We start from the raw sequence: 57671 nt of genomic DNA on the forward strand, positions 1-57671 counted from the left end.
AAAGCAATTATAAAACAATAAAAAAACAATAAAAAAACAATAAAAAAACAATAAAAATACAATTATGAAAGTACTTACTTATTATCAGTCAAGTTAGAATTAAGGTATGAATGGGATGAAAAGTTAGGTTAATTGGTGGCTATTAAAAAAAACATGACTACTTTGTTAGTTCATGCAGACACAAAGACCATTTAGGGTAGTAGTTATCTTTCTAGTGCTGGCCATTATTGGAGTGGCGTTTATCCCTAGGCTCAACGTTAACTTTACTCCCACGCAAAGCGCCCCGATACTTAAAATCAGCTATAGATTACCAGATGCTTCTCCAGATATAGTGGAGCGTTTAGCCACTTCTCCTTTAGAGAATGCATTATCACAAATTGAAGGGGTAAACAAGTTGAAAAGTACCTCAGCGTATAACAGAGGCGATATTACCATGGTGTTTGACAAGGACACTGATATGGATTTCAGGAAGTTTGAAGTCAATGCAATCATTAGAAATATCTATAAGAAACTTCCGGAAAACCTTACCTATCCCATTGTGCAGCAATCGGGAGGGGAGCAAAATGATGATGAGCAGATTTCGCCTATTTTAATGTATTCCATTAACGGGCCTTTTGCAGCCTTTAAGCTGCAAGAAGATGTAGACGAATACATCAGAAAACCGTTAAGCCAAATTCGCGATATTCACAGTGTTCAAATCAGAGGGGGAAATCCTCTACAGATAACTATAGAATTCGATGCTCCATCTCTACTGAGATATGGATTGAATAAATCAAGTATCAATCAAGCGCTCAGTAGCTCGACAAGCGCGGTTTATGCCGGACTGGCTAAAACGCCTTCAGGCCAGCAGTATTTCTTAAAGACAAGTTCGCAAATACCAGATATTAGCAGTTTAGAGCAAACTGAGGTGGCAAGGATTGATGGTAAGCCTATTTATCTGAACGATGTTGCTAAAGTTTTTGTGGAAGAACAAGCACCTAGCTATTACCAACGAATTAATGGTAAGAATGCCGTATACATGTCAATAATGGCTCGGCCTATGGTGAATAAGGTGGTTTTGGCCGATGAGATTAAGGCGGAAATAGAAGCGCTAAAATCGGGATTACCTGCCGGAATAGATGTTCGCTTAGAGCGGGATGACACAGAGTTTCTCCGTAAGGAAATGGATAAGATTTATATTCGAACAGGACTTTCCATCGGTATACTGGTCCTTTTTATTTTTCTTATCAATAGAAATGTTCGCTACCTATTTACGCTGTTCCTAGGCATTATTGTCAATCTCTGTATTACTGCTATTATCCTTTATGCGCTGAATGTAGAGTTGCACATGTATAGCATAGCCGGTCTGACTATTTCCTTCGGACTGATTGTAGACAATGCCATAGTGATGCTCGATCACCTACATAAGAAGAAGAACTCCAGAATTTTCTTGGCTTTGTTGGCAGCATCACTCACTACTATTATGGCCCTTTTAATGGTGCTTCTGTTGCCAGAAGAAGATAGAAGGGATCTGACAGATTTCTCCATTGTAGTGTCTATTAACTTGGCAACATCGCTGTTGATTGCCCTGTTCTTCACCCCATCTCTTTACCAGCTTCTATTTAAAGAAGAATTGAAGAGGACTTCTAAAATGGTCAGCATAAAAGGTTTGCGCAGAAGGGTACGCTGGTTTAGTGCATATAGTCGCTCTATTAAGTTCGTAGTAAAGTATCGAAAGGCGTTTATCTTCATAGTCATTTTAGGTTTTGGTTTACCTGTGTTTAAACTACCACCACAATGGGAAGGGCAAGAATGGTACAACAATTCAATTGGTAGTGATAAATATCAGGACGACATTAAACCGATAGTGGACAAGGCACTCGGAGGTGCACTAAGAAAGTTTGTTACCGAGGTGTATGAAGGCTACTATTATGGTACTCCTCAACGTACTCGCTTGTTTGTTCGAGCTAGCTTGCCTTTTGGTACTACCCTAGACGATACAAATTATGTGATATCCAAAATTGAGAATTACTTGGTAGACGTAAAGGGGATAGATAAGTACGTAACACAAGTAAATGAAAGAACTGCCAGAATTGAGATAACTTTTGCGCCAGAGTATGAAAACTCTGCGGTGCCGTATCAATTAAAAGGCAGGTTACAGGCACGTTCATTAGACCTTACAGGAGTAAGGTGGTCCATTACTGGTATAGGTCAAAGTTTTAATGCTGGTGGAGAGAGTAACCAGAGGCCGAGCTATTCGGTGGTAATGAGGGGGTACAATTATGACGAACTGGAAACACAGGCGGAGATTTTTGCCCAAATGCTGGTAGATGGTAATAGGAGGGTTCAAGAGGTGAAAACAAACGAGAAGTTTGGCTACTCCTCAGAGAAAACCAGTGAATATGTTTTAAGTTTTGATGTAGGTCGCTTAGCAAGAGCTGGTATTAGCCGAAGTAGCATAATGAATACGCTTGGGGATTTAACCAAGCCGAGAGGACGATCATTTGAGGCCAATTACCAAGATAAAAGGCTGCCAGTTGTCATTAAGGCTAATAGTGCTGATCAGTTTTCTAAGTGGGATCTAATGGAAGAAGCTTTACCTATAGATACCGCACGGTTTGTGAAAATTAAGGATTTTGCCACTCTTACCTTTGAAGAAACAGCCAACGAATTACTTAAAGAGGATAGGCAATACCTCAGGCGTTTAGCTTTCGATTATTTAGGCTCTGGAAAATTTGGTCGTCAATATTTAGAAGAGAGTATTGAGAAAATGGAGCAGTTGTTGCCAGTTGGTTATTCTGTAGAGACCTCTGGTAATTACTTCAGCTTTAGGCAGCAGCAACGCCAATATAGTCTCCTATTATTTCTTATGGTGGGTATTTTCTTTATCTGTGCCATTTTGTTCGAAAACCTGAAACAACCTTTTTATATCATTATAACCATTCCAATTTCCTTCATTGGTTTGTTCCTTATTTTCTCCTTGTTCGATTTTAGGTTCGACCCAGGAGGATTTGCCGCTTTTGTTATGCTAGGAGGGTTGGTAGTAAACGCTTCCATCTTCATTGTTAACGACTTGAATAATACAAGGCTCAAAAAATACAATCGTTCGGTGCTAAGGTCTGTTATGGGGAAGGCACAGCCAATTATTCTAACCATTCTTTCAACCTGCTTTGGCCTGATTCCTTTCTTGCTAGAAGGTGATTCAGAATATTTCTGGTTCGCTCTGGCTATTGGTACTATCGGTGGTTTGGTGTTCTCAACCGTGGCGGTATTCCTTTGCTTGCCAGTGTTCTTGAGTAGGAGGAAATAGTAATTATAATTTTAGGTGATTAACGAGTATTTTAGTTATACTTGGATAAACACTTCAAAATGAATTATAGGAAATTGCAGTTGCTGTTAGGGCTAATTTTAATAGTCTCTTGTGGTCACAAAAAAGAAACTCTAGAGAATAAGCCTAATCCAGATCAGTTCCAATCTATCGTTATCAACAGAAATCCACCCGAACTTAAGTTCGCTGACCTAATAGAAAAGGTAGAAGTTGTTAAGCTAGAAGAGACCGAAGAATCACTTCTCGGTGTAATTTTTAATCTGACAATACATAATGACCTCATAGTAATCCCGAACACTAAGAGCAACTCCCTCTATTTCTTTAACAGAAAGGGAGAGTTTATAAGACAGCTTAATAGGAACGGAGATGGCCCAGAAGAATATAGTTCGCTTTGGAGCTATTGGTTAAAAGGCGATACAGTAAAAATCTATGACAATGATAGGTCTCGGGTTGTCAGTTATGATTTTGAAGGTAACTATCTATCAGAGTTAAAGCTGCCTAAAAATGCAATGCATGTTTATGAAAATGAAGGCGGTTACTGGACCGATTATAGCCACAGGTTTACAGGAGACTCTACTAACTATGAATTGGTGCGGTACAATCAAAACATGCAAGAACCAATAGAGTTTTTACCATTTAATCGGCCCTTTGGCTTTCCAATTGTAACCACTACTAACTCTATGATTCCTTATAAAGATGTCCTTGTCTATAAACAGATATTGAATGATAGCACCTACCTGATTAAGGACGCTGGTATTAAGCCGTTTATTCACTTTGATTTTGGTGCAGATTTTTTGTGGAGAGATGAAAAAGTGTTGAACAATCCTAGCATAGCAATGAATGAAATACGCGATGCCAATAAGGTATGGATGATTTGGCCGAAGATTGGTGAGCAGCTTATTTACCTTACTTATAATACTTCTTTTGAAGATTCTTTTCAGATGGTGATCGATAGAGCTACTGGCAAGCAGTTTAGTTTAGATACTAGGAAAAATGCTGAAGAGAAATTGGGTTTAATGTTCGATCAATGGCTCGGTAACAATACTATGCTTATACCAATTAATTCACTAGACCTTTCCGAACTCTTAGAAGATCTTGATGAATCTCAATATTCTTTTAGAGAAGGAAGCTCACTAGATGTTATAGAGTCTTCTGAAAACCCTGCGCTTATGTGGGTTAAGTTCAAAAAGTCTTTAAAATAATCGGCCCTTATGATTAGACATACACAACACGTCTTATCGAAATTATTGATTGCCACGGTAAGTTTAGGTTTCTCCTCGTGTCATCCAGAGAACGGTAAGTCTGAAGCTGGTGATGACGTATTCCAATCTATCGCCATAGATATAAATACACCATCGGTAGATATTTCTGACTTAATTGATGAGGTAGAGGTGGTTAAACTAGAAGAAACTGAACAATCATTGATAGGAGCTGCCATGGAGGTATACTGGAATGGCAGTTACTTTAAATTTACTTCAGAAAAACTGAAAACGCTGTATGTCTTCAATGGAGTTGGTGATTTGGTAACCAAGTTTAATAGGTTTGGAAACGGTCCAGAAGAGTACGGCTCAATTAACAGCTATTGGCTGAGATCGGATACTCTCGTCTTTTTCGATAATTCAAGGAAAAGACTCTTCAAATACCTTTTAGATGGGCAGTATTTAAGCTCTATGGAGACGGTCTATGATGTTAACCACGTCCAAGAATTGAACGGAAAATATTGGCTAGACCTGAGTTTTAGAGCGCAGGCTGACAGTTCAGCTGGGCAAATTGCTATGCTTGACAAAAGTTTCGGAAACCCTCGATACTTTCTAGAGACACTGGGAGATATTGGTTTTCCTACAGGTACGCCAGTTAATAGTTTTACACCTTATAAGAATAGCTTACTATATCGTCAGCTATTGAGTGATTCTGTATACCAAATTAATGACGAGAGGGTTCGCCCATATTTGCATTTCGACTTGAAAGGTGAGTTTTTATGGACATTAGATGAGGCAAAGGATGAGCAAACCTCTCCTGTAAACCAGATTTTAACCTCGGGAAAGGTTTGGCTCTTCGTTCCTAAGATTGGCGAGGAGTGGATTCATATTGATTACCGTATTGGTTTCGATCAAGCTTATGATGACTTACTGTATCATAGGCCTACAGGTCAAATTATGTCTATCGATATAAGAAAGGGTGATCAAAGCCCATATGATTTAGCTTTTAACTCGTGGCATAACGGTAGAATGTTGCTTACAGTAAATTCCTCAGATATTGGAGAGTTTCTGGCAGAATTGGACGAAAATCAGATCTCATTTATAGAAGGCAGTACTCTAGAAGATATTGAGTCTTCTGAAAACCCTGCGCTTATGTGGGTTAAGTTCAAAAGTGAATTCTAGAGAAATTACCTTAAACCATTAGGCGTTAAATACGATGATTAGTTGACACCAGAAGTCGCTTCTGCATTGACTTCTTCTTCAACTTCTCGCTTTACGTTTTCGGTATCGGACAAATAAGAGATAATTCGCTTCCTAATTTCCGGGATAGAAAGGTTGCTATCAATACGTCCATTTCTAATGATAGATATTTGACCTGTCTCTTCAGAAACGGAAAGTATTAGCGTATCAGTGGCTTCTGACATGCCCATTGCTGCTCTGTGCCTCATGCCATAATGTGCAGGTAGCTCGCGTTCGCTAACTGGGAGAATGCATCGTGCCGCCAAAATTTTACCTTGGTATATGATAATGGCGCCATCGTGTAAAGGGCTGTATTTGTTGAATATTGCTATGAGTAAACGCTTAGAGAGTGTAGCATCTAGTCTATCACCACTGTCGGCATAAAATTTCAGTTCTGAGTTTCTAGAAAAGACCATTAAGGCCCCAGTGTTGGTAGAAGAGAGGTTTTTGGATGCCTCAATAATGGGAGTCAGGTTGAAGTGTTCTTTAGCTTCTTTTCGCTTCCAAATCATTAGGCTCTGCAAAACACCATCTTTTCGGAAGGTGGTTTTGCCTAGTACAATTAAGAATTTTCTAATCTCTTGCGAGAAGATGATGATAGCAGCTAACACACCGACTCCCATAAACTGGCCGAGAATACCAGTGAGCAACTCCATTTCTGCCGCCCGCACAATTAAGAAAGCCAGGTACAAAACCAAGAAGCCAATTAATACCCTTACAGCAACACTTCCCTTTAGAAGCTTGTACACCTGATAGAGCAGAACACTTACCAGCGTAATGTCTAGCATGTCAATCCATCTGATTTCTAAGAACCCTATGTTTATAGCGTAAATCAAGTGTTTAAGGCTTTAAAGAGTTTAATAGTTTCGTGGGCTTCTTTAACATCGTGAACGCGTAAAAGGCTTGCACCGTTTTGCAATGCAATCATATTTAGTGCTGTAGTACCGTTCAAAGCATCCTGCGGTTCTATATTCAGGGTTTTATAAATCATAGATTTTCTTGACAGCCCCGCGAGTAAAGGATAGCCAAGTCTTTTAAGATAACTTAATTTTTGGAGCAATTTATAGTTCTGAGATATGCTTTTGGCAAAACCAAACCCAGGGTCAATAATGATGTCTGAAACTCCTCTCTGCTTCAGTTCATTGCACTTGATGGCAAGCTCCTTTCCAATATCTATCAGTAAATCGTCATATTGATTCAATGATTTCATGGTTTGAGGGGTTCCCCTCATATGCATAAGTATGTAAGGAACGTTGAGTTGGGCCACTGTTTCAAACATGTTGCTATCTAAGTTGCCACCAGAGACATCGTTGATAATATTTGCTCCAGATTCAATAGCATGTTTTGCCACCGAAGAACGAAAGGTATCAACAGAAATGAGTACCTCTGGAAACTTGGATCTCACTAAATTGATGGCATCTGTAACTCTCTTTGTTTCCTCTTCTTCAGAAATGTCATCAGCGCCAGGTCGGGTAGAGTAACCTCCTATATCTAGGATAAAAGCACCTGCTTTAACCATTTGATGTGCCTTTTTGAGAATGGCAGTTTCTTGATTTACGCGGCTTTCGGCATAAAATGAATCAGGGGTGATATTGAGTATTCCCATCACCTGAGGTTCATCTAGACTCACCAGATTTCCACTGATATTCAATGTGGATTTAACCTCAAATAGCTTATCTTTCGCGCTCAAGAATTCTTTAGACATTTAAAAACGATCACCTTGGAGGAGCAAACGGTAGGCGAATATAAAGAAGTTATTAAGGCCTGTAAAGACATATTTTTGAAGAAGACTCAAGATTATGGAACAGCCTGGAGAATACTCAGACTTTCGTCCATCACAGATCAGATTTTTATCAAGGCCCAACGCATCAGGTCTATCCAAATGAAGGGTAAGCAAATGGTAGATGATGATATTACGGGAGAGTTCATTGGTATTATTAATTACTGTGTTATTGCACTCATTCAGATGGACTTAACGGAAAGTGATCCGTTAGAGCTAGATGTTGATACCTTAGAACCGCTTTACGATAAGCATGTGAATGAAACGATGGCTTTGCTCATGAATAAAAACCATGATTATGGTGAAGCTTGGAGAGATATGAGAGTGAGTTCGATGACGGACATTGTACTCATGAAATTGCTTCGAGTGAAGCAAATTGAAGATAACCAGGGTAAGACTATCATTTCAGAGGGTATAGATGCCAATTATATGGATATGATTAACTATGCCGTTTTTTGTATGATTTTAATGGGAGCCGCAAAAGCATGAAAGCATTAAATACAGTTGCCAGATTTATAGTAGGAGGTCTGTTTATTTTTTCCGGATTAATTAAAGTAAACGACCCTGTCGGAACTCAAATTAAGTTAGAAGAGTACTTTACTGTCTTTGCCGTAGACATAGCACCCTTTTTCGAGTCATTAAAGCCTTTGGCCCTGTTCTTTTCCATTTTGCTATCTACATTAGAAGTTGTTTTAGGTATAGCCATACTCCTTAAGTATAGAGAGAAGTTGGTCACCACACTATTGTTGGCCATGATTATCTTCTTTACCTTCCTCACTTTTTATAGTGCCTACTTCAATAAAGTAACTGATTGTGGCTGTTTTGGAGATGCTATCAAACTAACCCCTTGGCAGTCTTTCTTTAAAGACATCATTTTGTTGGTGTTTATAGTCATCTTATTTATTGGTAGAAAGGCCAATGACATAAAAAGACCATCCAACTTTAAGCATATCAGTGTGGCTGTAAGTACCGTTTTTTGCTTGGTAGTAGCTTTTTGGTCAATCAACCATTTGCCTTCTATAGACTTTAGAGCGTATAAGGAGGGAACTGTAATTCCCGTGGCTATGATGCCTCCAGCAGACAATCCTTCTGAAGTGCCAAAAATTACTAACTATGCGTTCTGGGGCGATGAAGATGATTATACCATGGAGTCGCTTTCAGGTAAGAAGTTGCTTGTCATAGTTCACGATGTTGAAAACACCGAGCTAAGAGCCTACCCAATGTTGAATAGCCTCGTTCGTTCAATTGAAAATCAGGTAGGGGTGGTAGCCATTACAGCATCTTCAGGCCCTGAGTTTGAATCGCTCAGACACGATGTTCAATTGGCAGTTCCTTATTATTATTCAGATAAAACGCTCTTGAAAACCATGGTGAGGTCTAACCCAGGTTTAGTACTTCTTCAAGATGGGCAGGTGATGAAGAAGTGGCACTATAATGATATTCCTGATGCCACTGAACTACTCAATGAGTTTTATTAATGGGTGAGAAAGAAAACATCTTTCTTCTTGGTCTTCCAGGTTCTGGTAAGTCTACACTGGGTAAGCAGCTGGGTGAAGAGCTCTCGCTCGACTTTATTGATTTGGACCATTTGATTGTGGGGAAAATTGGTATGAGTATACCAGAGTACTTCTCATTTCAAGGAGAAGGCAATTTTAGGCTAAGAGAGAAGGAAGCGTTACACGAAGTTTGTGCTACCAGAGATGGATTTGTTTTAGCTACAGGAGGAGGAACGCCTTGTTTTCATTTCAATATGGACACCATGAATGCTCATGGCCGAACGATCTATTTAGATGTTAATCCTGGCGATTTGGCATTGAGGATTTTAGATGAAGGAGTGGAAAATCGACCGATTTTCAAAAGTTATGATCAACTCGATCTGATCCAAGAAATTAGAGCCCTGAAGGAGCTAAGAGAAGAGTTTTATAACCAAGCCCAAATAAAAATTCGAGACAATCAGATCTCTACAGAAATGATTATCTCGAATTATTTAAGTCGTTAATCCTTTTTCTTCTAGAAATTCAACCCTAAGGTTAAACTAGCATTAGTGATTTTATTGTCTGTAAAGGAAGTAGGTCCGGTGCCGTCAGCAAAGGTGTAGCTTGTGAATGAATCTTTATAAGCTGTCTGAGATAAGCTTAAGTCGAAGAAATATTTACCCACGTTAACACCTAACCCTCCTGATACAACAGAGCGAGATCTGTCTACACCATCAAAGCTCGACCTATATGGATCGCCTATACTGGCATAGCCAACCCTGAACCTAAATATGCTGTATCTATACTCCCCACCTAGTCTAACGCTGGTCGCAGATCTATATATGTTGTCAATTGTTTCATTGTCATTTTCTACACTAAAATCTATAGAAGAAACATGGGCACGAGAGTAATTTAAGTGTTCAACATCAGCAGTAATGAAGCCGTTTTTTCCAATAAAGAATGCAGCTCCAACATTGAATTTCATTGGGGTTCTAATGTTATAGTCTGAGAAATAAACGTCTGTTGAGCTTCTTAGACTATTGAGGACAGTGTCCTCTAGAATTAGTCTATTGTCGTTGGCATCTCTGAAGTTAGACACATCATAATTGTTGTATTCAGATCTATAAATGACATCGCCTTCTTCGCTCATGCTATACCAGGTAGGAGTAGTAATTGAAGCGCCAATACGCATAAAGTTGGTTGGTCTAACAATCACTCCTAAGTTCATGTTAACACCAGTTCCGGTAACGTCCAATCGCTCGTCTATCTGAAAGCTAGAAATTGCTGGATCGTCAAAAGCTTCAGTGTATACTCGGTTATAAGAGTAGTCACTAGAAGTAAAGCCTAAGCCTGCGCCTAAATAGATTTTATCGTCAAAATTCCCTCCAAATGAGATGTTGAACTGATCAGTACTTCCTTGCTTGGATATTCTTTCTTGTTGAGTAGGAAATCCTTCCACAAAAGAAACATAAATGTCTTCAGCTCCAGGCACGGGGTTAATCAAATAATGATCATAACCAACTTGTTCTATTCCTCCTAATTCGTCTGGAAAAAAACCATCAGCTCTATTCAGCATGGCATCAATAATTGAGCTATTCCCATTATATGCCGAATAATTAAGACTTTGGTTGAAAGTGTTTACTCTATTGTAAGAAAAGGCTAGTGTTCCGCCTCTCCAACTACCAGGTTCTAAGTCTCCTTTATTGAAGTTCAGGGCTAACCCGAAGTTTCCAATGTTGAAGCGAGTATCTTCATTTCTAATGTTTCGGCCTAGGAATTCAGTATCATAACTCTTGAAATTCAGGTTTGGGGAAATCACAAACTGAGACCTGTTATACAGTCCCAACCCTGCCGGGTTTAGAATGGCAGAACTTAAATCGCCCCCAAGTACAGAGCCTGCTCCGCCTAAAGACTGAAACCTTGCGGTTCCGTAAGTTCCGGTTTGAGAAAACCTAAGTGCGTCTTGATAGTACCCGAATGAGCCAGGTGCAATTTGTGCTTTTCCCAGTTGGTTAAGGCACACCACTGCCAGACCAACTATTATTAGCTGATATATTTTTCTCATACTTAAAATGCTTTGAATCGTTTTTAATTACCTCCTCTACCAGATCTGCTACTTCCTGAGCTCGATGAACGCGAAGAGCCGCTGCTAGATGATCTACTACTCGAACTGCTGCTTCTGCTTACAGAACCTGAAGACCTGCTTGAACTTGAGCTGCTACTTCTGCTATATGAGCCTGAAGACCTACTTGAGCTCGAGCTTCTACCATAACTGTAACTTCTACTACTAGAAGATCTGCTGCTTCTACTAAATGTAGGAGAACTAGATCTGCTAGATGTTCCTCTACTGAATGATACACCGCTACTTCTTCTAGAACTCGATGTTCTGGTGTAAGAAGGTATGCTGGTTCTAGATCTAGAGCTTGTATTGTAAGTGAGTCCGCTGCTTCTACCAGAGTTAGAAGACCTTCTCAAACTTCCAATGCTATACCCTGATGAACTTCGGCTTTTACCATCAGTACTAATCCTGTAGCTATCGGTTCTTACCCTGTTACTACTTCTACTTAGGGCCTGATCTACACTAGTAGTTGATCTAGAAGATCTGGTACTAGAGGTAGTCACTGGTCTTACGGAAGTATTAGATACTCTTCCTCTTGAAATGGTAGACCTACTTCGTGAAGTGTTGTTTAGTGCAGCTTGGCTAGATCTGGTGTTTCCCGTGCCATTAGCAGCATCTGATCTAACACTTGTTACAGAGGTAGAAGGTACTCTTGCACCTCTTGTATAGTCTCTGTTTCCTCGGCTATTATAATATTCATTATTGGCAATTATGATTGTGTTTCCACGTCTCCAATTCCAATTTCTATATCTCCATGAACTAAAGCCGTATGAACTGACAAACCAAGGGTCATTGAAAAACGGATCGTAAAAGAATGGGTCATAAAATGAGTACCTGAATCTTCCAGCGTACGGGTTACCAAATCTCCAGAGAGGGTCTAACCATATACCTGAAGAGTAAGGGCTTCCCCAGAAGAATGAAGAATTATAAATTGAGCCAAAGCCTAATCCAAAACCAACATTAAAGTTCCAGTTTCTTGCTCTTGTGTGAGGTGTGTTAAAAGAACTGGCTTGAGTTAAGTAGTTCTCCATTGCCGAATTGAAACCTCTATAGTATTGGTCATACCAAGCATTTCTAAACTGAAAGTCGTCCCTAACTATTTGATTAAATGTAATAGGATCCATGTCGTCCCAGTCTAGGGGTAAGTCGTAATTTTTCAGGAGCTCGTTTTCGTAATCCCACACAAAGTCATCGTAATTGAGTTCAGAAGCTCTAGAAACTTTCGGGTCTATGGCTTCAAAGTACACTACTTCCTGAGGAGCTCCATTATTATACTTGTCTATTAGGTTTGCCTCAACTTTCTGATCAGAGCTTCTTTCTAGTGTCACCACGTTTTCACCAAGCTCTTGTGTTCCTTCAGGGTCTATTACAACCTTTTTAGGTTGGGCTCTATCTGCCGATGTAAAGTAAACATCGTCATACTCGCCTTGTTGCATGGGTAATGAGGCACAGCCGGCAAATACCGATAGTGCTAGTAAGGTTGATGCAATCTTAAAATAGCTGGAGTTCTTCATGGCTTTCCTTTCTTCTTTAAACTTAACGTCTAATTCTCTTATTTGGTCGGTTAAATACCCGAAAATTTTATCTTTGCACGGTATTTTCCGCTCAGTAAAAGAGCAAGTATCATACCAACAATCAAGAGATGAGCAAAGGATTACCAAAACGAAGTGAAGATTACTCATTGTGGTATAATGAGTTAGTGAAAAAGGCCGATTTGGCCGAGAATTCAGCAGTAAGAGGTTGTATGGTGATCAAACCCTACGGTTTCAGCATTTGGGAAAAAATGCAGGCTGAAATTGACAGAATGTTTAAAGAAACTGGTCATACTAACGCTTACTTCCCTTTGTTCATTCCAAAATCCTATTTAAGCAAGGAAGCAGATCACGTTGAAGGATTTGCTAAAGAGTGCGCTGTAGTTACTCATTATAGGTTAAAGAATGATGAGAACGGCAACGGTGTAGTGGTAGATCCTGATGCTAAGCTAGAAGAAGAACTGATTGTGCGTCCTACCTCAGAAACTGTAATCTGGAGTACCTATAAAAATTGGGTTCAGTCTTACAGAGACCTGCCTATACTAGTAAACCAGTGGGCTAATGTGGTTCGTTGGGAAATGAGAACGCGCTTGTTCCTCAGAACAGCGGAGTTCTTGTGGCAGGAAGGTCATACGGCACACGCTACCAAGCAAGAGGCCATAGATGAGTCAATTCAAATGATGAACGTCTACGCTACATTCGCTGAAGAATTTATGGGCGTGCCTGTTGTAAAAGGAATCAAATCAGAGTCTGAAAGATTTGCTGGTGCATTGGAGACTTACTGTATAGAAGCTCTAATGCAAGATGGTAAGGCATTACAAGCAGGAACTTCCCACTTTTTAGGTCAGAACTTCGCAAAAGCATTCGATGTAAAGTTTGCTACCAAAGAAGGTGGTCTAGAACACGTTTGGGGAACTTCTTGGGGTGTAAGCACTCGCTTGATGGGAGCGTTGATTATGGCTCACTCAGACGACCATGGTTTGGTACTTCCTCCAAAATTGGCGCCTATTCAAGTAGTGATTGTCCCTATATATAAAGGAGAAGAACAACTGGCCCAAATCAGAGCCAAGGTCGATGAAATTACTGCTCAATTGAGGGCTAAAGGGATTTCTGTGAAGTTTGATGACAGAGATACTCATAAGCCGGGCTTTAAGTTCGCTGAATGGGAGCTGAAAGGGGTGCCAGTTAGATTTGCCATGGGTCCAAGAGATTTGGAGAATAACACGCTGGAAATAGCAAGAAGAGATACTGGAGAAAAACAGTCCTTCGATCTTTCCGGAGATGTAGCGGCCAAAGTTGAAGAACTCCTGAATGATATTCAGAATAGCATTTATCAGAAGGCGGTAGACTTCCGAACCGAGCATACTACTGAAGTGGACTCTTACGAGGACTTTAAGAAAGTGCTCGATGGTAAAGGAGGCTTCGTTTCAGCTCACTGGGATGGAACAGCCGAAACTGAAGACAAGATCAAAGAAGAAACTAAAGCAACCATCAGGTGTATTCCTTTAGATAGAAAAGAAGAGGCTGGAGTTTGTATTTACTCTGGTAAACCTTCTCAAGGAAGAGTACTTTTTGCCAAGGCTTACTAAGCCATTTCATTTAAGTATGTATATTGGTGTGAATAAGTTTTGCACCTATGGGAGACTGGATTTCCATCGTTTTATTGATTCTCATTGGCCTAGTTCTAATTTACTTAGAACTGTTGTTTGTGCCTGGAACTACTATTCTTGGACTGATAGGATTAGGGCTTTGTGTTGTGGGTATTTACCTTACCTATGATGCTCATGGGTCGTCTACAGGCAACTGGGTGCTAGTTGGAACAGCTTTAGTTTCGCTGATTGGCTTAGTTTTTAGCTTTAGGGCTAAATCATGGAATAGGTTCTCATTGAAAAGTACCAATCAGGGGAAGTTTAATGAAGGATATTATTCAGACCTGACGGTCGAAATGAGAGGTTTGGCCATTTCAGATTTAAAGCCTATTGGCAAAGCAGAATTCAACAACAAAACTTACGAAGTGCGATCTAGAGGGGAATATATCTCTTCTGGTTCTAGTGTAAAGATTGCTCATGTAGACGGCAATAAAATTATTGTAGAAACAACAACCACCAATTAATGGAAAACTATACTGCTTTGATTGCCGTGATAGGCGGCATCGTCCTACTTTTTGTGTTCTTATACTTTGTGCCTGTTAACCTATGGATCACAGCGCAATTCTCGAATGTAAGAGTTGGCCTCTTGGAACTCGTATTTATGCGAATTAGAAAAGTGCCACCGAGAATAGTGGTAGATGCTATGATTACGGCCACCAAGGCTGGTTTGGAGCTGACTACTACCGATTTGGAAACCCACTATTTAGCAGGAGGGAATGTTCCTTCCGTAATTAAGGCTTTGATTTCGGCCGACAAGGCAAATATTAACCTCACTTTTAAACAGGCAACGGCTATCGATTTGGCTGGTAGAGATGTATTTGAGGCAGTGCAGATATCAGTTAACCCTAAAGTAATTACGACTCCTAAGGTTGCAGCAGTTGCAGCAGATGGTATTCAGCTAATGGCTATTGCAAGGGTGACTGTGCGTGCAAACATTCAACAATTGGTTGGCGGTGCTGGAGAAGATACCATTCTGGCGAGAGTAGGAGAGGGGATTGTAACCTCAATTGGTTCTGCAGGTACGCATAAGCAAGTACTAGAAAACCCTGATAAGATTTCTAAACTGGTTTTACAAAGAGGCTTAGATGCTGGTACTGCTTTTGAGATTCTGTCTATTGATATAGCAGATGTAGATGTAGGAACCAATATTGGCGCAACATTACAAACAGATCAGGCGCAAGCTGATTTGAAAGTAGCAGAAGCTAAGGCCGAAGAAAGAAGAGCTATGGCTGTTGCGAGTGAGCAAGAAATGAAAGCAAAGTCTCAAGAAGCTAGAGCAAAGGTAATTGAAGCAGAAGCTGAAATACCAATGGCAATTGCAGAGGCGTTCAGATCTGGAAACCTTGGTGTAATGGATTATTATAAGTTTGAGAACATTAAGGCCGATACAGATATGAGAGAATCTATCGCTAACCCTGCTCAGAAGTCTTCGAGTTCTGGCAAGCGCAGAAGTGACGGAGGAAGCTCCAAAAGCTAATCTCAATAGGAAATAAGATTAAGAGCCCTGACAGATTCTGTTGGGGCTTTTTCGTTTTATTAAATAGTTAGTTGATCTACTATAAATATAGTACTATGTTTATAGTAGTAATCCATTGATGATGAAACGAACATATACTCTCTTTTCTCTCTTATTTATTCTTCTTTTTAGCTGCGGCAATGAAAGTGAAGATCAGCAAGATGTGTTTAGGGTTATCCCTGTTAACCCAAATGCGGATGACGAGTTAAGTATAGACGATATTGCTGATGAAATAGAAGCTGTGAAACTGGAGGAAACCGATGAGAGCCTTATTGCCATGACAACCAAGGTTGAAAGGACTGAGGATTACATCTTTATTTTTGATTTCAGTCAACAGAAGATATTCCAGTTTGATGATTCTGGCAAATTTCTTCAGTTAATTGGTAAAATAGGTGGTGGTCCTGAAGAGGTGGAAAGACCAGTTGGGTTTTCGCTGGATAGAATGAATGAACACATTTATATTATCGGAATGCGAAAAATTGTGGTTTATGATTATAACGGTGATTTTGTTCGATATATCAGAGATTACTCTTTTCCCAACTATACCTATTTTATGAATGATACCCTTGAGGTTTTCCGAACAGAAACAAAGAACCTTGAAGGTGGTGGGTTTCTTAAATTTCCAACTCGATATAGAATTGATCCATCTACCGGAGGTCGAATAGATAGTTTGGAACTCACTAAAGTAAGCTTGAAGAATCAGATGATGTTCATTATGACTGATGCTAATTATTACTCAGAGTCGACAGATAAAACCTATTTTTATCTTCCTGTTCTTTTTCCGGAGCCTTTTGTTAGAGATACCATATATGAGGCAAGGTCTTCAGTGTTTGAACCCTCTCTTAAGTTGGACTTCGGTGAGAGTGCTGTTTCTGAAACGGGGAATAAAGCTGTAAATATCAGAAGTTTCTTCAGATCGGATAGGTATTTAATAGTGAGGTACTCCTTTGAGGGGAAGGCCAAATTACTGATTTACGATTTAGAAGAGTATATGAGCTATAATCTGGATGCTGGACTTGATGGGGGAGAGCATTCTGATGGTGAACCTGTTCTTTTAACTCCTTTACCAGCTGAGTCTAATACCTACTACTTCTCTGCAAAGAAACTGGAAGAGGGAATGACAGAAGAGCCGAATCCAACGCTATATTTCGTGAAGCTCAAGAACTGATTTATTTCAACTGAAAGGTTCTTTTTTCTCCTTCTTTCGAGGCGAGAAACATATCTCCCGATTGTTTTACGGTTTTGTAAATAGTTGGGATTACATCATGTCCTGCTTCATTGATTACTCCATAGAAACCGTTTCGTTCCACCAAAAAATAGTTGTTCTCCAAAGCTTTAATACTGTCGAAAGAAGGATTTTTAATGATCTTTCCTCGGCTGTCTGCTAACCCTACCTGATCATTAGATTCAATTACAAAATAGCTGCCGAGTCTTTTTACCGAGTCGTAATTTAAAGCGATTACTTGTGTGCCAGAAGTGTTTATAAGTCCCCACTTAGAATCACTTTTCACAATAGATAAACCATTATCAAAAGGGCTGACTTGATCGAAGTTGGGTTGAATGATTAGCTCTTCATTTTTATTTACGAATCCCCATTTTCCTATGAGTTTTACCGAAAAAAGGCCTTCTGAGAATTGACCCACAGCTTCATATCGGTTTGCTATTGTTATCCTTCCATCAGAATTTAAGAAGCCCCATTGCCCTCCCTTTAATACGGGCATATAATCGGCTTTCATTGGTTCAATGTGCTCAATGTCGTTTTCTAGTTTGAGAACATACTTGTCTGAAGGCCGAAATAGAAAGCTCTGATTGTTTCTTCGGATGAAAAGCAATTGTGTGCTCAGGGCGGTAATAGAATCATAGCTGTGCTCCAATAGTTGCTCTCCGTACATAGAGAAGATAGATTTACTGCTGTCTTCGTGGCTCTTAATAATAGCTTCGGCTAACGGTTCAAATGGCGACTGGTCTCGGTAAAGAACTTTACCAAAAAGATCGGCAACTCCGTATTCCGTCCCTTGTCGAAAATACAAGTAGTTATTGTCAATGGAGAGGCTGTCGTAGTACGGAGTCATTATCCATAGGCCATTTGAGTTAACAACGCCATATCCATTGTTGTACAGGGCTATTGCTCGCTCATTTTTAAAAGCAGAAAGTTGATCGTATAAAAACGGACTTATCTCTTTTCCATCTTTTCCGATTAGGCCTATTTTGTCATTTCGTTTGGCTTGAAAAAAGGAGGCTGATTTCTTCTCGATATACTGATAATTAAACAGATTGAGCTTTTTCCCATCTAAATTGTGAATAGACCAAGAGTGGCCATCTGCTTGGCTGTTTTTTGTAAAGATCAAGTTAGTTTGAAGTTGAATTTCTTCAAATGAGTCTCTAAAAAGTGGTTTCCCTTGGCTATTGTAGGCTTTGTATCTACCAGAACGCGTAGTGGTGACAAACACTTTCTCATTTGATTCAACCAGCCTCTCTTCTGGTAGAAAACTGTAGTACTCGCCTTTATAGTTTATAGACCCTGTTTTTCGTCCGGCTGAAGTAGCAAAAGCTTCCTGGTCTAAAAAGTTAATATCATCAAAGTAGTAGGTAGCACTATAATTGCTTGTCTTAAAGAAGTCCCATTGTGTGTATGGAATGGCTTCTACTTGGTCTTCACCAAAGACTAGATTTTTGTAAAGAGGCGGTATAACCAGTTCTATTGTATTCCTCAATAAACCTTGATGGTTGTACTGTCCTATCTTGTAGTAGGTATTGCCATGGGGTTCAATGTATTCAAAAAGAAACTCAGTGAGCTGATTGCCATCAGTATCAAATACTGCTAATAAGCCGTCTTTGCTTACTATAAGATGGGTCTTGCTAAGTTCAGATATAGCATCATAGGCTATTGGAATAATTGATTTACCTTTTTCAGAAATAAAGCCTCGTAAGTACTTTGCACCTTTTTTTTCGGATACGATAAGTCCAGCAGAATGACTCTGCATTGAGCTAAAAACAAAGTTTATGATTGTTTTGCCATTGCTATCTATTAATCCGTAGTTGGTGAGAATTGAGCTGTTGTCTCTTTTTGAGGCAATAAAGTTGTCTTCTGAGCTAGGAACCAGGGTGTTGAAGTAATGCTCTGTTATTCGGTTGCCTTCTGTGTTTACTAATGCCCATCTTTCGTTTTGCAAAGCTCCAATTACTCCGTTTACTACAGAGAAGCTTTTATCTGACCAGCCTAGGCCTTCAAACTTGGGAGGTATGGCAATGGTATTTGTTGTAATATTTTTTAGACCAACTCTACCGCCTTCTGAAAAAGGTTCAAACTGATCTGCAAGAAGAGCTCCTTGCGTACTCAGAAGAAATAGAATAAGGAATAGTCTGAAGTGATACATTCGTGGCTTCATCGGAGGATTAGCCCGAAAGCTGTGAAATTTAGCTGACTATTGAAATGCTATTGATGTAAAACTCACTTATTGCTTTACCGGATCTTTCTCAAGATTAAACAGATCGTTCAATACGTCAATTAGAGTTTCGGCTTCCCCTCGTTGACATGCAGCTTTAAGCTGAAGCACAGGAAGCTTCATTATTTTATTAGTAATGCTCTTAGAGAATTTATTGGCAAACATTTCAACCTCTGGTGAAACATTTTTAAGGTGTTTCTTCAATTCTTCTTGACGAATTTCTTCCAAAGCATTTTTAAGCTTTTGAATAGTCGGAGAAACTTCCATTTCCCTAGACCAATCAGTAAACTCTGCCATAGATTCAGAAACTATCGCCTCCACTTGTGGGATAGCGTCTACTCTTTTCTGAACTGCTTGAGAAGTTTTATCTTGGATTTCGTCAATATTGTAAAGGTTGACCCCAGCTACAGACTCAATGGCAGGCGAAATAGATCTTGGAATGGAAAGGTCTATGAAATACTTCAATCCGCTACCTTCAGCGCTTGCTATGTCAGTAACATCTATAAAGTCTTTGACAGGAAGACTAGAAATTACAATGTCGAACTCAGATAGTTTTTCTTTAATGCCGACAAAAGGAAGAGTAGAAAGACCGCAAGATTCGGCTACCTCCATAAGCTTAGCTTCACTTCTATTGGTGAGCGTAACGCTAAACGGAGCATCTGTTAAATGCTTAGCAAGGTCTTCACCAATTTCGCCAATTCCCATCACAAGTACTTTTGTATCTACAAAAGCTTGAGCTAATGTTTTTACCAACTCAGCCGTTGCATAGGAAACGCTAGCTGCACCATCTCTAAAAGCTGTTTCTTGAACAACGCGCTTATTAGCGAAGAAAATTGTATGCAGTAGTCTGTGTAGAAAAGGGCCGGCCATATTGGCATCGGCAGAAGCTTGGTAAGCTCTTTTGATTTGGTTAATGATTTGTAAATCACCAACAACTTGAGCTTCTAAGCCCATTGAAACGCGGAAGAGGTATTCTGAGGCTTTTTCGGCACTAAGAATCTCATCAAAGTATTGAAGGTATTGAGTAGGGTTCTGTAGTCCTTTTTTCAGGCCTAGATAAACAAGTATTTCAGTGCTTAAGCTTTTTTCAGCTGAGTAATAAATTTCTGTTCTATTGCAGGTTGAAAGTACCATCAAATCATTGACCTCAGTTGTATGTGGGAATTCTAATAAGAATTCGGCTGCCAATGAATCACTTACAGAAAGAACCTCCCGAATTTCAACGGGTGCCTTTTTGTATGATAAGCTGAGTACTTTAAAACCTTCCTTCATTCTTTACGCGTCTTCACTATTCTAATACGCTGGGCAAAAATAACCCCTACTTTACCTGAAAAAAAGTGATGTATATCAGTGTTTGCTATTTAGAATCATTCTAGTTAAGTGTTGTTCGATTATTAATATGTATTTTCTAAGAAAATATTATACTAAATTATTTGCAATAGCATTAGCACACATGAATCAAATTAAGAAACTACTCTTTAAAGTGTTTAGTTTCAGTAAGACTGAGGCAAACGGTTCAGTTGTTCTGATCTTGCTCATTGTACTTTGTTTAGCTATGCCAGCTATATATAAGTCTATTTTTGGCTTAAGGTATGTCGGTTTTAAGGAAGATAAAGCATTGCTAGACAGTCTTATTTCTCAAATGAATGTAAAGCCTCGTAAGCCTGAGATGCTCAAACCGATACCTAAGATTTTCAATCCTAATACTGCTTCTGCTAGCGAGTTAGTTTCTCTTGGTGTCCCTCTTTTTCTTGCCAGAAGGGTAGAGAATTTCAGAAAAGCTGGTGGTACCTTTAGGGTAAAAGGCGACTTGGCTAAGATTTATGATTTTCCAGATTCACTTTATCAATCGCTACAGTCATATATAGATCTGCCCGAAAATCTAATTGAAGATGATGAAGTAGAGGAGCAGGGTAGCCCCGTTCCTGTTAAAAGGAATGCTTCTGCCAGGGTTGTTCAAAAGAAACAACGCTATAATGAAGTGCCTTTGATTATAGATATTAATACGGCTGATACTACGGAGTTTAAAAGACTATATGGTATAGGGTCTGGTTACTCTCGACAAATAGTTTCCTTTAGAGAGGCTCTAGGTGGGTTTCACTCAGTAGATCAGCTCAAGGATATGTATGGAATGAAAGACAGTTTGTTTTTACAGATTAAAAGCTTCCTGCATGTTTCCGATACAGTTACGCTTGAGTCTATTTCTATTAACATTGCTACGTTCAAACAACTTAATGCCCATCCATATATTAGCTATGAACTAACTAAGGAAATCTTGTCCGCAAAAAGCAAATACGGTAAATTCAAAAAGGCTGATGACTTAAAAAGGTTGAAGCTTATTGATTCAGTAACAATCCAGAAACTAGTACCGTATTTGAAATTCTAATGAAGAAATTACTTAATGCAGCGCAAACCAGGGAAGCAGATCAATATACTATTCACAACGAACCAATCACATCTCTTGAGTTGATGGAGAGGGCTTCTTTGGCTTTTGTAAGTGAGTTTGAAGAGAGGGTGAGCACAGAGTCTTTGGTGGCGGTGGTTTGTGGTACGGGAAATAATGGAGGAGATGGTCTGGCTATTGCAAGGCTTTTAAAGTCGAAGCATTACAGTGTAAAGGTTATTCTTGTTAAAGTTTCTTCAGAGCTTTCGGACGACTGCTTGGCTAACTTGAAGCAGTTTGGTAGCGATGTTAATGAGGTGAAGCCATCGGAATTCGTGTTGCCAAATTCTGACGTGGTAGTCGATGCACTCTTTGGTTCTGGTCTTAATCGCCCAATACTTGGAGACCTAGAGCATGTTGTCTCTACTATCAATAATGCAGAATCAAAAACTTTTTCTGTAGATGTGCCATCGGGACTCTTTTCGGACGAAGTGAATTTGACAGGAGCTATAGTTCAAGCAGATTTCACCATTACTTTTCAAAGGCCCAAGCTTAGTTTTTTTATTCCTGAATCTGGAAGTTTCGTTGGCGAATGGAAAGCTGTGAACATTGGTTTAGATGAAGATTTTATCGAGGCCCAAAATGGTAGTTACTTCCTTTTAGATCATTCTATTAGAAAGGCGCTTCCGCCTAGAGTAAAATTTCAGCACAAAGGACATTTCGGTCGTGTTCAAGTATTTGCGGGAAGTTATGGGAAAATGGGAGCGGCATTTCTTTGCTCCAAAACAGCTATGAAGAGTGGTGCCGGTTTGCTCACGGCTCATGTTCCTAAATGTGGAGTTCAGGTCTTACAAACCAGTTTACCAGAAGTGATGGTGAATGTAGATTCTGAGGAGCGATTGATTTCAGAAGGTTCTCTGCAGAAGAATACAGATGTGGTTTGTTTTGGGCCGGGGGTAGGTGTGGAACAAAAGACTGTTCAAGCTTTTCGCCAGCTGCTAGAGGCAGGGGTGAGCAGACTTGTTGTAGATGCTGATGGGCTCAATATGTTAAGTGAAAACTCAGAACTGCTAGATCTTTTGCCTGAGTTTACTGTGCTCACTCCTCATGTAGGAGAATTTCATCGTCTATTTGGTAAATGTTCTGATGGCCTTGAGAGAATTAAAGTGGCACAAAGTGTAGCCAAGAAGAAAAAGCTAGTTATTATTTTAAAGGGAGCACATTCAGCCATTATAGTCCCTTCTGGTGAGGTTTATTTTAATAATACAGGGAACCCTGGAATGGCTACAGCAGGCAGTGGAGATGTATTGGCGGGTATAGTTACAGGTTTGATGGCTCAAGGCTTAGGCTCAGAAGAGGCTGCGTGTTTAGGTGTTTTTCTACATGGTTTAGCTGGCGATTTGGCTAGAAAAAATGTTGGAGAAGTATCTTTGATGGCATCAGATTTGCTGCATTTCTTGCCAAAAGCAATAAGTAACGCTTAGATATCGAGATTTATTGAAAAAAAACTTAATTTTATTAAACCTAAAGCACATTAATCGGGTCTAACTAGAAAATGAAGGTCTTCAGCCTTAACATATCGCGCCTAAGAATTGCAGCACTTTTAGTGTTTATGTTTGCGGCATTTTCAGTTTCCGCTCAAACTCAGGCTTTAGCGAACAGAACTTCTACCGACCCTAACGAGAAATTGAAAGTTGAGATTTTCCCAAATCCAACTTCAGACTTCCTAAATATCGATTTAAGTAATCTCAATCTTAAAAAGCCTCAGCTAGAGATTAGAAGTATCATTGGTACTAAGATGGCTGTAAATGTAGAAGATAACGGCCCGAAGAAATACAAGGTCGATGTACAGTCTTTTCCGAGGGGCTATTACTTGGTACTGGTTCGAGATGATCGATCCAAATTTCAACAAACGGTAAGATTTAGTAAAAAATAAAAAGGGCTGAAAATCAGCCCTAAATTTTTGTCTTAGAATTCCGCATTGCCTGGAGTTCTTGGGAATGGAATAACATCCCTAATGTTTCCAAGTCCGGTTACAAAGATCATTAGCCTTTCAAAGCCAAGGCCAAAACCGCTGTGAGGAACGGTTCCGTAGCGTCTGGTGTCTAAATACCAGTCCATTTCTTCATGAGGAATGCCCATTTCTGTCATTCTACTCATAAGAATGTCAAGCCTTTCCTCTCTTTGAGATCCACCAACTATCTCACCAATTCCAGGAAATAGAATGTCCATTGCAGAGACAGTCTTTCCATCATCATCCATGCGCATGTAAAACGCCTTAATGTCTTTAGGGTAATTGGTCAGTATAACTGGTTTTTTAAAGTGCTTTTCAACCAAGTATCTCTCGTGCTCAGATTGTAAGTCGGTACCCCAGCCTTCAACAGGGTACTGAAACTTCTTTTTCTTATTTGGCTTAGAGTTTCTCAGAATGTCTATGGCATCAGTATAAGTAACTCTCTCGAAGTCATTTTCTGCAACAAACCTTAGTTTTTCAGTGAGCGTCATTTCGCTTTTCTCGTTTGCAGGCTTGTTCTTCTCTTCGTCAATAAGTCTACTCTCTAGAAATGCCAAATCGTCAGCGCAATTGTCTAGAGCATATTGCACTAGGTACTTCAAAAACTCTTCTGCCAAGTCCATGTTGTCTTCTAAATCATAGAATGCCATTTCAGGTTCTATCATCCAGAATTCTGCAAGGTGCCTGGTGGTGTTGGAGTTTTCAGCTCTGAAAGTAGGGCCAAAAGTATATATTTCTCCCACTGCTAAAGCGCCAAGCTCACCTTCTAATTGGCCTGAAACAGTAAGGTTAGTCTCTTTCTCGAAGAAATCTTCTGAATAATCCACCGAACCATCTTCTTTCAGTGGTGGGTTTTTGGCATCTAGGGTAGTTACTCGGAACATTTCACCAGCACCTTCTGCATCACTCCCTGTAATTATAGGAGTGTGCATGTAGTTAAAGCCCTTCTCATTAAAGAATTTGTGTACAGCAAAAGACATTGCGTGTCTCATTCTTAAAACAGCACTGAAAGTATTTGTTCTAGGTCTTAAGTGCGCTATTTCTCTTAAAAACTCAAATGAGTGTTTTTTAGGTTGAAGCGGGTACTTCTCTGGGTCTGCCACACCTAAGATTTCAATGGTTTCTGCATGTACTTCAACCGATTGCCCAGAGCCCTGTGACTCAACCAGCTTGCCGTTGACAGCAATACTGGCCCCTGTGGTAACCTTCTTTAATATGTCTTCTGAAATACTATTCGGGTCTGCTACTATTTGGATGTTATTAATGGTGGAGCCATCGTTGAGTGCAATGAAGTTTACGTGCTTATTGCCTCTTTTTGTTCTAACCCAGCCTTTTACGTGAACATCAATATTGGTTTGTTCACTTTTTAATAGTTCGGAAATCTTGGTTCTCCTAGTCTTCATAACCTCCTAAATAGTGTTTTAAAAGAAACGCAAAGCAATCATTTTTTGAGTGGATAAACAACCATTAAATGTCGTAAAAACGGTTGTGGTGGGTTGTTCATAGTTAGGCCGTGTGATATCGGAATGGCTAGGAGTAGGCGTTTTTGGCGTGATTTGAAAAATTTGCATGATTTTTGTTAAAAAGTGTTTCTCCTCCCTCGATTCTCTGATACTTTCCTTTAAATTTGAATTAAGGTCAGAATTAATTATCGAATGCAGAAACTCAGTCTTAATCAAAGTTTAAGTCAGAAGCTGTCTCCACAGCAAATTCAGTTCATAAAGCTGTTGCAAGTGCCAACAGCAGAGCTAGATGCAAGGGTGGAAGAAGAGCTTGAACTTAACCCTGCTTTGGAAGAGGGTAGAGAGGAACAAGAGGCGTCTCAGGAGAGTGATGAGTTTGAAGATTCTTATGAAGATAATTCAGACGAGCTCAATGTGGAAGACTATTTGGCAGAAGACGATTATGCCGGATACAAGATGCAGGGTGATGGTAATTATAACGATGATGAAGATCGTGAGATGCCTATTGCTATGCAGGCTTCGTTAAATGAGCAGCTAGAAGCTCAGCTTGGATTCTTGGGTTTGGATGATCGCCAAGAGAAAATTGGTAAGCAGCTTTTGGGTAGTATTGAGTCTGATGGATACATTAGACGGGAGCTAGATGCAATTGTTAACGACCTTGCGTTTTCTCAGAATATCGAAACTGATATAGATGAGCTCGAGGAGCTGTTAAGTGAAATACAAAAGTTCGACCCTCCAGGAATAGGGGCGAGAAATCTAAAAGAGTGTCTGCTTATTCAGCTTGAAAGAAAAAGAGAGGAAAATGAGCATGATGAAGAGATTCTAGAAGCGCTTAATTTGGCCTATAACATTGTAGACTTATGTTTCGATGAGTTTACAAAAAAGCACTACGATAAAATAGAAAAGAAGCTTAACCTTGAAGATGAAGAGGTTTTTAAGGAGGCTATATCGGCAATAACTCGCCTTAACCCAAAGCCAGGAGGTATTTCTGGTGGCTTGGTAAAGACACAATATTTGATACCCGATTTCATTCTTTCCAACAAAAATGGAGAGATGGATCTTACTTTGAACTCCCGAAATGCTCCTGAGTTGAGAGTGAGCTCTTCGTACAGTGAAATGTTTTCTGCTTACGACAAGAGTGATAAAAAAGACAAGAAGTTAAAGGAGACGGTTAGCTTTGTTAAGCAAAAGCTTGATGCAGCCAAATGGTTTATCGATGCTATTAAACAGCGTCAGAATACTCTTTTGAGAACCATGGAGGCTATTGTAAAATATCAGTATGAGTTTTTTGAAGAAGGTGATGAAGCGAAGTTGAGACCAATGATTTTGAAAGACATTGCTAACGAAATTCAAATGGATATTTCAACTGTTTCTCGTGTAGCCAACTCAAAGTCTGTTCAAACTGATTTCGGAATTTTTCCTCTAAAGTATTTCTTTAGTGAGGGTATTTCTACAGCAAGTGGCGAAGATGTGAGTAGCCGTGAGGTGAAAACTAGACTGCAAGAACTGATAGATAATGAGAATAAGAAGAAGCCTTTGTCTGATGATAAGCTAGAAAAAGCATTGAAAGCTCAGGGCTATAATATTGCCAGAAGAACTGTTGCCAAATACCGTGAGCAATTAAATATTCCGGTTGCCAGACTTAGAAAAGAACTCTGATTTGAATTTAGCTGCAAGGCTTATTACCTACATCTTTCAGCCGCTGTTAATGCCTACAGCGGTATTTTGGGTGGTGCTTTTTTTCATAGAAGGTAGTTCAAACCTTACAGATAAGGGTAAGTCTACTGTTGTGGGGCTAGTCTTTGTAACCACGTTTGTCATTCCTGCACTCACCGTTATCATGTTTAAGGTTACTAAAGTCATTAAGGACCTTCATATGAAAGATAGGAGGGAAAGGCTAATGCCTTTTATGTTTATCTCTATATTCTACCTGATTGTATCCTTTATGATAGAAGGGCAACAGTGGATGACTCCGCTGCTAAAAGTTACGTTCGTAGCAATCACTACTGTAGTGGTTGTAACCAATGGAATCACTTTCAGATGGAAGATTAGTGCCCACACTGCAGGTGTGTTTGGTAGTTTAGGTTTTATTTTAGCTCTGCAGAGGGCATTCCCTTCTACTAATTACCTGCTTTGGCCTTTGTTAGTGGCAATTGCTCTGTGTGGAGCTGTGTCATGGGCCAGATTATATTTGCATGCACATACACCCAAAGAAGTATTGGGCGGAGCTTTGTTAGGCTTTGTAGTGTGCTATGGTTCAATCCTTTTATTTGCTTAAACCTATGTACGAATTTCTGAAATACAATTTAGAAGCCGGAGTTGCTACTATTACATTGAATAGACCTGATGTCTATAACGCGTTAAATAATGAGATAACTTTCGAGCTGCAGGCAGCACTGAAGGAATGTAAGAAGAATGAGGAAGTGCGTGTTGTGGTACTTACTGGAGAGGGGAAGGCTTTTTGCAGTGGACAAGATCTAAAAGCAGCCTCTAAGGAACCAAACAGATCTTTCTCGGAATCGATTCATACGAGGTATAATCCAATCATTCAGGCAATTAGAAATCTACCAAAACCGGTTGTTTGTAGGCTGAATGGAGTAGCGGCTGGCGCTGGGTGTTCGTTCGCCTTGGCCTGCGACTTGGTAGTTGCGGCCGAAAGTGCTAAGCTGATAGAAGTGTTTGTGAATATAGGGTTGGTTCTTGATTCAGGGTCATCGTATTTTCTGCCGAGATTGGTTGGGTCGTCAAAGGCTTTTGAATTAGCTACTATGGGTAGTAGGGTTTCAGGTAAAGAAGCCGAGGCGTTGGGTTTAGTAAATAAGTGCGTTGCAGATGATCAATTAGATGATGCAGTTAAAGCCTACACTGATTATTACGCTAAGGCACCTACCAAAGCTATTGGCATGATGAAGAAAATGCTCAACAAATCTCAGGGAGCATCCTTAACAGAGATGTTAGAATATGAAGCGCACATGCAAGATATTGCTGGTGCGTCACACGATTATAAAGAAGGAGTGAATGCCTTCTTAGAGAAGCGTAAGCCTGAGTTCTTAGGGAAGTAATTCTAAGAGGTAATCTCTTAGAATCCTGTTAATGCAATTCCGAAAGTTAGGTTGTTGGTGTCTTCACCGCCTGCGGGAGGAGTTTCGAATTTATCAGAGAGCTCATAATAGCCGAATAAGCTAAACCCACCAAAGCCAACTCTTGCCTGAACACCATAGCGGAAACGGTTTAGGCCATAGTTGGCTCTATTTTTCACCATGTGATTGTCTCCAAGAGAATCTTCATACTTGAATTTGGTGAAAGAAGAATATAGAACTCCAACTTTACCACCTATAGCAGCTCTAAAGCCTCTTGAATACTGGTTTTTTCTACTGTAGAATCTGAATTCCAAAGGAATGTCTAAATAATTAGCTCCTAATTTAGACTTGCCGTATTCAAATACATCTGGTTGAGATAATTGTTCAGCTGTAACTTCAAGTGCTCCATTGTTTATTTCGCTGCTTAATGTGTAGTTATCCTCGAAAGAGAATTTCTCAAGTCCTAAGCCAATTCCAGGAGTGAAGGTGAATTTGCTATTACCCAATGGTAAATCGTAGAAATAAGTAATGTTGACAGTTTTCGACTGAAAATTGTTCAGTGCTATATTGTCAGGGGCACTGCTCCAAGTGTTTACGCCTAAATCAATGATCAGAGCTCCAGGAAGATCTGGTCTTTGAGCTTTAGCAATATTTCCCAACAACACGAGTGCAACTACGGCAAATGCAAATTTCTTCATATCAATTATCTCAATTTGAGAGCTGACAAAGTTAGTATTTTTTAAAAGTTATAATAGCTCTCTTTCACAAAGAAAAAGAATTACCTACCTTTGCAGCCTAATTTAACGGACTTTAACTAAGAACGTTGAAAAAAGGCCTCGTAGCATAACTGAATAGTGCACCTGATTACGGCTCAGGAGGTTGCAGGTTTGAATCCTGCCGAGGTCACTTTAAGTGTAAAGCCCACCAGAGACGGTGGGCTTTTTTATTTACTTAGCTCAAATCCTGTATCTGTGTTAATTCGAATAAAAAAGTGAATCACATTCATAAGTGTAGGTTTAAGGGGCGATTAGGGCACATCCTTTAATTTTTTCCTGTTTTTTCATAAACACTGCCTACGCAGCTAATGAACTATGGTTGAGGAGGAGGTTCAATTTTGGCTAATCCAACTTTTTCTTTCAATAAATGAGCTGAATAGGGCTTTCTATGGCTCCGTTTCGGAACTAATCAATAGGAATAACCATTTAATAGTATCACCTTTGTAGGAGAAAGTAATTGGAGCTGCTTTTCTAAACTCAATCCCGCTGATTTGATAAAAATCTCAATCCTGCCGAGTGTGGTAGGTTGTCAGTTGTATAAACAACAATCAAGTACTGCACTTTAGCGTTAGCAAACCATTGAGAGAACTGAAAAGTAGACAGTTCTGGTTACTTGGTAGCTTTTAGGCTATCGTTTATTGTTCACTTTAAATTCATTTATGGCAAGATCGCAAACTACATTTAACAAGAAAGAAAGAGAAAAAAAGAAGCTTCAGAAGAGAAAAGAGAAGTTGGCTAAAAGAGAAGAAAAAAAGGCCAGCACTACAGATGGTAGCTTAGATAGTATGATGGCATACGTAGACGAGTTCGGTAATATTTCTGATACTCCGCCAGATCCGAATGCTAAATCTAAGCCAATCAAAGCAAAAGATATTGAAATTGGTGTTCCTAAGCGTGAAGAGGAAGACTTAACAGCCGAAAGAAGAGGGCGTGTTAAATTCTTCAATAACTCTAAAGGTTATGGGTTCATTGCTCAAGACGGAAGTCACGAACAGTTCTTTGTTCATGCAGATAACTTGATGCAGCCAATTCAAGAAGGAAACAAAGTGAGCTTCGAAATTGCCCAGGGTCCGAAAGGCTTGATGGCGGTAAAAGTGAAGGTGGTTGGCTAAGCCTTTACTGGGGTAAAGGTTATATTTCTAGTTAGATTTAGTAACCGCTTACATAAATTGAAACCTTGTTAGCTATCCTTTACGTTATAATCGTTTAAGGTCAAAACAACAACAACATGATAGCTTACAAGGGGCAACACACCATTCACAAAATGGGTGGTCAGATCTATTGGGAATCTGACAGCGGAGCAATAGAGGGGATCGATAACGGATTCGCCCTCTTCAGCTCAAAAAATCTACTTGGTGAAAACCAAAAAACCCGTTTTTCCATTCGTTTCGGTCTCAACGGAACACAAGAATATCAAATTAAGGACAGAGTACTTCAAGTTAATCAGCAGCAATTTTTGGTAATGAATGCTGGTACTGAATACAATGTAAAAGCTCAGAACGGTGAAGATACCACCATGTTAGCTTTTTGTTTTAATGAAGACTTTGTTAGCGACTTTGTTAGTTCACATAGTAGCTCTGATGAAGATTTAATAGACAGAAATGGTATTTACGATCTGATTGAAACATCACCCGAATTCCCTTTACATACCTTGTTGGTAGATGAAGAGGTAAAGCCTGTGATAAGAGACATTATACATGCTAAACTTTACCTTTCGGCTGATGAGGTAGACAATTACTCAATCTTCAACAGAATTCTCGAAATGGTTTTTGCAGATTGTAGCGCTCAACTACATAACCTAGAGAACCAACAAATTGTAAAGCAATCGACCAAGGTGGAGCTCTATAAAAGATTGTCTATAGCTAGAGACTATATTCAGGCACATTATTGTGAAGAAATCAATTTGAATGAGCTTTCGAAAGTGGCTTGTCTTTCTCCTTATCATTTCCACAGAGCATTTAAGAGAACCTTTGGAATTACTCCGAAGAAATATGTGACAGCATTGCGCATTGAAAGAGCTAAGTGGCTTTTAAAGAATAGAGATTCTAATGTGCAAAGTGTATGTAATGAAATTGGTTTTAAAGACGTAAGCTCGTTTACGAGACTATTTTCTAGTTATACTAAAGCTACCCCATCAGCATACAGAAATCAGCTTTCTTCAGTCTATGCCATTTCGGCCTAATAGATTTTCATCCAAAGGTATTTCTCCTGACAGTTGAAATAAAATCTCCTGTCGGGATTGGAATGTTTCTTCCACTCACTTGTTTCTTCAGAACATTCTGATTCAATTAGTGTTCTCACAAGGTGAATCTAACACCCCTTAGTACTTCGTATGTACACAGCAGGTTGACGATCACTTTCATTGAATCAACCTAAAAAAGAAACATCATGTCTAAAACGTATTACAACCCAGAAGATTTAAAGAAGTTTGGCGATATCACTGAGTTCCAGAAAGAAATGGGAGACAAGTTCTTCGATTGGTATGGAGAAGTATTTAAGCCAGGAGCCCTCACTGCTAGAGAAAAATCGCTAATCGCCTTGGCGGTAGCTCATGCTATTCAGTGCCCTTACTGTATTGATGCTTATACTGACGATAGCATGAAAAAGGGAGCAGATGAAGAGCAAATGATGGAGGCTGTACATGTCTCTGCTGCTATTAGAGGTGGAGCCTCTTTAGTGCATGGTGTTCAAATGATGAACAAAGTCAAAGAAAAATTAATGTAGTCTATGTCTTTAGCTACTCTTAAAAGAGCAAAACACTGGCTTTCTACGCCAGAGGAACAAATAAAAATCCTCAGTAAAAACGAAGAGATTAACATTCCTTCCTTTGAATCTAAGATTCAAGACATGGGAATGAAGAACCTTAAGCCGGTAGGGATTGATATTTTTCAGGTCAATGTAGGTAAAATGTGTAACCAAGTGTGTAAGCACTGCCATGTGGATGCTGGCCCTGATAGAAAGGAAATCATGACTCGAGATACCATGCAGCAAATTTTGGATGCTATGGATGGTATGCCGGTAAAAACAGTAGACTTAACAGGCGGAGCTCCGGAAATGAATCCTGACTTTCGGTGGTTTGTTGAGGAGCTTTCTAAAAAAGGGGCGGAAATAATTGTTCGGTGTAACCTTACTATTATTCTGGCTAACCCGAAGTATCATGATCTGCCTGAGTTTTTCAAAAAGCATAACGTGAATGTGGTTTCTTCATTACCGTCATTTACCGCTAGAAGAACCGATGCTCAAAGAGGAGGTGGTGTTTTTAATAAGTCTATTGAGGCTTTAAAAATGCTCAATGCAGTGGGCTATGGAAAGGAAGGAACGGGTCTTCAGTTAGACTTGGTTTACAACCCTTCAGGGGCTTATTTACCAGACGACCAGTCAATTCTAGAATCAGAATTTAAAGGCAGGCTTAAAGATGGCTTCGATATAGATTTCAATAACCTTTATTCAATCACCAACTTACCAGTAAGTAGATTTTTGGATTACCTCTTGAATTCTGGTAATTACGAGGACTATATGAGTGAGTTAGCCAACGCCTTCAATCCAATTGCTGCTGAAGGTGTAATGTGTAGAAATATGGTTTCTATAGGCTGGGATGGTTACCTCTATGATTGCGATTTCAATCAAATGTTAGATTTAAAGCTTAATCATGGAGCTCCTAATCACATTAAGGATTTTGATTGGCAGAAGGTGTTAAATCGAGAAATTATTATCAATCAACATTGCTTTGGTTGCACGGCAGGTGCTGGTTCTAGCTGTGGCGGAGCAACCACTTAGATTATGGAAAGTTATTTAGAAACTACAAAGAACGTATATAAACAGGCTGCTGAAACTCCAGATGTGGGTCTGTGCTGCACTACAACTCCAGTTTGGGCTTTCCCTGAATTAGAGATTCCACAAATTATGTTAGACATGAACTACGGTTGTGGAAGTACCGTGCACCCAAGAGACTTGGTAAACTCGCCTAAAATTCTCTATGTAGGAGTTGGTGGAGGGATGGAGTTGTTGCAATTCTCTTACTTCAGCCGACAGCCTTCAGGGGTAATTGGTGTAGATGTAGTTGATGAGATGCTGGAAGCATCTAAAAGAAACTTTGAACAGGCTGCTGCTACTAATAAGTGGTTCGACCCGAGTTTTGTAGACTTGAGAAAAGGTGATGCGCTCAATTTGCCTATTGAAGATGAGTCGGTAGATGTGGCTGCCCAAAACTGTCTTTTCAATATTTTTCATGAAGAAGACTTAAAAAAGGCCCTAAGAGAAATGTACAGAGTGCTAAAGCCTAGAGGCCGCTTGGTGCTTTCCGATCCTATAGCAGAACAGGAAATGCCAGACTCGTTGAAGTTCGATGAAAAGCTTAGAGCTCTTTGCCTGAGTGGTTCTCTTCCATTAAGCCAATACATTAAAATGATTACCGATGTTGGTTTTGGTACGGTTGAAATTAGAGCAAAGAGACCATATAGAATATTAAAGCCGGGTCAGTATGATACGCCAACATCAATCTACATTGAATCTGTAGAGGTTTGTGCTATCAAAGACCCAATGCCAGAAGATGGGCCTTGTGTATTTACTGGGAGAACTGCCATTTATACAGGGGATGCCGAATATTTTGACGACCACAAAGGTCATGTCTTGCTGCCTAATCAGCCACTTGCCGTTTGCGATAAGACAGCTGGTAACTTAGAAGCACTACAGAGCGAAGATATTTGGGTTTCTCCAAGCACCTATTTCTACGATGGTGGTGGTTGTTGTTAACCAAAACCTTTAAGGTATTCAAAAGCTGACTCAACCGAGTTGGCTTTTTTGTTTTTAGCGTAGTGCCTTTTTTAAGGTCATTTTTATTTATTTTCAACCAACCTTAATCTAAGCAAATGGAAGAAATTGATAGAGATGATGACTCTAAAGAAGGTAAACTGAGGAGATGGGTAGCTAACCTGCAATTAGAAAGCTGGCAGCTTGAGCTACTGATCACTGGTTTTTCCATATTCCTATTAGCTAGTGGAATAGATGAATATGAGAACATCAGGGCTCGCATTAACTTCAATAAGCTAGTCGCCACACAAGATAATACGGTCATTTTCGCAGCAGCAGGCAAAGCTATCTTAGGGACTATTCCTTATGTAATTCAGTTCTTTTTAATCAGTTTGCTCTTGCACCTTTTGCTTAGAGGGTTTTGGATAGGAATTGTAGGCTTAAGCTCCGTTTCTAACACCATCGATTACGATAAATTAAACCTGAAAGGCCCTTTCAAGAAGTATATTCCTAAAAGAGTTAGGACCTTAGACGATTTGATATTTTACCTAGATCAGGTCTCAAGTGTAATATTCGCTTACACCTATCTTATCGTATTTTCTATCATATCTGTGGTTCTGGTAGGGTGTTTCTTGTTCATATTTATTGGTACAATAAACTTCATCACAGGCACTTTCGGAATGTCCAGTGTGGCATCGTTGGGTATAGTGCTGATAATGATACTATTTGTGCTTCTCTTTATAGGGGCGATTGTCTTCTTCCTAGATTCGATTTTGTTCTCAGCCTTCAAGAAGTCCAAGTGGTTTTCAGTTATCTTTTTCCCTATCTATCGGGTATTCAGTGTGCTTTCACTCTCATTCATTTATCGTAGTATTTACTACCACCTGATAACTAATTTTAAGAGGAAGCATATTGTATCGGTTACCTTGGTTTTAGTGGCCGTAGCTGTTGCGACTACTAGATTAAACTCTTGGGATAGGCATACCTTTTTCCCTGGAGATGGGGTTCATAACGCTAGAGTCATAGAAACCTCTTTTTATGATGATGAAAGGAAGAGCCGATTTGTTTACTCTGCCAGTATTCCGTCTAAGGTGGTTAAGGAGAGCTTTCTGCCACTGTTTGTTCGCTATTCTCCTAGCATGAATATGTCGTTGGCATTTTTCTGCCCAGATGCCCAAGGAATTAATGATAAGACTACCCTCAGGGAAAGCATAGAAGCCGGAGTACAATCACAGTTCGATTCTACAAAAACGGTTGTTGAGTTACTTCAGAAGGATAATGTGAGTGCCGAAAACTTGATTTCAATTATCGATTGTATAGAGTCGACTTTTGAGGTCAAGGTAGATGGAGAGCTGATTGATCTAGATTTTTCTTTTGCTTACCATCCGAATGAAAATGAGAAAGGCTTTTTACAGATGATTGATCTGGAAGCTTTTGCGAGAGGAAAGCACGTGATTACAGTTAATCACTTTGAGTATCAAGGAGCTCCATTTCTTGGCGAAGTAACCAGAGAAAGGTTCAAGATGACCCAACTGGCAGAAATAGTTTTCTGGAAAGAGTGATTTCCGGAATGTATTTCTCAATTCCTTGAGTCGGCTCGCCAGAATGATGCTTATCCCTGTCTTTTCAGAATCTGTCTGATTTTTACAGTAACAAAGCTGAAGATGGTGAAATATCCGATTGCCATTAATGTAAGTGTCGCTTCTATAGTCATGTCTTTCTTTTTCTCAAAGATCATGCACTTTTTGTTAGCTGTAATCGGGAAATCTCTGGTTGTTAGAGAATAGGTAATTCTCTTAGATGGGCTTATCTCCAGCGAATTCGATTTACCTTTTTTGCTTTAACAAAATGCTCGGGAATGTATTTTACAATACTATCTCTCAGACTTTCTAGCACAGCTTCTTTGGTAAAACCCTTATGTACAGCCAAGCTGATTTCTCGGGTTGGCTCTGGTTTTTCGAAACGCTTAATTCTGTAATCGTCTTTCTGATCCAAAACAGAAAGTTCGGGTACTAGGGTATAACCCATATGGTTCTTTACCAAATTTCTCAGCGTTTCTATTGAACCGCTTTCGTAGCTAATGTTCTCAATTTTGGAGCTATTAGGCCTATTGCAAAGAGAAAGGACTTGGTCTCTAAGGCAGTGTCCCTGATTTAACAACCAAAGACCAGTTTCTGGAAGGTCTTCAGGGCTTATCTTTTTTCTAGCAAAGAGGGGGTGTTGCTCCGCTATGTACAATAAAAAGGGTTCGTTGTAGAGTGGTATCTCTCTAATGTTGCTCTCGTCTAGTGGAGTAGCTAAAATGCCAATGTCTAGCAAGTCGTGCTTAATATCATGTATAATCTGCTCAGACTCAACTTCTCTCACCTTAAGCGTAATATTCGGATTGTTGTCAGAGAAGTGCTTGAGGAACCGAGGCATTAAGTAGGGCGCTACAGTTGGGATTACACCAATTCTAAAAACTCCACTTAAGTTGTCTTTTTCAGTGTTAACGTAATCTTTCAAACCGTTTACTTCCCTCAATATTTGACGAGACATATTAATGATTTGCCTACCAGTTTTTGTTGGTTCAATGGGGTGTTTAGACCGATCGAAAATCAATGTCCCCATCTCATTTTCAAGCTTCTTTATCTGGAGCGTAAGGGTGGGTTGAGTAACAAAACAACTATCTGCTGCCGTTACAAAATGTCGGTGGGTGTCTAATGCTACAATGTATTCTAACTGCTGTAATGTCATATTGCTAAAATCTATATACTAAGGGAACATATAGACCCTAAAGATAGTTGCTTTATTATACTATTAGAAAATTAGAATTAACCGAAAACAAAAATCAAAATGGAAAATAAATCGGAAAGCGCAGTGGTATCAAGATTGAACCAACTGCTTATAGATTATCAAGTTCATTATCAGAACTTAAGATTGTTTCACTGGAATGTGAAAGGTCCTTTCTTCTTTGTACTACACGATAAGTTTGAGGAGTTGTACAGAGAAGCTGCCGAAAAAGTAGACGAGATTGCAGAAAGAGTTTTGGCATTAGATGGCACTCCAAAAGGTTCTTTAAAGAATATACTATCTAATGCACATGTCGAATCTCATGCTGAGCAAATGGATGCAAATGCTATGGTTGAGGCAATCATTGAGGCTCACAAAATTTTAATCGGAGATTTAAATGAGGTGTTGAAAGCAGCGGATGAAGATGGTGACGAGGGTACAATAGATATCTTCACCAGCTACATTCAAGAGCTAGAAAAACACAACTGGATGTTTAAATCTTACTTAAAGTAGGTCAATGAATTTCCATACAAGAAAATGGGTGAAGCCTGAGGATTTAAATCCCAACGGAACTCTATTTGGAGGAAGTCTTCTCGCCTGGATAGACGAGGAGGCTGCCTTATACACAGTGGTACAGTTAGAGAATAAGCATATAGTCACCAAGTTTATTTCTGAGATCAATTTCATTAGTGCTCCTCGACAGGGAGATATCATTGAGATAGGTATTGAAGCGGTAGAGTTTGGGAGGACATCTCTAACATTACGCTGCGAGGTGAGAAATAAAATTACTCGAGAGAATATACTTTCCATCGATAAAATAACGATGGTGAATTTGGGAGAGGATGGAAAACCTGCCCCTCATGGTAAAACCAAAATAGAATTTGTAAGAGACAGGCTGCAGTAGGAGCCTGTTTTTTATCTATGACTATCGTAGTCTTGCAACATGCTGAGGTAGCTCATGTATCGCTCTTCAAATATTTCACCTTCTTCTAGTGCTTCAATTACCTTACAGCCTGGTTCATTAACGTGAAGGCAATTGTTAAAACGGCATTCTCCAATGTACTGCCTCATCTCTGGGAAGTAGTGACTAATCTCTGAGGCTTCCATATCAACTAAGCCGAGTTCTTTGATTCCTGGCGTATCTATAATTTTGGTCTCTGCATCTACTTCAAACATCTCAGCAAAAGTAGTGGTGTGCGTTCCTTTATTTGCGAAGGTTGATACCTCTCCAGTCTTTTGAGCTAGTCCTGGAATTAGTTTGTTTAAAAGAGTTGATTTTCCAACTCCTGAGTGCCCAGCAATTAGCGTGGTTTTCCCCTTTAAATGTTTTTTAATGGTTTCAAGGCCTTCTTCAGTTTGAGCAGAGATAAGGTCTGTTTCATAACCTATGTGGTCATACATGGCACATAAATCAAAAGTCTTATCTAGCTCTTTTTCATTCAGTAAATCCTTCTTGTTGAAAATCACTAGCGCTGGTATTCTGAAAGATTCGGCACTAACCAAAAACCTATCTATGAAACCTTGAGAGGTACGTGGAAAAGAGACTGTGGCTAGCAACAGTGCTTGGTCTACATTAGCCGCGAGAATATGGGAGAAACCATTCTTTCTGGTAGACTTTCGGATTATATAGTTTTCTCTGTTTTGAATCTCTGTAATTAGGCCAGAGTTTTCATGTTGTTCATCAGGAATAACCTCTACAAAGTCTCCAACAGCAATAGGGTTGTTGACTTTAATGCCCTCTTGTTTAAATTTTCCTCTAAGCCTACTCTGATAGGTGATGCCATCTTCACCTTTCACATCATACCAACTACCTGTAGACTTGTATACCTGTCCCTTCATTTTAATTCTTCCTTTAGGTATGATATTATTCGTTCAGTTGCTCCCTGATTTTCTGTTACATACTGAAGGCAAATATCGGAAGCTCCTTTCCTAAATCCTTCAATTAACAAGTTATTCAGTACATCTTGCGTCTGCTGAGCATCTTCTACAGAAAAGGCCCCACCGAGAGTGATCAGTTCTTCTGATTCAGGGAATTTTTCTAAGCCTTTATTGCCGAAAACTACTGGTAAACCAAATGCTACAGCCTCTAAAATGTTATGAAGGCCATCGCCAAAGGCTCCTCCAATATATGCAAAGTCGGCATATTGATAGGTGGAAGAGAGCATGCCGATAGTATTCAAAATCAATACACTGTCTGTGTTTGTAAGATTACCATCGCTGTACAGTTTAAAAGGTACAGATAAATGGCTTGTGATTTTTTCTACATGGGCTCTGTCTATAAGGTGCGGTGCAATTATGATATTGATTTCACCACTTTTTGCATTAATGAAACCGGCTAGAACGGCCATGTCTTCTGGCCAGGCACTTCCAACTATCAGGGTGATCTTATCACCGCAGAATTTCTCAAGGTCTGCGTAGCTTTCTGGGCTTGCAACAGTTTGGCTCACTCTGTCGAACCGGGTATCTCCAGATATGCTACAATCTTCAACCCCAATACTCTTTAATAAATATTCTGACTTGGTGTTTTGAACAAAAGTATGGTCAAAGTACCGAAGCATTTGCCGGTGGAAGCTGCCGTATTTTTTAAAGAAAATATGATTTGGAGTGAATATGGCAGATATGCTGAATAAAGGGATTGATCGCTGGTCTGCCTCTTTTAAAAAGTGGAACCAATACTCGTATTTAATAAAGCAGGCTAGGTTTGGTTTTAGCTCATCGAAAAAACGTTTTGCATTCGCTTTAGTGTCAATAGGTAAGTAGCAAGTAAGGTCTGCAATAAAATGCTCTTTTCTGTGTTCGTAGCCAGAGGGAGAGAAAAAACTCACAACTATAGAATATGATGGAAACTCCTCCTTAAAGCGCTCCATTACTGGAAGCCCCTGTTCAAATTCACCTAAAGATGCGGCATGAAACCATGCTACTGGACCTTTTTCATTGGATCTATATTTTCGTATTTCGCTAAAGACATTCTTTCTACCCTTGATGAATTTTTTGGCCTTTGCATTGAATGGGGAAGAGGCTTTGGCCAGCAAAGCATAAAGTCGAATTCCAAGGTTGTAGAGAAATATCATTGGGGGCAAAAATAACAAACCACCGCATAGGTTACTCATTTCTTCTCAAATCACTAGCTGTTTTGCATTCAAGCTTTAATGATTATAACCCAGCCGTTATGAAATGATTTATCTATACTCAGTTTAGGAACTTTGCGAGCAATTCTCGATTATTACATACCATTTTTGGTGAATCCTCTCAATTAAACATGACTACTGTTGGTAACTTTACTCGAGTTACTTAGGCTGTTGAGCTGCATAACCCACTGGGGTTCATGTGTTTATTTTATAGCATTCTATTACTCACTATAAACCTTAAAACTCACTTTATTATTTAACTATTCAATTATGCAAAAACGTCTTTTACCATTACTATCACTCTTATTAGTGATTTGGGGCTGTGGCGAGGCAGGTTTTCAATCCGACATTTCAAAGAATGTTGAAATTGACCCCATCAATGTTCAATTGTCTGTGCCTGCAATTTTCGTAGGTCAGGATATTGATGAAACTCCACCAATTGATGCCTCAACAGGTGTTATCGATATCTCTGATAATGAATTTTCAGAATACCTAGATGATGCTACAAAATTCACCATTAACAAGATTTCATACAGTATTGTGAACTTCCCTAGCGGTAGCAGAGCTGACTTGGACATGGATATTGATGTAGCTATTGCTGGAGGTCAAAACCAAGATTTGCTTGAAATACTTATTGCTGATGCTCAGAATAATGTTGAGGATGTGATTTTGTACGAGGCAGGAACTCCAGGTAATGTTAGTGCAATTGCCATTCAGGACTTAGAGCAAGCTCTATTTAATAGCCAGACTTTCGAATTGGATATCGAAATTATAGGTCGCGATGTAAACCTCTCTCAGTCAGATGTTGACTTCCAGATAGTTTTCAAATTCGATGTAACCACAAGACTTCAACTAGACTAATCTTCAACCAAGATGATAATGAAAAGAATTAACAGATTTTTTATAGCGGTCTTCATGTTGTTCAGTGCTTCATTTGGACTTAAAGCACAGGTAGACCTTGACGCCTTTCTAGAAGCAGGTGTTGCCGATGCAAATAAATTATTAGAAGGATATTTACAGCCAGCTTTTGAGGGGTTTGGCTATGGTTTGGCTAGTGGCTGGTACAATACAGCTAAGCCTCACAACTTACTTGGGTTCGACCTTTCGGTAACTGTGTCTGCTGCAAGTGTACCTACAGGTGCTGAGTTTTTTACTTTCAGAAACTCAGATTATACTAACGTTAGATATGACGGTGGCGCATCAGTAGATATCCCTACTATGTTTGGGCCAAATTTAGGTGCAGATGATCTGCCTCAACTTACTTTCTTAGATCCGGATACAGGAGAGGAAGTAGTGAGAATTTCTGCTCCAACTGGTTTGGGAATTGAAGAAGATTTTATGCCTTTTAATGCAGTTCCGGTACCAATGGCACAAATTGGTATTGGCCTTCCTAAAGGTTTTGAATTGAAGGTTCGTTACGTACCTGAGCAAACTTTTGAAGACGATGGTAATGTAAAGCTTTTTGGCTTGGGTTTAATGCACGACATCAAGCAATGGTTGCCAGGTGAGAAGCTTCTTCCAATTGATTTATCAGTGTTTTTAGGGTTCACCAACCTTACTTCACAAGTGTATATTGATAAGGATTTGGATCAATATGGTGAGTTTGAGGCCAACTCTTATGTTTTCCAAGCAGTGGCTTCTAAGAAGTTCTTATTTGTAACTGCTTTTGCAGGATTAGGATACTCTAATTATGATATTGGTTTCAATATGTTGGGCGACTATACTACCGAAACTAGAACATTTACAGATCCGATCAGCCTGAAATACAAGAAGAATGGAGTGAGAGCTAATGTAGGTTTAAGATTGAAGTTGTTGTTCTTAACACTTACAGGTGAATACGCTTTCCAAGAGTACAACACAATGTCTGTTGGTGTTGGTTTCTCATTTAGATAAGGTAGAAAGACAATTTTAAAAAAAGGAGGGGCGTTGAGCCCCTTTTTTTATTGTCCTTTAAAGTTTGGTTTTCGCTTTTCTATGAAGGCACTCATACCTTCTTTTTGGTCTTCAGAAGAGTAAAGGGTGTTGTAATTTTTCCTTTCAAAATAGAGTCCTTCTTCCAACGAAACCTCAAAAGACCTATTAATAGATTCTTTGGCCATTTGAACCGCAAGCGGAGGCATAGAAGCAATTTCTTGAGCAAGTTTGGTAGCCTCCTTCATATATACTTCTACCGGAACAATGCTGTTGACTAGGCCAAGGCTCAAAGCCTCTTCAGCATCTATGAATCTTCCAGTTAAAATCAATTCCATGGCTTTTACTTTGCCTATGGCTTTGGTGAGCCTTTGAGTGCCACCTGCACCAGGAATTACACCTATCTTTATCTCGGGCTGACCAAATTGAGCAGTCTCCGAGGCTACAATCATGTCGCAGCCCATGGCTAATTCGCAGCCACCGCCTAATGCGAATCCAGAAACGGCAGCAATGATTGGCTTTTTAACGGATGATATTTTTCTCCACAAGCTGAACAGGTCCATCTTGTACATATCTATGCTGTTTTTATCTGCCAGTTGTCGAATGTCTGCTCCAGCAGCAAAAGCTCTTTCGTTACCGGTTAAAATAATTGCCCTTACCTGCTCATTAGTATCTAAATCTTGAAGAGCCTCTGCAAGCTCGGTCAATAATTGAAGATTAAGGGCATTGAGTTCTTTCGGACGATTTAGCTCAATGAGTGCTACGTGTGGGGCGTGGTCTTGGCTTACTTTTATAAATTCCATAGGTTTGAAAATATTGTCTGCAAGTTAAAAGAGTAAGAGGAAATGACTCAAGTGAAAGTATTATTTGTCTGTTTAGGAAATATCTGCCGATCGCCTTTAGCCGAAGGCATTTTTCGTCATAAGGTGAAAGAAAGAGGGTTAGAAGAAGTTTTTAAGATAGACTCTTGCGGCACTGCCGACTTCCATATAGGTGAAAAGCCAGATAGCCGGTCTGTGGCTAATGCCAAAAAGAATGGAATTCTATATAGTCATAGAGGAAGACAACTAAAGAAATTCGACTTTAATGACTTTGACTACATTTTACCGATGGACGATTCTAACATCGATAATGTGGAGCAATTGAAGCCAGAAGGGGCTACAGCTGCGGTTATAAAGATGAGAGATTTTGATGAAGAGGGAGTGGGGCAAGATGTGCCAGACCCATACTACGGAGGAGAAAATGGCTTTCAATTGGTTTTTGAAATACTGGAACGTTCAACTGAAAACTTACTCAATAAGTTAGTGGAGAAACATCATTTGGCTTAATGTTAGAGAACTTCCCAGATATGCTTTCCAGAATGCTTTTTCAGGTTCTGGGCGATGAACTTAAGGTTGAATCTGTTCAAATTCAGACTGGAGGAGACATTAATATGGCAGTTTGTGCCGAAACCAACTATGGTGATTTCTTCATTAAGTGGAATGAAGGTCAGTATGACGATATGTTTGAGGAAGAAGCCCAAGGTCTCAAATTATTGCGTCAAGCTACACAGCTTAAAATACCTGAGGTCTTTGGTTATGGAAAGCTGGACGATAAAGCATTTTTGGTTTTAGAGTTCCTAGAGCCTAGTGCAAGCGATGATACCTATTGGTCTAGACTAGGAGAAGGGATAGCTCAGTTGCATCAGGTTAAAGCAGATAAACATGGTTTAAATTATAACAATTATATCGGCAGGCTTAATCAGAATAATAGTTTTAACGGTGATTGGACTGAGTTCTTTCGAGAGAATAGGTTGAATACTCAATTAGGTTTAGCAATATATAACGAAGAGGTTGAGAAAGATTTTGTGCGGGACTTCAAACGCTTTTTAAGCAAGCTGCCGCAGATTGTGCCTCCTTCAGAACCTTCACTATTACATGGCGATTTGTGGAGTGGAAATGTAATGAGTTCTGCTCGTGGATCAGCGGTCTATGACCCAGCAGTATACTTTGGAGCCAGAGAAATGGATATAGCCATGACCCAATTGTTTGGTGGCTTCGACCAGAGGTTTTATGAGGCCTATGACTCCAATTACCCACTGCCTGACGACTTTGATGCCTTAGTAGAAGTTTACAACCTATACCCTCTAATGGTGCATGTCAATCTTTTCGGAGCAAATTCAGGATACTTAGGCTCCGTATGGCGAACGATTAAACGCTATTTATAGTCATTGGTCATTGGTCAATAGTCAATCATATAGACCAATTCCCTAATCAACCATTTTACTAATTCACCTTATAGACCATCTGGAAGTTGTTTCTAGAGCGTTGTTCAATAATAACTTGCTTGCCTTCCATTAGCTCGTTAATAGTCTCTTGATTATAGTTTTTTACCGTTATCATTTCTAGGCCCTCGTTGTAGTAAATACTGAATTCATCCATCAAAGCGGTTCTTAATTGCTCACGCCTTTTTGGGTCATCATCCATGCAAATGGTGAAAGAGATGGCCGAGTTTTGCATAAGGTTGATAGTGAGGTTTAGCCTTTTCACATGCTCGAAAATGGTGTAAATGTGAGCCTCGTTGATAAATGAAAAGTCACTGATTTTAAACGAAATAACCGTCTGCTTGTCTTTATGGATAATAGCAGGGTTGAGGTTCGGAATCTGGCATTCTTCAATAACAGTTCCTTTCTCCTGCATATTTTGGAAAGACCTTACATACAGAGGTATTCCTTTTTGAGCTAAAGGTTTAATGGTTTTCGGGTGAATAACCGAGGCACCATAATAGGTCATTTCTGCAGCTTCTTTGTAAGGCAGTCTGTCATATAGCTTAGTGTTCTCAAACTTCTTTGGGTCTGCATTGAGTACACCTGGCACATCTTTCCAAATAGTAACCGAATCGGCACCTAATGAGGTAGCAAAGATCGCTGCACTGAAATCGCTTCCTTCCCGGCCGAGGGTGGTGGTGTTGTATTTAGCATTGCTGCCAATAAAACCTTGTGTAACCACCACTTTATCTTCCAGATGAGGCATAGCCTGAGACTTGATCATGGCCTGAGATGCACCCCAGTCTACCATTGCTTGTCTGTGCGTGCTGTTAGTTTTTACTACCTTTCGAGCATCCACCCAAACGGCATCAATGCCTTGTTTATTCAAGTAGGCAGCAATAATTTTTGTGGAAATCACTTCGGCCAAAGAAACTGTTTGGTCATAAACAAAGTCATAGCCGAATGCTGAGCTATATCCATTGAGGCCATGGATCAATTGCTCGTAAATTTCTTCCATGTCTTCTCTTAAAGTTTGGCTACTCACTAAGCCAAGGTCTTTAATGATGTTGTCATGAAAATCCTTAACCTCTTCAATAGGAATTTCGGCAGGTTCTTCTTCAATTACTTGGTTTAACAGAGCCTCAAAAGCATTTGTCATTTTGCCCATGGCAGAAACAACCACCAATAATTTCTCATTCTTATGTGCAGCAATAATATTGACCATATTCTGCACAGACCCTGCATCTCTAACAGATGCCCCTCCAAACTTAAAGACTTTCAAGTGACCTAATTGATTTTTACTATTTTCGCGCAAGTTATTAACGTTTGATTAGAATCAAATTATAACTCATCAATGGGAAAAGCGGAAAACTCAAGAATTGCCCTTCCGGTGGGCTCTAATCTTGACAGGTTCATTAACAAGAACCAAGAGGCATTTAAGTATGCAACCGGAGAATTATCACAACTCATTCGCGATTTAGCATATGCAGGTAAGGTGGTAAACAGGGAGATTAACCGTGCTGGCCTTGCTGGCATTACAGGAGCTTATGGCTCAGAGAACGTTCAGGGAGAAGAACAACAGAACTTGGATGTAGCTGCAAACATTCGTTTCACCAGAGCTTTGAAAAAAGGTGGTGAAGTGGCAGCTATTATTTCGGAAGAAGATGAAGATATCATCGACCTAAATAATCCAAGGTCTAAATACATCATTGCAATCGACCCACTAGATGGATCGTCAAATATCGATGTAAACGTCTCTATCGGAACAATTTTTAGCATTTACAGACGGATTTCTCCGGCAGGTAGTCCTGTGCAGGAAGAAGATGTGCTACAAGCTGGTAAACATCAGGTGGCGGCAGGCTACATTCTTTATGGCTCTTCTACCATGTTTGTTTATACTACTGGTAAAGGGGTAAATGGCTTTACGTATGAGCCAAGCCTTGGGGAGTATATTCTTTCTCATCAGAACATGAAGATGCCTAAAGATGGAAAGGTATACTCGGTCAATGAGGGTTCTTATCGCTCTTTTGACGATGATGTTAAGGCCTATATCGAGACTTGTAAAGACAGAGGTTACTCTGCCCGATACATTGGTTCTTTGGTGGCAGACTTCCATAGAAATTTACTGAAGGGGGGAATCTATATTTATCCTTCTACCGAGAAAGCGCCTAATGGAAAGCTAAGACTCATGTATGAGTGCAATGCCTTAGCCATGATTGCCGAACAAGCTGGAGGTTTAGCAACTGACGGTAAGCAACGAATTATGGATATTGAGCCAGAGAGCTTACACCAGCGTGTACCTTTCTTTGTCGGAAGCAAGCACATGGTCGAGGAGGCTTCGAAGTAGTTTGGATTTTTTATTGAATCTAATTCCTGATTTAGGAGCAGTTACCAGGTTCTTGATTTTCAAGCCCTTTTCAAGTAAAAGATTTGCTGATTACTATGATAAAGGACGATCGGAGAAACAAGAGCTAAAGAACTGGTTTGCGGGATTAGTTTTGATAATTGCAGTTATTCTTTCGATCAAGTGGATGATCTAGGAGGAGGCTGTCTCAGAAGCTATAAGTCATTTCCGGCTTTACCTTCATCAATAGGGGATAAAGGCACTCTAAGCCGATGGAGATTCCTAGTCGACTTAAGAATGACCGAAGAGGAGCTTTTGAGACAGTCTTTTTAGTTTGTAGTGTTTGCGGTATTCAAGAGTTTTATGATGTTGTTCAGACCTCAAGCATCTCTGTTTAAGTCATCGTTGGTTTGTTTAGCTATGTATAATTAGCTTAATGATGTTTTACTGAACTAGATTTATTGTTTACTGGTTACTTAATCGATGCGTCCATCACCTTTTGCCTTCCTTATTCTTGTAGTAATTCTCGCTTGGCTAGATTTCTATGCCTATCAAGCGACTAAAACTCTCATCAGTAAATTCAAGCCAAGGCTTAGAAGCATTATCAGGTACATCTATTTGGCTCAAGCCATAATAATGCTCGGCATGGTTGTATTTCTTTGGTTAGTCCAAACAGGAACAACCTCATTTATGTTTCTGCTTTCCATCATCTTCATGAGCTACGCGGCTAAACTTTTGGCGGTTCTTTTTGTCTTCTTCGATGACATAAGAAGAGTACTGAAATGGTTCTTTGAAGGAAGGAAAAGAAGGTATGAGAAGAGGGTGGCGAGTGGCCAAAAGATGCCTCGCTCTAAGTTTTTAGCGCGTTCTGCTGTGGTTGCTGCTACCTTGCCGGTAGTAACCATGAGCTTTGGAATTGTTAAAGGCGCTTATGATTACCGAATAAGAAGAAGACGTGTTTATTTGCCTAATCTTCCGAAGGGGTTTGAAGGTGTAAAAGTTGCACAGTTATCCGACATTCATAGCGGTAGTTTCTTTGATAAAACAGCAGTTCAAGGAGGGATAGATCTCCTGCTGAATGAGAAACCTGACATGGTTTTCTTTACTGGAGACTTGGTAAATAATGAAACCAAAGAAGTGAAGGAGTACATGGACATATTTTCTAAGGTGAAGGCCGATTTGGGTGTTTATTCTACCCTAGGAAATCACGATTATGGCGACTATAGATCTTGGCCTTCGCAAGCTGCCAAGCGCAATAACTTGGAAGATATGATCAAGGTGCATGAGCGGATGGGCTGGAATCTGATGATGAACGAAAACCAGTCTATTAAGGTAGGTACTGAGCAAATATCGGTGATTGGTGTAGAAAACTGGGGGGCAGGTAGGTTTGCGAAGTACGGAGACCTCTCGAAAGCTGCTTTGAATGCCGAAGGAGACGTGAAACTTTTACTTTCTCACGATCCAAGTCATTGGGACGCTCAAGTACGAGATCAGCAGCCAGATATTGACCTAATGTTCGCTGGTCACACGCATGGAATGCAGCTTGGTGTGGAAATAGGAGACTGGCGATGGAGTCCGTCTAAGTATATCTACAAGCAGTGGGCGGACCTCTACAAAGAAGGAGATCAGTACCTGTATGTTAATAGAGGGTATGGCTTCTTAGGCTTTCCTGGTAGAATTGGTATTTATCCTGAAATTACCGTGCTGGAGTTAACTTCCAAGCCAGTATAAGGCTTCTAAAATTAGTTCAGAACAAGTCTGTAGAAATTCTGTTTTGCCATTTCTAGGAATCCTCTATATTGAGTTCTAAAGATTTTAACTGTTTCTTATTTAGGGAGGTGTGATATGGCAAGTATTTCTAAGAAGCTCAAGTGGACAGCCGCTTTACTCATCGTTTTTCTCTTAATAATTGCGACCAATCTGGTAGATAGGCAGCACTTTAGAAGAGTGAAAGAGTCGGTTGTGGCTATGTATGAAGACCGTTTGGTGGTAAAAGATCTCATCTTTGAGTTGAAGCTACTGGTAGACCAGAAGAAATTGGCCCTATTGACAGAAAACGAGGCGTTTTTTGCCGATCAAAACGAACAAGTAAATGACTCTATTGATGCTTTGGTAGAGCGCTTTTATGCTACTCAACTTACTGCTGAAGAAAGAGATTACTTAAACGCCTTTGTTGAGAAAACAGAAACTTTAAGACCTATCGAAGAGCGGGTTTATACAGACCCACAAGCAGAAGAACAGTTAGCCAAAAGTCTACATGCTTTAGAGTCAGATTTGTATGTACTATCAAAGATTCAGTTAAGCGAAGGAAAGGTTCAACTAATGAAGGCCAGTAAGTCCGTCAATGCCATGGACTACCTAACTAACCTCGAATTAATTGCACTAATTGTAATAGCGGTCTTTGTAATATTTATATGGGTATATAACCCTAAAAGCAGCTTATCTACTAGCAGTTGAGACTATCTCTACTTGCATAAATTAGGTGTCGATTCTGCCGAACCTATGCTGTTTAACCCTGAGAGAGATTCGCGTAGAAGCTCATGATTTGAGGAAGGTTTCTCAGTTAATAACTCTGCACAAATTACATTCCCAGCCCTTCTAAGTGCTTTACCTTATGGTAGGTGAGAGCCGCTTTAATACATTGCTTTAATTCATGAAGGGGTAGCTCTTCATTGAGTTGGAAAACAATAGCCCTCGTTCCTTCATAATTGAATAAGTCGCCAAATTTTTCTTTGAAGGAAGGAACCAGCTTACTCGTACATTGGAAATACATGGCATATTGGTCTGGGTTCTTCGGTTTCCAATCAATGCGAAGTGTGCTGCCAATCTTGGTTACATAGCTAGGTTCTCCCCATTTTAAGGTTTCTTCTAACCACTCTATTTGCTCAACCTCTTTAGCTGTTTCAATAATAAGGCGTTGCAGCTCTTCAATCTTCGGTTTTACTTCAGTAGGATATTTGTCAAAGACAGTTTCTACTTCTGGTTTTGAGTTAATGATAAGTGACATGCTTACTGTTCCTACATCCGTTATTGAAAGGAGTAATTTACGAAATCTACTTGACCAGATTCGCTAATGGTTACCTCTTTACTTTCTACTATTTCATCATCAACTCTAATGGTCATTTTTATAGTATAAGGCTCAAAGGGAACGCCCACTTGTACCTCGGAGAGATCTCTATAATTTATTGTGGCAATGGTTAGGTAGGCAACTGTAGTATTCGGGTAACTTATGTCTAAAGGCAAATTGTCATTACTAGACGAACGCCAAGAAATATCGAGGTTATCTCCTTCAATATCCAAGTCAATTTCAGACCCTCTTTTATCAGAGGCTTCTATTGTAAAACGAATATCATGTGTTTGCGGATATGCTTCGAAAGGCGCAGGTTCGTCTGAGCAAGATAGTACCAACAATAGGGCGAAGGTAGACAGGATGAGCTTTTTCATAGGTGAATTATTGAGGGTGCGAAATTAGTAATATCTACATCTTCTCCAATTCAACTGATTCATTTTGAGTGCATTCCGCTGGTTGAGGATGGATGTGTAACTCTCTGATTTTACTCTTCAAAAATTTCTTTTGGCTTTTCAGGAACTCAAAAAAAGTATTTGCGTTAGGAACTTGGAAACTATAAATGTTTTTGAGTTTCCTGATCATTTAGAATGTCAGATTTAGAGAAAGAGAAAGATTAAAAACAACAGCAACGAAGAATGAAAAAATTGATATTGATTTTTCTGATAGGAACCAGCCCGTTGATTGCCCAAGAAGGTAGGCGACTCAGTTTGGCTGATGCCATCAACTATGCCTTAGAGCACAAAGCCGAAGCTCAAAAGGCACGCTTAGATATACAAAAAGGCGAGCTTGAAATAGCAGAAACTAAAGCAGGGGCTCTGCCAAGTTTGGCTATTAGCGGAAACACAAGTTATAATCCGCTATTGCAAGAAAATGTGTTGCCAGGCGAAATATTCGGCCAACCTGGTACCAACGTTAGAGTAGCTTTCGGCCAAAAGTGGACATCTACCTTCACTGCTCAAGTAAACCAAACCATATTCAATCAAGCGGTTTTTACTGGGCTAAAGGCAGCCAGATCTACCCGCGAGTTTTATCTCATCAATGCTGAGCTTACTGAAGAGCAGGTCATTGAAAAGGTGGCTACCGCTTACTATCAGGTATATCAGGCTCAACAGAGCTTAGAAAACTTAGAGAGTAACCTTACTCTTACTGAACAAACGGTGGAAATCATTCAAGGACTTTATGAGTCTGGGTTAGCCAAGAAAATCGACTATGACAGAAGTCAAGTAGCACTAAACAACGCTAAGTCTAATAGACAGCAGGTTTTGAATGCTGTTCAGCAAACCGAAAACGCACTGAAATTCATGATAGGTATGTCTATTGATGAACCTATTTCATTGCCTGAAGAAAGCTTCGAGCCAACAACTTTATTCACTCAAAATGCCGATTTCTTGTCTCAACGAACAGAAGTGAAACTTATGGATAAGCAGCTCGAGCTTTTAGAGTGGCGAAAGAAGGCTACCGAAGCCGAATATTACCCTACTGCCTCCCTTTCAGCTAGCTACGGATGGTTAGGCCAAGGAAGTAAAATGCCTTGGTGGAATGGCGAAAGCAACGGTGTTTTCTGGTCAGACCTTTCATCTATTGGTCTGAATCTGAGGATTCCAATTTTTAGCGGTTTTGCTACCAAGTCTAGGGTAGGCAAAGCAAAGATAGAAATTGCTAAAGCTGAGGCCGATATGAGAGATACTATGCTGGGTTTACAACTGGCTTATAACAATGCCAGAGCGCAATTACAAAACAGCTTAATAACTATTGAGAACCAAGAGAAAAATGTTCAGTTGGCCGAATCGGTGCTAACCGATACACAAAACAACTACAGTCTAGGCTTAGCAACTCTTAACGATATGCTCGATGCTGAAAGAGACCTTTCAGATGCTAAAGACAATCTCACAAGCGCAAAACTCGATTACAAACTAGCAGAAATAGAACTTTTGAAGTCTGAGGGTTCCCTTAGAACTCTAACTGAAATCAAATAAAAAAATGAAAAAGACAATCATAACCATAATCACCTTGGTGGCGGTTGCCACCGCGTTTTACTTCATTCTTAAATCCAACAAAGAAAAGAATGAAGAAGAAGTAGCCATAGTTGCTCAAACCAATAGCGAAGTAGCCGTTAGAGTGTCCGCTGTTCAGAATGAAGAGATAAGCGAAGGATTTAGCGTAAACGGTTCTTTCATTCCTAAAACCACAGCAGAGATTTCTGCAGAAGTAGGGGGGCAATTGATAGCACTGAAAGTAAAAGAAGGAAGTGTAGTAAAAGCTGGGCAGGTCATTGCTCAAATAGCTCAAGACAAAATGGATATCAGCGTGAGTAATGCTAAAGCCAACTTAGATAATGCCATACTCACTTTAGAAAGATATGAAGCTGCGCACAAAACAGGCGGTATCACTACTGCTCAATTAGATCAGGCGAAGCTTCAGGTTGAAAATGCCAAGGCTCAATATGAGTCGGCTAAGTTGAACTCGGGAGATACCAGGGTGATCACAAAGGTTAGTGGAGTTGTAAACGACAAGAAGGTTGAAGTCGGTGCGGTTGTGAACCCTGGTGCTCCTATTGTTGAGGTGGTAGACATTTCTTCTCTCAAGCTTAGGGTAGAGGTAGATGAAGTGTTGGTTAGTAGATTGGCTGTTGGTCAGCAAGTTACTTTAGTGCCTAGGGCCACTAATGAAGAGGTTACTGGTACAATCAGCTTTATAGCCCCAGCTTCTAATGGTGCTTTAAAATTCCCGGTAGAAATTACAGTAGATAACAGTGAAAGTAAACTTAGGGCAGGCATGTATGCTACGGCCAAATTTGCTTCAGAAGAAACACAGGCAAGGCTTACAATACCAAGAGCAGCATTTGTAGGTAGTGTGAGTAACAATGAAGTTTTTGTGGTAAAGAACGGAGTAGCACAACTCACAAAAATTAAGTCTGGTGTAAACTATGGCGAAAAGGTAGAGGTGGTAGCTGGTCTCAAAGCTGGCGACCAAGTAGTAACCAGTGGTCAGATTAACCTGACAGATGAAGCTAAAGTAAGAATCATCAAATAAGAAAGCCGAAATGAAAATAGCAGAAGTATCGATAAAACGGCCGAGTTTGGTGATAGTGCTGCTGGCACTACTTACCATCGGAGGTTTGTTCAGTTATAGTCAGCTGAGTTATGAGCTGATCCCGAAATTCGAGGTAAAAGTGGTTACAGTAGCCACAATTTATCCTGGAGCTTCTCCAGCAGAGGTTGAAAATACCGTTTCCCGAAAAATTGAAGATGCAGTTTCTTCTTTAGAGAATATCAAGAAGATTGAAACTAAGTCTTATGAGAGTCTATCGACAGTAATTATTGAGTTTAATAATGATGCTGACGTAGACTATGCCCTCAACGATGCCCAGCGTAAAATCAACGCTATTCGTTCAGATTTGCCCGAAGACATTGAAGAGCCATCTCTTTCGCAATTCTCTTTGTCAGATTTGCCTGTGGTAAGTATTGGTGTAACAGCCGATTTGTCTGAAAGTGAACTATACGATCTGATCGATCAGAAAATTCAGCCAGATTTCTCCAGAATTCCTGGGGTGGCTCAGGTAAATATTGTTGGTGGTCAGGAGAGAGAAATCCGTGTAAACCTAGATCAGAATAAGTTAGAAGGTTATGGTTTAACTATTGCACAGGTTCAGCAGGTTATTTCAGCCTCAAACCTAGATTTTCCTACAGGTAACCTTAAGACTAGAGAAAACTCTACATTAATTCGTTTGTCAGGTAAAATTACTTCGGTAGACGAATTGAGAAGCTTAGTTATTTCCTCTAAAGGAGGCAAAAACATCCGTTTAACCGATGTGGCCGAAGTTCAGGATACTCAGAAAGAAACGGAGAAAATAGCTCGTATCAATAGGGAGAACACTATTCTATTGCAAATTCAGAAACAGACAGACGCCAATGCGGTAACTGTAAGTGAATTGGTGCAAGAAGAAATGGCTTCAATAGAGGCTCAATATGCCGAACAAGGCGTAAAGCTCACCTTGGCCAATGACACCTCAGTGTTTACACTAGAAGCAGCAGATTCGGTAATTCACGATTTATTCATAGCCATTGCTTTGGTGGCATTCGTAATGCTGTTCTTCCTACACAGCATCAGAAATGCCATTATCGTAACCGTAGCTATTCCTACTTCTCTCATTGCCACCTTCATAGGAATGATGATAGCAGGCTATAGCCTCAACCTCATGAGCTTATTGGCTCTATCGCTGGTGGTAGGTATTCTGGTAGATGATGCCATTGTGGTTATTGAAAATATTCACAGGCACATGGAAATGGGCAAAAACCGTGTCCGTGCGGCCTATGATGGAGCCAAAGAAATTGGCTTTACCGTAACGGCCATTACGCTTGTAATTGTAGTGGTGTTCTTGCCAATTGCCATGAGTACAGGTTTGGTAGCAAATATTATTGCGCAGTTCTGTGTAACGGTAATCATTGCCACCATGCTATCTCTTTTGGTTTCGTTTACCGTTGTGCCTTGGTTGTTCTCTAGATTCGGTAAGCTTGAGTTAATCAGCAGTAAATCAATTCTAGGTAGAGTAATTTATAAGTTCGAAGAAGGTTTGACTTGGTTTACCAATGAAATTACTGCCATTCTAAAGTGGTCATTGAGCCATAAAATACTCACGTTGCTAGTGGCAGTGGTGCTTTTTATTAGCTCCTTCGCTTTGGTAGGCCTAGGGTTTATCGGAACCGATTTCTTCCCAGGAACTGATAAAGGAGAGTTTTTGGTACAGTTAGAGATTAACAAAGATGCTTCTATAGAAGAAACAAACTTCTTAACTCAAAAGGCCGAAGCTTATATTGAGTCTTTACCTGAGGTTGAGAGAATAATTACCACGGTAGGGCAGGCTAGTGGAGGAATGGGCTCTGCTCAAGCCACCAGTTACAAGTCTGAAATCAATGTAACCTTGGTAGATAAATCTTTGAGGGAAGATAAAACCGAAATCTATGCGGCTAAGCTCAAGCGAAAGCTAGAGCAAGAACTGGTAGATGCTAAAGTGAAAACTATTCCGGTTGGTTTAATTGGTGCAGAAGAAGCTCCGCTTGAAATGAATATCACTGCCAGTACCTTCGAAGAAGCTTTGGCATACGCACAAACTGCCGAAGAGGTATTGAGAACCATTGATGGTGCTACCGAAATTGAGTTAAGTATAGAAGAGGGAAACCCTGAAATTTCAGTTACGGTAGACAGGGATAGAATGGCCATGCTGGGCTTAAATGTGGCCACTGTAGGTCAAGCCTTGAGAACAGCCTTTAGTGGAAACGATGATAACAAATACAGAACCGGTAACTACGAATACGATATCAACATCATTTTAGACGAAGCTTACAGAACGAGTATTGAAGATGTTCAAAACATCAATTTCATCAATGCCGAAGGGCAGAAAATAAAGCTTTCTCAATTTGCCGATATCAACTATGGTTCAGGACCATCTCTCTTAGAGCGTTACAATAGAGCTCCTTCAGTGTCGGTTAAAGCACAAACTGTTGGTAAACCAACAGGAACAGTAGCGGCAGAGTGGGAAGCTAAGCTGGCAGAAGTAGAAATGCCCAAAGGTGTAGACTGGGCATGGGGAGGAGACATGGAAAATCAAAGCGATGGATTCGGTACGCTTGGAATTGCCCTATTAGCCGCCATTATGTTGGTTTACATGATTATGGTGGTGCTTTATGATGATTTCGTGAAACCTTTCATCGTATTGTTCTCTATTCCGCTTTCGTTCATTGGTGCGCTTTGGGCTTTGGCGCTTACTAACCAAAGTTTGAACATCTTTACCATTCTCGGGTTGATCATGCTTATTGGTCTGGTTGCTAAAAACGCAATTCTCTTAGTAGACTTTGCCAACCAAAGAATGAGAGAAGGTGAGAAAATTAGAGAGGCACTTATACAGGCTAACCATGCCCGTTTAAGACCAATTTTAATGACAACCATTGCTATGGTTATTGGTATGTTGCCAATTGCTTTAGCTTCTGGTGCTGCCGCTGAAATGAATAATGGCTTGGCCATTGTAATTATTGGTGGGTTGCTTTCGTCACTATTCCTTACTTTGGTAATTGTTCCTGTAGTTTATATGATGGTTGTTCGATTAGAAGAGCGATTCACTAAACATAAGGACTCAAACTACGGTGAGCTAATGGTGGCAGATTATGAGCCACTAAACCATGAAGAATAACTTGAGTTTTATTTATAGATAAAGAATGAAGCTGGCTGCTTTGTGGTAGCCACTTCCTTCTTTCTTTTGAAAACACATATGGAAAAGGATCAAAAATTTATTGAAAAGGCCGCAAATATATTCATTGAGAATGGTGCTAAAACGGTTACTATGGACGATTTAGCCAGAGAGTTTGGTGTTTCAAAAAAGACCCTTTACCTCATATACAAAAACAAAGAAGAACTGCTCGAAGATGTGGTTCTTTACCTGATCAGTAAAACACTTCAGACACTGAAAGACCTTGATGAGCGAATAGATAATGCCATTATAAGGATGTTTTCTAGAGATGAGGAAATGGAACGACTTTCTCAAACCAACAACTCTATATTGTTGAGGCAACTCATTAAGTATTACCCCGACTTATTTGCTCGACACATGTTGGTGTTTTCGGAAAAATTCTCTCAAATAATGATTCATAATATTGAAAGAGGAAGAGCGCAAGGCTATTATAAAACCGATTTCGATGAGAAGATGTATGCTAAACTCTTCTTCCAGTTAATGATGTCTTACGAGAACTCCCCTTACATTCATACTAGCACCATGACCAAGCTGGAGTACCATCAAGAAGTCCTCAAATTCTACATGAACGCTATTACCACAGAAAAAGGTAGAAATTTCATGGCGGAGAATGAGTTGCTGTAGGTATTTAGAATTCTGGCTCATTTTATTGCCGCCTTTCTTCCTAATATCTAATCATACCAACCTCCAAACCTCCCAACCTCTTAACTTCCCAACTTCTAAACTTCCCAACCTCCAAACCTCTTAACTTCCTTCCTCCTTAAGTTCTCTTTTCATAGATTGTGACTTTAAAACTCAATCAATGAAGAAACTTTACACGCTATTGTTACTACTGCTGTGTCTGGGAGTTCAGGCGCAGGAAAATCCTAAATGGATTCGTTACCAGTCAATTTCTCCAAACGGGCAACAAATAGCCTTTACCTACAAAGGCGACTTATATGTTGTGCCAACTAATGGCGGAGAAGCTAAGCAAATTACATTTCATGAGGCGCATGATTACATGCCAGTATGGAGCAAAGATGGTCAGCAAATTGCCTTTGCTTCAGATCGTTATGGTAATTTCGATGTATACGTAATGGATGCACAAGGTGGCGCAGCCACGAGGTTAACCTACCACTCTGCAGATGAAAGCCCATTCACTTTCTCACACGATAATGGTTCAATCATTTTTGGAGCTCAGAGAATGGATACTAAAGAACATCGTCAGTATCCAACAGGTTCGCAACCAGAGCTTTATTCGGTGTCTGTTAATGGTGGAAGGGTAGATCAGATTTTCACTATACCAGCAGAATATCTTCAAGTGAGCAAGGATGGTAATACCATGGTTTACCACGATAAAAAAGGTGGTGAAAATGAGTGGAGAAAGCATCATGTTTCTGCCATCACTAGAGACTTATGGATTTATAATAAAGAGACGGATACCCATAAAATGCTCACTACCAGAGCTGGTGAGGATAGACAGCCTATTTTCTCTTCCGATGAGCAATCTGTTTATTACTTGAGCGAAGAAAGCGGCACTTTCAATGTGCATAAAATGAGCCTTTCAAACCCTTCGCAATCGCAGCAATTGACTTCGTTTGATCTTCACCCTGTTCGTTTTTTAAGCTTTGGTGGAGGTACTCTAGCTTTCGGATACGATGGAGAGTTGTATACAATGCGTGAAGGTGGCCAAGCTCAAAAGGTTAACGTTACCATCAGAACTCAGGAGAAAAGTAATGCCGACCAGTTCATAAGTATTAATGGTGGAGTGCGCGAAATGGCTATTTCGCCCAACGGTAAAGAAATTGCCTTTGTGGCAAGGGGAGAAGTGTTTGTAACTTCAGTAGATGGTTCACTAACCAAAAGAATAACTAATACGCCAGAAGCTGAGCAATTTGTGACTTTCAGCCCTGACGGAAAATCAGTGGTTTATGCTGCTGAGCGCGATGGCAAATGGAGCATTTTCAAGTCTACAAGACAGAGAGAAGCTCAAGAGCCATTCTTCTTTGCTTCAACTTTATTGAAAGAAGAGCCAATGTTCTCAGTAGATGTAGATGCATACTTGCCAAACTTTTCACCCGATGGTAAAAAACTAGCCTACATTAAAGGTAGAAGAAATTTAGTGGTAAGAGATGTAGCATCGGGTAACGAGGTGAGTCTTTTAACCGAAGATGACTTGTTCCACATGAGAGATGGCGATAAGTATTTTACATGGAGTCCAGATAGCAAGTGGCTTTTAGTAGACTGGAGC

The 57671-nt window shown here is 39.9% G+C and carries 52 protein-coding genes and 1 tRNA gene (1 of these 53 running past the window's edge); 37 read left to right on the forward strand and 16 right to left on the reverse strand.

Annotated features, from left to right (window positions below; genetic code table 11):
• Nucleotides 1-172: 172 nt before the first annotated feature.
• From AWW68_RS19100 to AWW68_RS19110, 3 genes are read left to right on the forward strand one after another with little or no spacing between them, the layout of a single operon-like run.
• Nucleotides 173-3289, forward strand: coding sequence for an efflux RND transporter permease subunit (locus AWW68_RS19100; protein ID WP_068225065.1), 3117 nt, complete (start codon nucleotides 173-175; stop codon nucleotides 3287-3289).
• 59 nt (nucleotides 3290-3348) lie between these two features.
• Entirely contained in the window at nucleotides 3349-4509 is a 1161-nt protein-coding gene (locus AWW68_RS19105; RefSeq protein ID WP_068225066.1) for a 6-bladed beta-propeller, read from the forward strand.
• A gap of 9 nt (nucleotides 4510-4518) precedes the next feature.
• Nucleotides 4519-5688 (forward strand): 6-bladed beta-propeller, encoded by a 1170-nt coding sequence (locus AWW68_RS19110; RefSeq protein WP_084375776.1) that lies wholly within the window; start codon nucleotides 4519-4521, stop codon nucleotides 5686-5688.
• Between the two features lie 38 nt (nucleotides 5689-5726).
• On the opposite strand, the gene cdaA is transcribed toward AWW68_RS19110, so the two are convergent.
• Complete coding sequence (gene cdaA, locus AWW68_RS19115) at nucleotides 5727-6581, reverse strand: diadenylate cyclase CdaA (RefSeq protein ID WP_221406025.1); 855 nt, start codon at nucleotides 6579-6581, stop codon at nucleotides 5727-5729.
• The gene (folP, locus tag AWW68_RS19120) at nucleotides 6578-7450 is read right to left on the reverse strand and encodes a dihydropteroate synthase (RefSeq protein WP_068225070.1); all 873 of its coding nucleotides are present in this window, start codon (nucleotides 7448-7450) and stop codon (nucleotides 6578-6580) included. The genes cdaA and folP overlap by 4 nt, the downstream gene beginning before the upstream one ends.
• Nucleotides 7451-7465: 15 nt before the next feature.
• Here folP and AWW68_RS19125 point away from each other — a divergent pair, with 15 nt between their 5' ends.
• Genes AWW68_RS19125 through AWW68_RS19135 form a run of 3 tightly spaced genes read left to right on the forward strand, consistent with a single transcriptional unit; the run spans nucleotide 7466 to nucleotide 9524 of the window.
• On the forward strand, nucleotides 7466-8014 hold the full coding sequence (locus AWW68_RS19125) for a DUF1599 domain-containing protein (RefSeq protein WP_068225072.1): 549 nt from the start codon (nucleotides 7466-7468) through the stop codon (nucleotides 8012-8014).
• The gene (locus tag AWW68_RS19130) at nucleotides 8011-9003 is read left to right on the forward strand and encodes a DoxX family protein (RefSeq protein WP_068225074.1); all 993 of its coding nucleotides are present in this window, start codon (nucleotides 8011-8013) and stop codon (nucleotides 9001-9003) included. The genes AWW68_RS19125 and AWW68_RS19130 overlap by 4 nt, the downstream gene beginning before the upstream one ends.
• Nucleotides 9003-9524 (forward strand): shikimate kinase, encoded by a 522-nt coding sequence (locus AWW68_RS19135; protein ID WP_068225076.1) that lies wholly within the window; start codon nucleotides 9003-9005, stop codon nucleotides 9522-9524. The genes AWW68_RS19130 and AWW68_RS19135 overlap by 1 nt, the downstream gene beginning before the upstream one ends.
• Nucleotides 9525-9535: 11 nt before the next feature.
• On the opposite strand, the gene AWW68_RS19140 is transcribed toward AWW68_RS19135, so the two are convergent.
• Both AWW68_RS19140 and AWW68_RS19145 read right to left on the reverse strand, forming a co-directional pair.
• Nucleotides 9536-11065 carry an OmpP1/FadL family transporter gene (locus tag AWW68_RS19140; protein WP_068225078.1) on the reverse strand — a complete coding sequence of 510 codons (1530 nt, stop codon included), beginning with the start codon at nucleotides 11063-11065 and terminating at the stop codon, nucleotides 9536-9538.
• Nucleotides 11066-11088: 23 nt separating this feature from the next.
• Complete coding sequence (locus AWW68_RS19145) at nucleotides 11089-12633, reverse strand: hypothetical protein (RefSeq protein ID WP_157717730.1); 1545 nt, start codon at nucleotides 12631-12633, stop codon at nucleotides 11089-11091.
• Nucleotides 12634-12761: 128 nt separating this feature from the next.
• Between AWW68_RS19145 and proS the strand changes: the two genes are divergently transcribed.
• The 4 genes from proS (at nucleotide 12762) to AWW68_RS19165 (ending at nucleotide 16984) form a co-directional block, all read left to right on the forward strand.
• A complete protein-coding gene (gene proS, locus AWW68_RS19150; protein ID WP_068225082.1) occupies nucleotides 12762-14240 on the forward strand; it encodes a proline--tRNA ligase in 1479 nt (492 codons plus the stop codon).
• A gap of 47 nt (nucleotides 14241-14287) precedes the next feature.
• Nucleotides 14288-14764: an NfeD family protein gene (locus AWW68_RS19155; RefSeq protein ID WP_068225084.1), complete on the forward strand. Its 477-nt coding sequence runs from the start codon at nucleotides 14288-14290 to the stop codon at nucleotides 14762-14764.
• Nucleotides 14764-15777 (forward strand): flotillin-like protein FloA, encoded by a 1014-nt coding sequence (floA, locus tag AWW68_RS19160; protein WP_068225086.1) that lies wholly within the window; start codon nucleotides 14764-14766, stop codon nucleotides 15775-15777. The genes AWW68_RS19155 and floA overlap by 1 nt, the downstream gene beginning before the upstream one ends.
• A gap of 118 nt (nucleotides 15778-15895) precedes the next feature.
• Nucleotides 15896-16984 carry a 6-bladed beta-propeller gene (locus AWW68_RS19165; RefSeq protein WP_084375777.1) on the forward strand — a complete coding sequence of 363 codons (1089 nt, stop codon included), beginning with the start codon at nucleotides 15896-15898 and terminating at the stop codon, nucleotides 16982-16984.
• A gap of 1 nt (nucleotide 16985) precedes the next feature.
• Here the strand turns inward: AWW68_RS19165 and AWW68_RS19170 are convergent, their stop codons facing one another.
• Both AWW68_RS19170 and hemA read right to left on the reverse strand, forming a co-directional pair.
• Complete coding sequence (locus AWW68_RS19170; RefSeq protein WP_068225091.1) at nucleotides 16986-19193, reverse strand: WG repeat-containing protein; 2208 nt, start codon at nucleotides 19191-19193, stop codon at nucleotides 16986-16988.
• Nucleotides 19194-19271: 78 nt separating this feature from the next.
• Nucleotides 19272-20534 carry a glutamyl-tRNA reductase gene (gene hemA / locus AWW68_RS19175; protein ID WP_068225093.1) on the reverse strand — a complete coding sequence of 421 codons (1263 nt, stop codon included), beginning with the start codon at nucleotides 20532-20534 and terminating at the stop codon, nucleotides 19272-19274.
• A 181-nt stretch (nucleotides 20535-20715) separates the two neighbouring features.
• On the opposite strand from hemA, the gene AWW68_RS19180 reads away from it, so the two are divergent.
• The 3 genes from AWW68_RS19180 (at nucleotide 20716) to AWW68_RS19190 (ending at nucleotide 23581) form a co-directional block, all read left to right on the forward strand.
• Nucleotides 20716-21648: a ComEA family DNA-binding protein gene (locus AWW68_RS19180; RefSeq protein ID WP_068225095.1), complete on the forward strand. Its 933-nt coding sequence runs from the start codon at nucleotides 20716-20718 to the stop codon at nucleotides 21646-21648.
• Complete coding sequence (locus AWW68_RS19185) at nucleotides 21648-23129, forward strand: bifunctional ADP-dependent NAD(P)H-hydrate dehydratase/NAD(P)H-hydrate epimerase (RefSeq protein ID WP_068225096.1); 1482 nt, start codon at nucleotides 21648-21650, stop codon at nucleotides 23127-23129. The genes AWW68_RS19180 and AWW68_RS19185 overlap by 1 nt, the downstream gene beginning before the upstream one ends.
• A gap of 71 nt (nucleotides 23130-23200) precedes the next feature.
• Nucleotides 23201-23581 carry a T9SS type A sorting domain-containing protein gene (locus AWW68_RS19190; protein ID WP_084375780.1) on the forward strand — a complete coding sequence of 127 codons (381 nt, stop codon included), beginning with the start codon at nucleotides 23201-23203 and terminating at the stop codon, nucleotides 23579-23581.
• Between the two features lie 32 nt (nucleotides 23582-23613).
• Here the strand turns inward: AWW68_RS19190 and asnS are convergent, their stop codons facing one another.
• The gene (gene asnS, locus AWW68_RS19195; protein ID WP_068225100.1) at nucleotides 23614-25062 is read right to left on the reverse strand and encodes an asparagine--tRNA ligase; all 1449 of its coding nucleotides are present in this window, start codon (nucleotides 25060-25062) and stop codon (nucleotides 23614-23616) included.
• Between the two features lie 252 nt (nucleotides 25063-25314).
• On the opposite strand from asnS, the gene rpoN reads away from it, so the two are divergent.
• The 3 genes from rpoN to AWW68_RS19210 are packed head-to-tail and all read left to right on the forward strand — an operon-like array spanning nucleotide 25315 to nucleotide 28184.
• Nucleotides 25315-26781, forward strand: coding sequence for an RNA polymerase factor sigma-54 (gene rpoN / locus AWW68_RS19200; RefSeq protein WP_068225102.1), 1467 nt, complete (start codon nucleotides 25315-25317; stop codon nucleotides 26779-26781).
• A 1-nt stretch (nucleotide 26782) separates the two neighbouring features.
• A complete protein-coding gene (locus tag AWW68_RS19205) occupies nucleotides 26783-27400 on the forward strand; it encodes a phosphatase PAP2 family protein (RefSeq protein WP_157717731.1) in 618 nt (205 codons plus the stop codon).
• Nucleotides 27401-27404: 4 nt separating this feature from the next.
• Nucleotides 27405-28184 carry an enoyl-CoA hydratase-related protein gene (locus AWW68_RS19210; RefSeq protein ID WP_068225173.1) on the forward strand — a complete coding sequence of 260 codons (780 nt, stop codon included), beginning with the start codon at nucleotides 27405-27407 and terminating at the stop codon, nucleotides 28182-28184.
• 17 nt (nucleotides 28185-28201) lie between these two features.
• Here the strand turns inward: AWW68_RS19210 and AWW68_RS19215 are convergent, their stop codons facing one another.
• The gene (locus tag AWW68_RS19215; protein ID WP_068225107.1) at nucleotides 28202-28900 is read right to left on the reverse strand and encodes an outer membrane beta-barrel protein; all 699 of its coding nucleotides are present in this window, start codon (nucleotides 28898-28900) and stop codon (nucleotides 28202-28204) included.
• A 134-nt stretch (nucleotides 28901-29034) separates the two neighbouring features.
• Between AWW68_RS19215 and AWW68_RS19220 the strand changes: the two genes are divergently transcribed.
• From AWW68_RS19220 to AWW68_RS19250, 7 genes are all read left to right on the forward strand, one after another.
• Nucleotides 29035-29108: transfer RNA gene (locus tag AWW68_RS19220), tRNA-Arg, on the forward strand.
• 529 nt (nucleotides 29109-29637) lie between these two features.
• A complete protein-coding gene (locus AWW68_RS19225) occupies nucleotides 29638-30090 on the forward strand; it encodes a cold-shock protein (protein WP_068225109.1) in 453 nt (150 codons plus the stop codon).
• A gap of 116 nt (nucleotides 30091-30206) precedes the next feature.
• Nucleotides 30207-31160: a helix-turn-helix domain-containing protein gene (locus tag AWW68_RS19230; RefSeq protein ID WP_068225111.1), complete on the forward strand. Its 954-nt coding sequence runs from the start codon at nucleotides 30207-30209 to the stop codon at nucleotides 31158-31160.
• A gap of 206 nt (nucleotides 31161-31366) precedes the next feature.
• A complete protein-coding gene (locus AWW68_RS19235; RefSeq protein WP_068225113.1) occupies nucleotides 31367-31702 on the forward strand; it encodes an arsenosugar biosynthesis-associated peroxidase-like protein in 336 nt (111 codons plus the stop codon).
• 3 nt (nucleotides 31703-31705) lie between these two features.
• Nucleotides 31706-32755: an arsenosugar biosynthesis radical SAM (seleno)protein ArsS gene (gene arsS / locus AWW68_RS19240; RefSeq protein ID WP_068225115.1), complete on the forward strand. Its 1050-nt coding sequence runs from the start codon at nucleotides 31706-31708 to the stop codon at nucleotides 32753-32755.
• A 3-nt stretch (nucleotides 32756-32758) separates the two neighbouring features.
• A complete protein-coding gene (arsM, locus tag AWW68_RS19245; RefSeq protein WP_068225117.1) occupies nucleotides 32759-33730 on the forward strand; it encodes an arsenosugar biosynthesis arsenite methyltransferase ArsM in 972 nt (323 codons plus the stop codon).
• A gap of 116 nt (nucleotides 33731-33846) precedes the next feature.
• Nucleotides 33847-35289 carry a hypothetical protein gene (locus AWW68_RS19250; protein ID WP_068225118.1) on the forward strand — a complete coding sequence of 481 codons (1443 nt, stop codon included), beginning with the start codon at nucleotides 33847-33849 and terminating at the stop codon, nucleotides 35287-35289.
• A gap of 50 nt (nucleotides 35290-35339) precedes the next feature.
• Here AWW68_RS19250 and AWW68_RS20375 read toward each other — a convergent pair whose 3' ends face one another.
• Together AWW68_RS20375 and AWW68_RS19255 are read right to left on the reverse strand one after the other, a co-directional pair.
• Nucleotides 35340-35465, reverse strand: a complete 126-nt coding sequence (locus AWW68_RS20375) for a hypothetical protein (RefSeq protein ID WP_262501411.1) — start codon at nucleotides 35463-35465, stop codon at nucleotides 35340-35342.
• A 68-nt stretch (nucleotides 35466-35533) separates the two neighbouring features.
• A complete protein-coding gene (locus AWW68_RS19255) occupies nucleotides 35534-36463 on the reverse strand; it encodes a hydrogen peroxide-inducible genes activator (RefSeq protein WP_068225120.1) in 930 nt (309 codons plus the stop codon).
• Between the two features lie 99 nt (nucleotides 36464-36562).
• Between AWW68_RS19255 and AWW68_RS19260 the strand changes: the two genes are divergently transcribed.
• Together AWW68_RS19260 and AWW68_RS19265 are read left to right on the forward strand one after the other, a co-directional pair.
• A complete protein-coding gene (locus AWW68_RS19260) occupies nucleotides 36563-37012 on the forward strand; it encodes a Dps family protein (RefSeq protein WP_068225121.1) in 450 nt (149 codons plus the stop codon).
• Between the two features lie 4 nt (nucleotides 37013-37016).
• Nucleotides 37017-37403, forward strand: a complete 387-nt coding sequence (locus tag AWW68_RS19265) for an acyl-CoA thioesterase (protein ID WP_068225122.1) — start codon at nucleotides 37017-37019, stop codon at nucleotides 37401-37403.
• A gap of 11 nt (nucleotides 37404-37414) precedes the next feature.
• Here AWW68_RS19265 and rsgA read toward each other — a convergent pair whose 3' ends face one another.
• Both rsgA and AWW68_RS19275 read right to left on the reverse strand, forming a co-directional pair.
• Nucleotides 37415-38338: a ribosome small subunit-dependent GTPase A gene (gene rsgA, locus AWW68_RS19270; protein ID WP_185101313.1), complete on the reverse strand. Its 924-nt coding sequence runs from the start codon at nucleotides 38336-38338 to the stop codon at nucleotides 37415-37417.
• Nucleotides 38335-39570 carry a 3-deoxy-D-manno-octulosonic acid transferase gene (locus tag AWW68_RS19275; RefSeq protein WP_068225125.1) on the reverse strand — a complete coding sequence of 412 codons (1236 nt, stop codon included), beginning with the start codon at nucleotides 39568-39570 and terminating at the stop codon, nucleotides 38335-38337. The genes rsgA and AWW68_RS19275 overlap by 4 nt, the downstream gene beginning before the upstream one ends.
• Before the next feature lie 327 nt (nucleotides 39571-39897).
• Between AWW68_RS19275 and AWW68_RS19280 the strand changes: the two genes are divergently transcribed.
• Nucleotides 39898-40488 carry a hypothetical protein gene (locus AWW68_RS19280; protein ID WP_157717732.1) on the forward strand — a complete coding sequence of 197 codons (591 nt, stop codon included), beginning with the start codon at nucleotides 39898-39900 and terminating at the stop codon, nucleotides 40486-40488.
• 18 nt (nucleotides 40489-40506) lie between these two features.
• Nucleotides 40507-41520 (forward strand): DUF6588 family protein, encoded by a 1014-nt coding sequence (locus AWW68_RS19285; protein WP_157717733.1) that lies wholly within the window; start codon nucleotides 40507-40509, stop codon nucleotides 41518-41520.
• A 47-nt stretch (nucleotides 41521-41567) separates the two neighbouring features.
• Here AWW68_RS19285 and AWW68_RS19290 read toward each other — a convergent pair whose 3' ends face one another.
• A complete protein-coding gene (locus AWW68_RS19290; RefSeq protein WP_068225131.1) occupies nucleotides 41568-42341 on the reverse strand; it encodes an enoyl-CoA hydratase-related protein in 774 nt (257 codons plus the stop codon).
• 42 nt (nucleotides 42342-42383) lie between these two features.
• On the opposite strand from AWW68_RS19290, the gene AWW68_RS19295 reads away from it, so the two are divergent.
• The gene (locus AWW68_RS19295; RefSeq protein WP_068225133.1) at nucleotides 42384-42866 is read left to right on the forward strand and encodes a low molecular weight protein-tyrosine-phosphatase; all 483 of its coding nucleotides are present in this window, start codon (nucleotides 42384-42386) and stop codon (nucleotides 42864-42866) included.
• Nucleotides 42866-43744 carry a fructosamine kinase family protein gene (locus AWW68_RS19300; RefSeq protein WP_068225134.1) on the forward strand — a complete coding sequence of 293 codons (879 nt, stop codon included), beginning with the start codon at nucleotides 42866-42868 and terminating at the stop codon, nucleotides 43742-43744. Before AWW68_RS19295 ends, AWW68_RS19300 begins: the two co-directional genes overlap by 1 nt.
• A gap of 58 nt (nucleotides 43745-43802) precedes the next feature.
• Here the strand turns inward: AWW68_RS19300 and AWW68_RS19305 are convergent, their stop codons facing one another.
• On the reverse strand, nucleotides 43803-45098 hold the full coding sequence (locus AWW68_RS19305; protein WP_245660277.1) for an aspartate kinase: 1296 nt from the start codon (nucleotides 45096-45098) through the stop codon (nucleotides 43803-43805).
• Between the two features lie 39 nt (nucleotides 45099-45137).
• On the opposite strand from AWW68_RS19305, the gene fbp reads away from it, so the two are divergent.
• The 3 genes from fbp (at nucleotide 45138) to AWW68_RS19325 (ending at nucleotide 48584) form a co-directional block, all read left to right on the forward strand.
• Nucleotides 45138-46130 (forward strand): class 1 fructose-bisphosphatase, encoded by a 993-nt coding sequence (fbp, locus tag AWW68_RS19310; protein ID WP_068225135.1) that lies wholly within the window; start codon nucleotides 45138-45140, stop codon nucleotides 46128-46130.
• A gap of 480 nt (nucleotides 46131-46610) precedes the next feature.
• Nucleotides 46611-47858 (forward strand): metallophosphoesterase, encoded by a 1248-nt coding sequence (locus AWW68_RS19320; protein WP_068225139.1) that lies wholly within the window; start codon nucleotides 46611-46613, stop codon nucleotides 47856-47858.
• Nucleotides 47859-47972: 114 nt separating this feature from the next.
• Complete coding sequence (locus tag AWW68_RS19325) at nucleotides 47973-48584, forward strand: MCP four helix bundle domain-containing protein (RefSeq protein ID WP_068225141.1); 612 nt, start codon at nucleotides 47973-47975, stop codon at nucleotides 48582-48584.
• A gap of 124 nt (nucleotides 48585-48708) precedes the next feature.
• On the opposite strand, the gene AWW68_RS19330 is transcribed toward AWW68_RS19325, so the two are convergent.
• Both AWW68_RS19330 and AWW68_RS19335 read right to left on the reverse strand, forming a co-directional pair.
• Nucleotides 48709-49134 carry a DUF1801 domain-containing protein gene (locus AWW68_RS19330; protein WP_068225143.1) on the reverse strand — a complete coding sequence of 142 codons (426 nt, stop codon included), beginning with the start codon at nucleotides 49132-49134 and terminating at the stop codon, nucleotides 48709-48711.
• A 20-nt stretch (nucleotides 49135-49154) separates the two neighbouring features.
• Nucleotides 49155-49571, reverse strand: a complete 417-nt coding sequence (locus AWW68_RS19335) for a hypothetical protein (protein WP_068225144.1) — start codon at nucleotides 49569-49571, stop codon at nucleotides 49155-49157.
• A gap of 261 nt (nucleotides 49572-49832) precedes the next feature.
• Between AWW68_RS19335 and AWW68_RS19340 the strand changes: the two genes are divergently transcribed.
• The 5 genes from AWW68_RS19340 to AWW68_RS19360 form a co-directional block, all read left to right on the forward strand.
• Nucleotides 49833-51173: a TolC family protein gene (locus tag AWW68_RS19340; protein ID WP_068225147.1), complete on the forward strand. Its 1341-nt coding sequence runs from the start codon at nucleotides 49833-49835 to the stop codon at nucleotides 51171-51173.
• A 4-nt stretch (nucleotides 51174-51177) separates the two neighbouring features.
• A complete protein-coding gene (locus AWW68_RS19345; RefSeq protein WP_068225148.1) occupies nucleotides 51178-52230 on the forward strand; it encodes an efflux RND transporter periplasmic adaptor subunit in 1053 nt (350 codons plus the stop codon).
• Nucleotides 52231-52240: 10 nt separating this feature from the next.
• Nucleotides 52241-55384 (forward strand): efflux RND transporter permease subunit, encoded by a 3144-nt coding sequence (locus tag AWW68_RS19350; RefSeq protein WP_068225150.1) that lies wholly within the window; start codon nucleotides 52241-52243, stop codon nucleotides 55382-55384.
• Nucleotides 55385-55462: 78 nt separating this feature from the next.
• Complete coding sequence (locus AWW68_RS19355; RefSeq protein ID WP_068225153.1) at nucleotides 55463-56065, forward strand: TetR/AcrR family transcriptional regulator; 603 nt, start codon at nucleotides 55463-55465, stop codon at nucleotides 56063-56065.
• 178 nt (nucleotides 56066-56243) lie between these two features.
• Nucleotides 56244-57671 carry the start of a S41 family peptidase gene (locus AWW68_RS19360; protein WP_068225155.1) on the forward strand. 1809 nt of this gene lie beyond the right edge of the window, so only the first 1428 of its 3237 coding nucleotides appear in the window; the start codon lies at nucleotides 56244-56246; the stop codon falls past the right edge of the window.

Source organism: Roseivirga spongicola, from assembly GCF_001592965.1.
GTDB classification, from domain to species: Bacteria; Bacteroidota; Bacteroidia; order Cytophagales; family Cyclobacteriaceae; genus Roseivirga; species Roseivirga spongicola.

What these genes read in the sequence shown, in the direction of transcription:
- proS (WP_068225082.1), top strand. Translation starts at nt 12,762, where the DNA reads ATGAGCAAAGGATTACCAAAACGAAGTGAAGATTACTCATTGTGGTAT.
- AWW68_RS19265 (WP_068225122.1), top strand. Translation starts at nt 37,017, where the DNA reads ATGAATTTCCATACAAGAAAATGGGTGAAGCCTGAGGATTTAAATCCC.
- AWW68_RS19325 (WP_068225141.1), top strand. Translation starts at nt 47,973, where the DNA reads ATGGCAAGTATTTCTAAGAAGCTCAAGTGGACAGCCGCTTTACTCATC.
- AWW68_RS19260 (WP_068225121.1), top strand. Translation starts at nt 36,563, where the DNA reads ATGGAAAATAAATCGGAAAGCGCAGTGGTATCAAGATTGAACCAACTG.
- arsS (WP_068225115.1), top strand. Translation starts at nt 31,706, where the DNA reads ATGTCTTTAGCTACTCTTAAAAGAGCAAAACACTGGCTTTCTACGCCA.
- AWW68_RS19155 (WP_068225084.1), top strand. Translation starts at nt 14,288, where the DNA reads ATGGGAGACTGGATTTCCATCGTTTTATTGATTCTCATTGGCCTAGTT.
- AWW68_RS19100 (WP_068225065.1), top strand. Translation starts at nt 173, where the DNA reads ATGCAGACACAAAGACCATTTAGGGTAGTAGTTATCTTTCTAGTGCTG.
- AWW68_RS19350 (WP_068225150.1), top strand. Translation starts at nt 52,241, where the DNA reads ATGAAAATAGCAGAAGTATCGATAAAACGGCCGAGTTTGGTGATAGTG.
- AWW68_RS19235 (WP_068225113.1), top strand. Translation starts at nt 31,367, where the DNA reads ATGTCTAAAACGTATTACAACCCAGAAGATTTAAAGAAGTTTGGCGAT.
- AWW68_RS19250 (WP_068225118.1), top strand. Translation starts at nt 33,847, where the DNA reads ATGGAAGAAATTGATAGAGATGATGACTCTAAAGAAGGTAAACTGAGG.
- asnS (WP_068225100.1), bottom strand. Translation starts at nt 25,062, where the DNA reads ATGAAGACTAGGAGAACCAAGATTTCCGAACTATTAAAAAGTGAACAA.
- AWW68_RS19280 (WP_157717732.1), top strand. Translation starts at nt 39,898, where the DNA reads ATGCAAAAACGTCTTTTACCATTACTATCACTCTTATTAGTGATTTGG.
- AWW68_RS19110 (WP_084375776.1), top strand. Translation starts at nt 4,519, where the DNA reads ATGATTAGACATACACAACACGTCTTATCGAAATTATTGATTGCCACG.
- AWW68_RS19170 (WP_068225091.1), bottom strand. Translation starts at nt 19,193, where the DNA reads ATGTATCACTTCAGACTATTCCTTATTCTATTTCTTCTGAGTACGCAA.
- folP (WP_068225070.1), bottom strand. Translation starts at nt 7,450, where the DNA reads ATGTCTAAAGAATTCTTGAGCGCGAAAGATAAGCTATTTGAGGTTAAA.
- AWW68_RS19185 (WP_068225096.1), top strand. Translation starts at nt 21,648, where the DNA reads ATGAAGAAATTACTTAATGCAGCGCAAACCAGGGAAGCAGATCAATAT.
- AWW68_RS19165 (WP_084375777.1), top strand. Translation starts at nt 15,896, where the DNA reads ATGATGAAACGAACATATACTCTCTTTTCTCTCTTATTTATTCTTCTT.
- floA (WP_068225086.1), top strand. Translation starts at nt 14,764, where the DNA reads ATGGAAAACTATACTGCTTTGATTGCCGTGATAGGCGGCATCGTCCTA.
- AWW68_RS19275 (WP_068225125.1), bottom strand. Translation starts at nt 39,570, where the DNA reads ATGATATTTCTCTACAACCTTGGAATTCGACTTTATGCTTTGCTGGCC.
- AWW68_RS19180 (WP_068225095.1), top strand. Translation starts at nt 20,716, where the DNA reads ATGAATCAAATTAAGAAACTACTCTTTAAAGTGTTTAGTTTCAGTAAG.
- AWW68_RS19285 (WP_157717733.1), top strand. Translation starts at nt 40,507, where the DNA reads ATGAAAAGAATTAACAGATTTTTTATAGCGGTCTTCATGTTGTTCAGT.
- AWW68_RS19215 (WP_068225107.1), bottom strand. Translation starts at nt 28,900, where the DNA reads ATGAAGAAATTTGCATTTGCCGTAGTTGCACTCGTGTTGTTGGGAAAT.
- AWW68_RS19230 (WP_068225111.1), top strand. Translation starts at nt 30,207, where the DNA reads ATGATAGCTTACAAGGGGCAACACACCATTCACAAAATGGGTGGTCAG.
- AWW68_RS19255 (WP_068225120.1), bottom strand. Translation starts at nt 36,463, where the DNA reads ATGACATTACAGCAGTTAGAATACATTGTAGCATTAGACACCCACCGA.
- rpoN (WP_068225102.1), top strand. Translation starts at nt 25,315, where the DNA reads ATGCAGAAACTCAGTCTTAATCAAAGTTTAAGTCAGAAGCTGTCTCCA.
- AWW68_RS19130 (WP_068225074.1), top strand. Translation starts at nt 8,011, where the DNA reads ATGAAAGCATTAAATACAGTTGCCAGATTTATAGTAGGAGGTCTGTTT.
- AWW68_RS19225 (WP_068225109.1), top strand. Translation starts at nt 29,638, where the DNA reads ATGGCAAGATCGCAAACTACATTTAACAAGAAAGAAAGAGAAAAAAAG.
- AWW68_RS19335 (WP_068225144.1), bottom strand. Translation starts at nt 49,571, where the DNA reads ATGAAAAAGCTCATCCTGTCTACCTTCGCCCTATTGTTGGTACTATCT.
- AWW68_RS19345 (WP_068225148.1), top strand. Translation starts at nt 51,178, where the DNA reads ATGAAAAAGACAATCATAACCATAATCACCTTGGTGGCGGTTGCCACC.
- AWW68_RS19140 (WP_068225078.1), bottom strand. Translation starts at nt 11,065, where the DNA reads ATGAGAAAAATATATCAGCTAATAATAGTTGGTCTGGCAGTGGTGTGC.
- arsM (WP_068225117.1), top strand. Translation starts at nt 32,759, where the DNA reads ATGGAAAGTTATTTAGAAACTACAAAGAACGTATATAAACAGGCTGCT.
- AWW68_RS19190 (WP_084375780.1), top strand. Translation starts at nt 23,201, where the DNA reads ATGAAGGTCTTCAGCCTTAACATATCGCGCCTAAGAATTGCAGCACTT.
- AWW68_RS19320 (WP_068225139.1), top strand. Translation starts at nt 46,611, where the DNA reads ATGCGTCCATCACCTTTTGCCTTCCTTATTCTTGTAGTAATTCTCGCT.
- AWW68_RS19295 (WP_068225133.1), top strand. Translation starts at nt 42,384, where the DNA reads ATGACTCAAGTGAAAGTATTATTTGTCTGTTTAGGAAATATCTGCCGA.
- AWW68_RS19340 (WP_068225147.1), top strand. Translation starts at nt 49,833, where the DNA reads ATGAAAAAATTGATATTGATTTTTCTGATAGGAACCAGCCCGTTGATT.
- hemA (WP_068225093.1), bottom strand. Translation starts at nt 20,534, where the DNA reads ATGAAGGAAGGTTTTAAAGTACTCAGCTTATCATACAAAAAGGCACCC.
- AWW68_RS19145 (WP_157717730.1), bottom strand. Translation starts at nt 12,633, where the DNA reads ATGAAGAACTCCAGCTATTTTAAGATTGCATCAACCTTACTAGCACTA.
- AWW68_RS19135 (WP_068225076.1), top strand. Translation starts at nt 9,003, where the DNA reads ATGGGTGAGAAAGAAAACATCTTTCTTCTTGGTCTTCCAGGTTCTGGT.
- fbp (WP_068225135.1), top strand. Translation starts at nt 45,138, where the DNA reads ATGGGAAAAGCGGAAAACTCAAGAATTGCCCTTCCGGTGGGCTCTAAT.
- AWW68_RS19210 (WP_068225173.1), top strand. Translation starts at nt 27,405, where the DNA reads ATGTACGAATTTCTGAAATACAATTTAGAAGCCGGAGTTGCTACTATT.
- AWW68_RS20375 (WP_262501411.1), bottom strand. Translation starts at nt 35,465, where the DNA reads ATGATCTTTGAGAAAAAGAAAGACATGACTATAGAAGCGACACTTACA.
- AWW68_RS19355 (WP_068225153.1), top strand. Translation starts at nt 55,463, where the DNA reads ATGGAAAAGGATCAAAAATTTATTGAAAAGGCCGCAAATATATTCATT.
- AWW68_RS19300 (WP_068225134.1), top strand. Translation starts at nt 42,866, where the DNA reads ATGTTAGAGAACTTCCCAGATATGCTTTCCAGAATGCTTTTTCAGGTT.
- AWW68_RS19330 (WP_068225143.1), bottom strand. Translation starts at nt 49,134, where the DNA reads ATGTCACTTATCATTAACTCAAAACCAGAAGTAGAAACTGTCTTTGAC.
- AWW68_RS19105 (WP_068225066.1), top strand. Translation starts at nt 3,349, where the DNA reads ATGAATTATAGGAAATTGCAGTTGCTGTTAGGGCTAATTTTAATAGTC.
- rsgA (WP_185101313.1), bottom strand. Translation starts at nt 38,338, where the DNA reads ATGAAGGGACAGGTATACAAGTCTACAGGTAGTTGGTATGATGTGAAA.
- AWW68_RS19290 (WP_068225131.1), bottom strand. Translation starts at nt 42,341, where the DNA reads ATGGAATTTATAAAAGTAAGCCAAGACCACGCCCCACACGTAGCACTC.